The organism is Hypnocyclicus thermotrophus (genome assembly GCF_004365575.1).
GTDB lineage: Bacteria > Fusobacteriota > Fusobacteriia > Fusobacteriales > Fusobacteriaceae > Hypnocyclicus > Hypnocyclicus thermotrophus.
In genome coordinates this window covers 403,700-448,681 of sequence record NZ_SOBG01000001.1, presented here as the reverse complement: position 1 = coordinate 448,681, position 44,982 = coordinate 403,700, and the positions used below count along the sequence as shown (strand labels likewise).

Genomic DNA, 44,982 nt, shown 5'->3' with positions numbered 1-44,982 from the left:
TATAAAATAGAGCCATTATTAAGATTTATAGAAGAAGAAGAAGCAGAAATGAAGGAAAAGTTAAAATGGGGATATAACACAGCGTATATGCTAACGGGACAATTAAATGAACACCCAAGAGCAGCAATAAATTTTGTAAAAGAAGAAAGAAAAGATTATACAAAGTTTTATGATACTTTAACAGATATAGAAGAGTAAATTTTACTCTTCTATTTTTATTATTATAAATGAAATATTATCTTTACAATTATTAATCAATTTTTGAAAAAATAAATCTAATCCATTTTCTAATGAATAATTTAGAAAAACATTATATATTTCCTCATCATCAAAAAGTTCCCAGACACCATCACTACAAATAAGAAAGATATCATTTTTAGTATAATTTAATTTTTTTATATTTGTTTTAGTAATAGAATTTTCAAAACCGCCAGAAATAGAAGATACAATAAGATTTCTCATTGGATTAAACCGTATATTAGACTTAGGTACATGTCCATTTTCTACATATTTCATTATTAATGTATGATCAATAGATAATTGTTTAGTATCAACATTTGATATTTTATAAACACGAGTATCCCCTATATTGATTATAAATGATTTTTCTCCTAAAGATATTCCACCTAAAGTAGCTCCAAATACAAGATTATTATGTTTTATACTATAGTCATCAAGTATTGATTTTATATTATTAATTTCATTATGAATATTATCTATAGAATCAAGATTAGAAGAATTTATTAATTCATTAAGAATGGTTTGACTTGCTATCTCGCCTGCTTCTTCTCCTCCGAGTCCATCGCTTATAAAAAACTTTCCCTTATTATCATTAAAAACAAGTTTTTCGTATTTTTTCATATTGTTATTTATGACAATATCCTTAATAAGTAAAGAATCCTCATTATTTGATCTCTTCCCTTTATTTGTATAATAATAAATTATCATATAATCCCACCTCAATAAAAATATATTACTATAATATAATACTGAAAAAAAATAAAAATCCTTTAAAAAATAAAAAAAACTGCCTAAGGCAGTTTTTTATAAAAAATTATTTATTAACTTTATCAGCTAATTTTTTACCAGGTTTAAATTTAACAACTTTTTTAGCAGGAATTTCAATTTCTTCTCCTGTTTGAGGATTTCTACCTTTTCTTGCAGGTTTTTCTTGAACCTCAAATTTTCCCCATCCTACAAAATTAATTTCGTCTCCATTTACTAAAGATTCTTCGATAGTTTTTAAAAGGACATCTAATTTTCTTTCAGCTTCAGCTTTAGATTCAAAATTTCCTTTTTCAGCAAACAAAGCTACGAATTCTTTTTTATTCATTATTTACCTCCTATTTTATTATATGCTTCACTACAACTAATATACCTTATTTTGCCCTTTAAATGCAAGTTTTTTTTGAAAAAAATAAAAAAAGGTTTTTAAAATATTATTAAGAATAATAAAGTAAATAAAAAAAAAACGTATATCATAAAATTATATTGCATACAATTTATTTTTATGATACACTAAAATAAAGAAAATAGGAGGAAATAATATGTATGATGTTATAATTATCGGTAGTGGAGCAGCGGGGCTTTCAGTTGCATATACTGCTATTGGATTTGGAAAAAAAGTTTTATTGATTGAAAAATATAAACCAGGTGGTGAATGTACTTGGAGTGGATGTGTTCCGAGTAAAGCACTTATTAATATTGCGAAAGATATTTATACAGTAAAAAAATATAATGAAGATTTTCAAATAGATACAAAAGAAGTATTAAAAAATATACAGAGGGTAATTTTAAATGTATATTCTCATGAAACTCCTGAAAAATTAATTAACGATGGTATCAATTATTTAAATGGAAAAGCTAAAATAAAAGATAAAAATAGCGTAATTGTAAATGGAAAAGAGTATAAAACAAAAAATATTGTGATTTCAACAGGCTCATCACCTTTTATACCGCCAATTGAAGGGATAGAAAAAGTTGATTATTTAACAAATGAAACTTTATTTTATCTTGAAAAATTACCAAAATCAATTATTATTTTGGGTGGAGGAGCGATAGGAATAGAGATGGCACAAGCTTTAAATAGAATTGGAGTAAAAGTACAACTTGTAGAAATGATGGAAAGTATACTTATAAAAGAAGATAGAGAATTTGCTCAAATAATTAAAAAGGAATTAGAGAATGAAGGAGTAAAAATTTATGAAAAAACAGAAGCTATAAAAGTAATTGAAAAACATAATAAAAAAATATTAACTGTAAAAAATATGGATAAACAATTTGAATTAGAAGGAGAAGCTTTATTGGTAGCAGTTGGAAGAAAAGCAAATATTGAAGATCTAGGTATTGAAGAAATAGGAGTTGAAACTACAAGAAGAGGAATAGTTGTAAATAAAAAATTACAAACAACTATAAAAAATATATATGCTGTTGGAGATGTAGTGGGGCCTTATCAATTTTCACATATGGCGAATGTACAAGGAATTTTGGCTGCTAAAAATATTGTACTTCCAATAAAACAAAATATTAATTATAGTCATGTAGCATGGACAACTTTTACTTCACCAGAACTTGCTACAGCTGGAATGAGCTTAGAAGAAATAAAAAAGCAAAATATAAAATATAGAGAATATCAGTTTGATTTTAAAAATATTGATAGAGCCATGACTAAAAAAGGTGATATTGGGAAAGTTAAACTTTTTTTAGATAAAAAAGGATATGTATTAGGTGCTACAATTATAGGAGAAAGAGCAGGAGAGATAATATCAGAAATTCAAGTCTTAAAAACGTTGAAAATAAATTATGCAAAACTTGTTAATGTAATACACCCTTATCCTACTTATTCTGAAGTATTAAATAAAATATCCAAGAAAGTAGCAGTAGATAATATTTTAGAAAATCCAATAGTAAAATTTTTTATGAATTTTAAAAAATAAAAGGTATAGATATATAAATTAGTATAGATAAAAATATATATTAAAAAAAGTTTATTATAGAATATATAAGCTTTATTTTATTAAAAATATTAGGAGGAAAGTTTATGAATGCAGTAGTAGCAGTATTTATAATATTAGTTGGAGGTATGACAATAAAAAATAACGTTGAACCTAAAAATATAGGTGTAATAAATGGAAAATTTTATGAATTAAAAAAATCACCAAATAATATATCGAGTCAAACAGATATAAAAGAAAAATATGTAGAGCCATTAAAATTCATTGAGAATAAAGAAAAGAGTTATGTAAAAATATTAGAGGTATTAAATAGTTATGAAAATGCTAAAATTGAAAGAAAAGATAAAAATTATATCCATGTTGTTTTTAAAACAAGCGGTTTAAAATTTAAAGATGATGTAGAATTTTATTTTGATGAAAATGAGAAAGTTATTCATTTTAAATCAGCTTCAAGAGTTGGATATTCAGATATGGGTAAAAATAGAGAAAGATATGAAGAAATAAAAAAAAGATACTATAGGTAGGTGAAAAATTTGAAAAAGAAAATATTAATTGGTACACTTTTAGTGATATTGATATATTTACTATATAAATTAAATATATTTGAAAAAGTAAAAAATATTGAAGATTTTAAAAATTGGATAAATAACTTTGGTATAGTAGCACCAATAGTATTTATTATTATATATGCACTAGCAACGGTGTTATTTCTTCCTGGAACGCCTTTTACACTTATTGGAGGAATAATCTTTGGACCAATACTAGGACTTGTATATGTGGTACTAGGTGCTAGTATAGGACTTTCATTAGCTTTTTTACTTGCAAGATATTTTATACGTGATACTATATATAATAAAGTTAAAGATAATGATACATTTCAAAAAATAGAAGAAGGTGTCAAAAAAAATGGATGGAGAATATTGTTAATTACTAGGCTTGTACCGATATTTCCATTTAATTTGCAAAATTATATATATGGACTTACAAATATAAAGTTTGTAATGTATGCTATACTTTCTAGTATATTGATTATTCCTGGTTCTGCAGTATATGTACTATCTTCTGGAGCAATAGCAAGTGGAGAAGGAATATCAAAAAAAAATATTATCTTAATTGCAGTAGCAGCAATAATTTTTGTAATCTTATCGTTTATTCCAAAATTATTTGTTAAAAAGGGAGAGGTTTAATGAAAAAAACAATTATATTTTTATTGTTTATAATACTTATTGGATGTAACAAGAAAAGTAATGATGTAACTTTAAATGAGAGTTGGGAAAATATACAAAAAAAATCTAAAGGAACAGTGGTAAATATATATGCATGGGGAGGAAGTGAAGTAATAAACGATTATATTGATAAATATGTCGGGAAAAATCTTAAAAAACAAGATATTACTATAAATAGAGTACCCGTAGATGATATAAAAGTAATTATGAATAAACTTTTGACTGAAAAAATTGCAAATAAAAAAGATGGAAGTGTAGATATTATATGGATAAATGGAGAAAATTTTAAATTTGCAAAAGAAAATGGACTTTTATGGGGAGAATTTGCTAAAATTTTACCAAATTTAAACTATGTAGACGAAAAAACTATACAGTCTGACTTTGGGGAACCAATTAATTATTTAGAAGCGCCGTGGGGAACTGCTCAATTTGTTTTCGCATATGATAGTGAAAAAGTAACTTATCCTAAAAATCATGTTGAATTAAAAGAAATTGTAAAAAAATATCGTGGGAAATTTACTTATCCACAAAGTAGTGATTTTATAGGAAGTGTATTTTTAAGACAATTATTTTCTAGTATTGATAAAGAGGCGTATTTTAGATTGGTAAATGAGGATTTAGAAGAAAGTCAAATAAAAAAATTACTAAAGCCATTATGGAGCTATTTAAATGAAATAAAACCATATTTATGGAGAGAAGGAAAAACTTATCCTGAAAGTAGTGGTAAAATGCATGAACTATATTCAATGCAAGAAATATATTTTACAATGGATTATGCACCATTATTTGTAGAAAGTAGAATAAAAAATGGTAGCTTTACGAAAGCCACTAAAACTTTTTTATTTGAAAATGGGACAATATTTAATAATCATTATTTAAGTATACCATTTAATGCAAAAAATAAAGCTGCAGCTCTTATGACGATAAATTTTTTAATATCATTTGATGCACAATATCAAAAACAAATCCCAAATAATTGGGGAGATGGAAATGTTCTTGATTTTACAAAATTAACTACTATGCAAAAAGAAAAATTTGATAAAATTGATATAGGAGATGCTAGTATATCATTTGATGTATTATCAAAAAATAGAATTCCAGAAATAAAATCAAAATATGTAGAGATAATAGAAAAAGAGTGGTATGAAAATGTTGCAAAAAATTAAACCATATATAAAAATATTGCCAGCATTTTTAACAATTTTTTTATTATTTTGGTATGGAATATTTTTAGGAGTTTTACAAAGTTTTGGATTTTTTTTAATTAATAAGAAATCAAAATTTACATTTGAAAATTATATAAAAGTTTTTAGAAATAGAGAGTTTTTAGACTCTCTGTTTCTTAGTATAAAAATATCTTTACTCAGTGTAGGGTTTGTAATATTATTTGCTATTATTATTTTATATTTATTATTCTTATTGAAATTAAAATATTTTAAATTAAGTGATAAACTTCAAAAGTTATATTTAGTACCAATGCTAGTGCCGTATCTTATAGGTAGTTATATAAGTATAATAACTCTTGCTCAAACAGGATTTTTATCTAAAATATTTTATAAAGCAGGAGTAATTTTAAATTTTGAAGAATTTCCAATTTTAATTAACGATTCTCATGGAATAGGAATTATTCTTACATATATTTGGAAAACTCTTCCTTTTGTATTGCTTATGACTTATCCTATTCTTGATAAAATAATTGATAAATGGATAAAAGTAGGTAAATTATACGGAGCTAATAATTTTAAATTTTTTATTTATATTATTATACCACTTTTAATTCCAACACTTTTTAATAGTGCGTTTATTTTGTTAGCATTTATTTTTAGTGCGTTTGAAATTCCTTATATGCTTGGACTTACATATCCTAAAATGTTATCAGTAATGACATATGATATGCATTCAAAGGATTTTATTAATACACAAAGTGAAGTAATGAGCATAAATATAATAATAGTTTTAATAACAATAAGTTTAGGAATTATTTCATATAAAATATTAAAAAAAAATTATGAGGAGATATAATGCTTTTATTTATAATTTTACTAATCGGATTAATATTTATTTTTCCATATATACCACTTGTTTTATATTCATTTTCAAATACTTGGAAATATCCTAATATTTTTCCAAGTAATCTTTCTCTTAAATGGTGGAAATATGTTTTTAAACAGCCTATTACATATAAAGCTATATTTTATAGTCTGATAATAGCGATAATTGTATCTTTAATAAATTTAATAATAGGTTTGCCTGCAGCAAATGCACTTGTAAAAGATAAATTTAAAGGTAGAAAATTTTTTGAACACTCTATGTTTGCACCAATTATTATTCCACCAATAATTTCAGTGATGGGGATACATTTTATTTTTATAAAACTAAATTTAGTAGAAAATTTTATTGGAGTTATATTAATACATATTATTCCAACTTTTCCATATATGCTAAGAACTCTTATATTAGGTTATAAAAATTTTGACTTTAATTATGAAAAAGTAGCTATATTATATGGGGCATCATCATTAAAAAAATATTTATTAATCACGTTACCTATGCTTATGCCTTCTATACTTAGTGGAATAATATTAAGTTTATTAATTTCATTTAGCAACTATATACTTACATATATAATAGGTGGTGGGAAAATAATTACATTACCACTTATTACTTTTCCATATATTGTAGGAGGAAATAGAGCTATTGGAGCTGTATATGTAATAATTTTTATAGTTTTAAATATAATATCTGTAATATTTATAGAAAAAATTTTTGGAAAATTGTATAAAAAATAAAATATAATTGAATTAATTTATAATTTTAAATAATTAATATAAAAAGAGGTTAAACATGATAAAACTAAAAAATATTACAAAAGAGTATGATGATTTTAAATTAAAAAATATAAATTTTGAAGTAAAAAAAGGAGAGTTTATATCTCTTTTGGGAAAATCTGGTTCAGGGAAATCAACGATTTTAAATATTATTTCAGGAATAGATAAAAATTATAAAGGAGAAGTATTATTTAAAAATAAAAATATAAATAATTATAATTTATTAGAAAAAAAACTAGCTATGATATTTCAAGAAGATTATCTTTTTCCTCATTTAAATATTGAAAAAAATATTGGATTTGGATTAAAAATGAGAAAAGAAAAAAAAGAAATTATAAAAAAGAAAGTAGATAATTTATTAGAAAAATTAGGGTTAAAAAATTTTAATAAAAAATATCCACATGAGCTTAGTGGTGGACAAAAACAAAGAGTAGCAATAGCTAGAGCATTAGCAATAGAACCAGAAATTTTATTAATGGATGAGCCTTTTTCAGCACTTGATGAAAATTTAAGACTTGAAATGCAAGATTTAATAAAAAATATTCATAAAGAAAATAAAGTAACTACAATATTTGTTACTCATGACCAAGATGAAGCATTTAAATTATCAGATAGAATAATACTTATTGAAGATGGCGATATATTACAAACAGATAAGCCATTAAAACTTTATAAAAAACCAAAAAATGAAAAGGTAGCTAAATTTTTAGGAATGAAAAATATATTTGATAGTAAAATTTTTGAAAATTATTATAAAATTGATAAAAATCAAAAAATAATTATAAAAGATAAAGATATTATTATAAAGAAAAATGGTAAAATAATAGGAAATATTGAAGGGATTAATTATTATAAAAATATATGTGAATTAATAATAAGATTTGAAAATGGTAAAATATATTATTGTGATTCAATTGAAAATATTAACAGATATAAATTAAGAGGTAAAATAAAATTTGATATAAAAATGGATGAAGTTTATTATATATGAAAAAAATTGTGATTTAGATATTTAAAAAGATATCAATAAGGAGGCATAAAATGTTAGATACAAGAGCAAGAAAATTTATTCAACCATTTTTCAATTTAATAGCGGATTTATTAATAAAAAATAATATTTCTGCAAATCAAGTAACAATATTTGCTTTTATTTTAGGATTGACTATAAATATATTTATATTAACAGATTTTAATTTAATAGCAGTAATAATATTATGGATATCCGGAGCTTTAGATGCTGTTGATGGGACTATCGCTAGGAAAACAAAGACTTCGTCTCAATTTGGGACTATAATGGATATAGTATTTGATAGATTAGTGGAAATAGGAATGATAATAACTTTAGCAATAAAAAATAGTAATGCTACTTTTTCTTTGCTTTTACTTACATCTAGTATAGTGATAACAATGACAATATTTTTAAGCGTAGGAGCAGTTGCAAATAAAAAAGGAGAAAAATCATTTTATTATCAGCCAGGGCTTGCAGAAAGAACAGAAGGATTTATATTTTTTACTTTTATGATATTATTTCAAAAATATCTAATAATTATAACAATGATGTTTTTTATAGCAATTATTTATACTGCATTTCAAAGATTTAAAGAAGCGCATAAAATATTAACAAAGTAAAATTTAGTATAGTAATAAAATTAAATTGATAAAAATCAATATAAATTGTATAATAAAATTATGGAAAAGAAAAATTATGGAAAAGAAAATAGTTTAAATTTGAAACTTTTTTTAATACTTAATAGATGTACACAATCTGTTAATAGAAATATTTATCCGATATTTAAAGAAAAAGGAATTACAGAATCGCAATTTTATGTTTTAGAATTTTTATATCATAAGGGGGATAGTAGAATAAAAGATATAATCAATAAAACTTTTTCTACAGGTGGAACTATGACTGTAATAATAGATAATTTAGTAAAACAAAATTTAATTGAAAAAAAGAAAGATCCCCGTGATAGAAGAGCTTTTTTGATTTCTCTTACATTGAAAGGGAAGGAAGTTATTGAAAAAATATTTGATAAACATTTAAAAAATTTAGAAAAAATATTTGATGTTTTGGGAAATGAAGAAAAAGAATTATTAAAAGAATTACTAAAAAAATTAGGAAAATATCAAAATTAAATTTATAGGATTATAAACAAAAAAAGACTCTTTAAATAAGAGTCTTTTTTTGTTTATAATTAATTATAATTCTACACATAAAAATAATTAATTATAATTAGTATTTACATATATTTGATTAAATATAAAAAAATGTGTAAAATAACCTCAAGAAGAGAAAAATAGTATTGATATAGAGTTTATAAATTAAATTTCTATAAAAAAACATATATATATATTTTATTAATGATAAAAGGAGGAGAAGAAAATGAAGAAAAAAAATTTGGGGATATTATTATTTATTTTGTTAACAACAGGGATAATGGCAGCAACAGGTGATGAAGTTCAAACAAATCTTAACTGGACTTGGACCTTAATTGCCGCAGCAATGGTATTTTTTATGCAAGCAGGATTTGCAATGGTAGAAACAGGCTTTACAAGAGCTAAAAATGCAGGAAATATTATTATGAAAAATGTAATGGATTTTTCTATGGGAATATTAGCATTTTGGGCAGTAGGATTTGCTTTTATGTTTGGTAAGGGGAGTTTTATAGGAATGACAAATTTCTTTGCTAATGGTTTGGTTGGATGGGATTGGACATTCTTTGTATTTCAAGGAGTTTTTGCAGCAACTGCGGCTACAATAGTATCAGGTGCTTTAGCAGAAAGAACAAAATTTGGTTCATATTTAATAGCAAGTTTTTTATTAACAGCATTTATTTATCCTATATTTGGTCATTGGGCATGGGCTGGTTTATATGGACAAGCAACTGGATGGCTTGAAAATTTAGGATTTATAGATTTTGCGGGTTCAACAGTGGTTCATTCGCTTGGTGGATGGGCAGCGTTAGCAGGAGCTATGACAGTAGGACCTAGAATAGGCAAATTTGGTAAAAACGGAGAGGTAAAAGCTATACCAGGACATTCTCTTACATTAGCATCTCTTGGAGTATTCATATTATGGTTTGGTTGGTTTGGATTTAATTCAGGGTCTACTACTACAGGAACAAAAGAAATCGGATTAATAGCAGCGAATACACTTTTAGCAGCAGCAGCAGCAAGTATATCAGCTCTTATTGTATCAATAATAAAATTTAAAACTTATGATATAGGTATGACTTTAAATGGAGCATTAGCTGGTCTTGTAGCAATTACTGCAGGATGTGCAAATGTAGCTCCATGGTCGGCAGTAATAATAGGAATATTAGCTGGAATTTTAGTAGTATATTCTATTGGATTTATCGATAATTTAAAAATAGATGATCCTGTAGGTGCAGTATCGGTACATGGAGTTAATGGAGCATGGGGAACAATTGCAGCTGGAATATTTGATAATGGAAATTTATTTAATCCTCAAACAATAGGAGTGCAAATTTTAGGAGTATTAGCAATGTTTATATTTGCATTTGTTACATCACTTATTATGTTTAACGTAATAAAAATAATATTTGGAATAAGAGTAAGCAAAGAAGAGGAATTAAAAGGTCTTGATATAGGCGAACATGAAGCAGATGCTTATCCAGAATTTCAAACTAGTTCATCTATTTATGAAATATAAAAATTTAATGGTAATATTTTAATAAAATTGATTCAAAATAAATAATATATTTTGAGGAGGAATAAAAATGAAAAAAATAGAAGCTATAGTAAAACCTATAAAATTAAGTATTCTTAGAGATAGTTTAATAGAAATAGGAGTAACAGGAATGACAATATCTGAAGTAAAAGGATTTGGTAAACAAAAAGGATATAAGGAAATATTTAGAGGTGCAGAATATGAAGTACATTTTTTACCAAAAATAAAATTAGAATTATTTATATCTGATAATATGGTAGAAAAAGTTGTTAAAACAATAAAGGAATCTGCATATACAGGAGAAATAGGTGATGGGAAAATTTTTATAACCTCAGTTGAAGAAGCTATAAAAATAAGAACAGGTGAAATTGGAGATAATATTTTATAAAATAAAAAAGCTATAATATTTAAATATTATAGCTTTTTTTATTTTATATTTTAACTAAAAAACAGCTGGATTTCCAACTGTTTTTCGTTATTTTAATAAAAAATTAAACCCTCTACTAGATTTTTCAACAATTAGCTTTTCTTCTCTAAATAACCATCCAATAGTGAGCAATAATTCATCTTTAGTAAGTTTTAAATCATTTTGAAGCTTACTAAAAGATATATTAGGATTTGTGTTTAAGTGATTCCAAACTTTGCCTGCATTTTTTCCAATTTTTTCATTTGAAAATTTCATTTTACCACCTCTACTTTTAATTTTATATTTTTTCCTAAAATAAAGTAGTTATTATATTTCCATAAAAATATTAAAACAGAATACAGAATTTGTCAAATTTTTTTTTACAAAAAAAATAAGGAGTGGAAAAAAACTCCTTTTTAAAATAAAATTTGAAAAAAATTAAAATGTATAATCTACGCAGGCTCTATTTTCAACGATTTCTTTTACTAAATCTATTATTTCTACATGTTTTGGATGATGTTTATATTTATCTAAATCTTCAAAAGATTTAAATTCAGTAATTAAAACAACATCAAAATTTTTACTTGAATATTCATCATTATTTATACCAACTTCTAATTTTATTATTTCTGGAATTTCATTTTTTAAATTTTCTAGTTCAGCTTTTAAAATAAATGCATTTTCATCTTTTGTATTTCCTCTAGCATTTTTTTTTAATACCCACATTACAACATGTCTTATCATTATCCACACCCCTTTTTAAATATATACATTATTATACTATATTTTATTAAATTTTTAAATTAAAAAAAAGAATAAAATTTGACTTTTTTAAAAATATTTAATAAAATTATTTTAAAAATGAACAATACAGGAGGTTAAGATGTTAGAAATTGGATTGAAGTATACTAAAGAAAAAATAATAAAAGAAAATGAAAGTGCTAAATACGTAGAGAGTGGTGATTTAGAAGTATTCTCAACACCTTCACTTATAGCATTTATGGAAAATTGTGCTATGAATTGTGTGAAAAAATATATAAATGAAAATGATACAACAGTAGGGATATCTATAAATATAAAACATTTGCAAGCAAATTTAATAGGAGAAAAAATAAAAGGCGAAGCTAAATTAACAAATATTGATGGAAGAAAACTTACATTTGAAGTACTAGTTACTTCTGATAGAGGCGAAATAGGAAAGGGTATACATGAAAGGTTTATAGTAAGCAGAGAAAAGTTTATTAATAAATTAAAGAAATTTTAAGAAATCTCTAATATTGTAATTTTATAATAAAAGTAACTATAATATAGAGAGGTGATAATAATGAAAGTATTAAAAATAATATTAACTATAATAAAGAATTTTTTAGGTAAAAAAGATAAAGAATATATAGAAGAAGCTATAATAGTAGAAGAAAAAATTTTAAGAAGAAAGTAAAGTGATTTTATGGAGAAAATAATATTAGCGGGTGGATGTTTTTGGGGAGTAGAAGCATATTTTAAAAGATTAAAAGGTGTAATTAAAACAAAAGTAGGATATGCAGGTGGAAATAAAAAAAATCCAACTTATGAAGAGGTGTGCAGTGGAAAAACAGGACATTTAGAAGCTGTATATATTGAATATGATAGAAAAATAATTAATTTAGAAAAAATATTAAGACATTATTTTGATATAATAGATCCTTTTTCTATTGATAGGCAAGGTGGAGATGTAGGCCCGCAATATGCAACTGCTATTTTTTATAATAATAAAGAGCAATATGATATTATAAGAAAAATGATACAAGAGATTGAAAATAATTTTAATAAAAAAGTAGCTACTAAAATATTAAAAGAAAGTAATTTTTTTGAGGCAGAAGATTATCATCAAAACTATTTAGAAAAAAATCCTACAGGTTATTGTCATATAAACCTAAATTCAATAAAAAATAGTAAAGATTATCAAGAACCAGTATAATAAAAGCCCAATTTTCTATTTAGAAAATTGGGCTTTTACTTAGATTATTTATACAATTCTTCTAATCTTGTTTGGATTTCTTCGTTTTCGATATAATCATCATAATCCATTAATTTATCAACTAATCCATTTGGAGTAATTTCTATTATTCTATTAGCTATAGTATGAATAAATTCATGATCATGAGCAGAAAATAAAATAGTACCATTAAATTTTATTAATGCTTTATTTAATGATGTAATAGATTCTAGGTCCAAATGATCAGTAGGATTGTCAAGTAAAAGAACATTTGCTTTAGAAAGCATCATTCTAGAAAGCATACATCTAACTTTTTCTCCTCCAGAAAGAACTTTAACTTTTTTAGAGGCTTCTTCACCAGAAAATAACATTCTTCCTAAGAATCCTCTAACATATGACTCTGTTTGGTCATCAGAGTATTGTTTTAACCAATCGATTATAGAACCATCATAATCAAAATATTTTGAATTATCTCTAGGTAAATATGTTTGAGATGTAGTAACTCCCCATGTGAAACTACCGCTATCCGGCTCAATTTCTCCAGCTAAAATATCAAGTAGAGTAGAAGTAACTAAGTCATTTCTTGATAAAAATACAACTTTATCACCTGTGTTAATTGTAAAACTTATGTTATCAAGAACTTTTACACCATTTATAGTTTTAGATAGATTTTCAACAAATAGCATGTTATTTCCAGCATCTCTTTCAGGCTTGAATTCTATAAATGGATATTTTCTATTTGAAACTTGCATGTCTTCAAGTTTTAATTTTTCAAGCTGTTTTTTTCTAGATGTAGCTTGCTTTGATTTTGAAGCATTAGCACTAAATCTAGCGATGAATTCTTGTAATTCTTGTCTTTTTTGTTCAAGTTTTTTATTTTTATTTCTAATAAGTTCTTGCATAAGTTGATTTGATTCATACCAGAAATCATAGTTTCCAACATATAATTTCACTTTACCATAATCGATATCAGCTATATGAGTACAAACTTTATTTAAAAAATGTCTATCATGAGAGACTACAATAACAGTAGCATCAAAATCCAATAAGAAATTTTCTAACCAAGTAATAGCTTTGATATCAAGACCATTTGTAGGTTCGTCAAGTAATAAAATATCTGGATGTCCAAATAAAGCTTGAGCTAATAAAACCTTTACTTTGTCAGCTTCTGTTAATTCTTTCATATATTTATAATGTTTATCAGTTTCTAATCCAAGGCCTAATAAAAGTTTTTCAGCTTCCATTTCAGCTTCCCAACCATTTAATTCAGCAAATTCACCTTCTAGTTCGGCAGCTTTCATACCGTCTTCATCTGAAAAATCAGTTTTAGCATAAATAGCATTTTTTTCTTGCATTATTTCATATAATCTTTTGTGTCCCATAATTACAACATCAAGTACTTGTTCTTCTTCGTAAGCAAAGTGATCTTGTTTTAAGAATGATAATCTTTTACCAGGTCCTAAAATTACTTCGCCTTCTGTTGATTCTATTTCACCTGATAATATTTTTAAAAATGTTGACTTTCCGGCTCCATTTGCTCCAATTACACCATAGCAATTACCAGGAGTAAATTTAATATTTACATCTTCAAAAAGTTTACGACTTCCAAATCTAAGTCCTAATCCACTAACTGTTATCATTTTATCCTCCTAAATCTATATTAATTATTAATAATTATATTATCCGACACATTATATCATTATTAATATAAAAAGTAAACAATATTGAAAATACTAACTAAATATGATAAAATGTTTTGCAGCTTTTAATTAAGGAGGGTTTTGAATGAATATAAAAAATATAGTTAAAGAAACTTTAGATAAAAATAAAGAGATATATTTAGATACAACTGTAGGTTGGTATAAAGGGAATAAAGATTATAGAACAGGTGGTCAAGATATTATATATTCAATAGAAAATAATGAATATTATAAGGAATATGATTTTGTAATAACACCAAATAATATTGAAAAAACAAAAGTAAGAATAACACTAGATGAAATAGTAGAAGAATTAACTAAATTTAATGTAAAAGAAGAAGAAATAACAAGTGGTGCTATAATAAATAGAGGAGATTGGGAGCCAAGAGGTTAATGTTAATAAAAATAAGAGAGGTAATAATATGGCAATAGTAAAATTTTATCCAAAGGGTGGAATGAAACCACTTTTTGCTCTTAAATTAGTGGATACATTTAATAAAATAATACAAGAACTAGGTATAGAAAAAGCTGAAGAAATAATAAAAATAGCTTTAAATATTAATAAAAATAGAATTATTGATATAAGAGAAGTAGAAGATAGTAATGGAGATATTAGTTTTATTGTTATTTTGTATGATTTTATATCAAAGTATAAGCGGCCTAAAACATCTATACCACAAACAGAAGAAGGTTTTTTTGATTTTAATATATATCAATTAGATTTTAATAGAACTATTGATATAGAAAAAATTATTAAAGATCAAAAAAAATATTTGATAAAATAACTTCCTTGAAATACAAGGAAGTATTTTTAAAAAATAATTTAGGTTTAATATTTGGAGGAATTAATGAATTTTGATATAATAGTAATTGGGTCTGGTCCTAGTGGATTATTTTCTGCGATTATGTTAGCAAAAAATAACAAAAAAGTACTGATAATAGAAAGAAATGAAAAAATAGGTGGGAAACTTTTTATAGCTGGAAGTGGTCAGTGCAATATTACTCATACTGGTAATTATAAGGATTTTTTAGAAAAATATGGTGAAAATGGAAAATTTTTAAAAAGAGTTTTATATAAATTTTCACCACAAGATACAATAGATTTTTTTAATAAAAATGGATTAAAATTAATAAAAAGAGAAGATGGCAAATATTTTCCAGAAACTTTTAAATCTATTGATGTAATAAATTTATTATTAAAAGAATATAAAGGTGAATATAGAGTAAAAGAATTAGTTAAAGAGATAAAAAAATTAGAAAATGAATTTATTGTAAAAACAGATAAATTGGAATATAAATCTAAATATGTAATAGTAGCGACTGGTGGAAAAAGTTATAAAAAAATAGGAACAACAGGTGATGGATATAAATTTGCAAAAAGCTTTGGACATCAAATAACCAAAATAGTGCCAGCACTGACACCGATATTTGTAAATAATTATATTTTTTTTGATTTATCAGGAATATCATTTAAAAATATTGAAATGAAAATACTTAAAAAAAACAAAATTTATAAAAAAGTATATGGTGATTTATTATTTACACATAAAAATTTAAGTGGCCCAATTATAATTAATAATAGTAGAAATATAGAGAAGAATGATTTTTTAGAATTTAATTTTGTTAAAACAGATAGAGAAATTTTAGAAAATGAATTTATTGATAATCAAAACAATAAAAAGAAAATTAAAACAATATTATTAAAATATGATATTCCAGAAAGATTTATAAATAAAATATTAAAAATATTAGATCTTGAATATACAAAAATAGCAGATTTATCAAAAGAAAACAGAAAAAAAATCTTAGATATGTTTTGTAATTATAGATTTAAAGTAAGTAAATTAGATAGTTTTGAGAAAGCAATGGTAACTAAAGGGGGTATTGAATTAAAAGAACTTGATAAAAATACTCTTGAATCAAAATTAATAAAAAATTTGTATTTTGTAGGTGAAGTGATAGATATAGATGGAGATACAGGAGGATATAATATTCAAGCAGCAATATCTATGGGAGTAGCTGCAGCAAGAGATATAATAGAAAAATAAAAGGAGTTATAAATGAAAAAGTTGGAATTTATTAAATATGTAAAAGAAATATGTTTAAAAATTCTTGAAAAAGCTTATATAAATAAAAAAAGGTTTTTAGAATTAAATGATATAGAAAATATAAAAAAAATAGATGAAGAGGTTATACCAAAATTTGAAAAATTATATTTATATTTTGATTCTATTTCAAAAAATGATATAGAAAATATAGAAAATTTCAATGAAATAGAAAAAAATATAGAAGAAATAAGAGAAAGTAATAAATTAACAAAAGAATATATATTAAAAGAAATAGAAAAAAGAGAAAAAATGTCTAAAAATTCAGGTAGTATAGCTGTAAAAAGATTATTTGAATTTGAAAAAAAAGAGCTTAATAAAAAACTTTTTGAAATAGAAAAGTTAGGAAAACCATTACTTGAAAAACAAAAAGAATATGAAAAGGCATTAGCTGATGCAATACAGCAAGATGAAGAATTAAAATATTTTGAAAAAGTAAAAGAAAATGGAAAAAAAATAGATAAATTAAATAATAAAATAATTAAAATAAATAAAAGACTTGAAAAACTAAATGAGTTTTTAGCAAAAAAATGGTATTATGAAATGTATGGAACTATTTCAAAAAATGAATTAGAAAAAATATATAAAGATGAATTTAAAATGAATGGAGAGAATAATGAATAAAATGGTATTTAAAAATAATATTATTTTTATAATTATAATAGTGTTAGCAATATTTTTAGTTACAAAATTTTTGAAATATAGAGTAATAAAAAAATTAAATTTTATTGATTTTAAGGAGGTTAAATTGAACAAAGAGTATAATTTAAAAGCAGTAATTAAAACTGATAAAGGAGATATTGAATTAAAATTATTTCCAAATATCGCACCTATTACAGTAACAAATTTTGTAAATTTAGCAACAAAAGGTTATTATAATGGATTAAAATTTCATAGAGTTATAGCTGATTTTATGATACAAGGTGGAGATCCAACAGGAACAGGAGCAGGAGGTCCTGGATATAATTTTAGAGATGAATTTGTTGAAGGTATAGAATTTAATAAATCAGGAATATTAGCGATGGCAAATGCTGGACCAAATACAAATGGAAGTCAATTTTTTATAACACATGTACCAACAGAGTGGTTAAATTATAAACATACTATTTTTGGGGAAGTATTAAATGAAGATACACAAAAAATAGTAGACTCAATATCTCAAGGAGATATAATGAATGAGGTAATTATATCAGGCGATTTAGATGAATTTTTAAAAGATATGGAAGATGTAGTAGAACAATTTAATAGTGCTATGTCAAAATAAAAAAAGTTATCGAAATTTTCGATAGCTTTTTTATTCTAATATTCTTATTTTGTTATATTTATCATTTTTACTTTTAATTAAAGCATTGTTAAGGCGATCAATAAGTTTTTCAATATTATCATTAGTTAAAAAATATGTTCCACCGATTGAAATACTAAGCGAAATATTTTTGTTTTCTATTAAAATAGATGTTTTTTCAGAAAGCATTTTAAGTCTTATAGCAATTTTATTTAATTCTTCTTTGTTTTCTAAATTAAATATTAAAACAAATTTATCATTTTTCCAATGAGCAATTATATCCCCAGTTTTTATATTTGATTTTAAAGTAAAAGCAACTATTTTAAGTAATTGATTAGCAATATCAGAACCATGTTTATTAATAATAGATGTAAAATTAGCAATATCTATTATTAAAATGCCTACATTTCGTTTAATTGATTTTATCTCATTAAGTTTAGAATTTATTACTTTATAAAGATATTTTGCATTTGGTAGATTTGTAAGAGGATCATACATTAAAAATTCTTTTAAAGCAAGTGGAGAAGGAGTTGTATTATTTATTTTTTTTTGTTTATTAAAAATTTCAATAGCACCAATTATTTCATTTTTATCATTTTTTAAAGGAAAGACTTTTATTGATATAGGAAGTAAATAACTAGATTTATGATGCATATAAACATCTGCATGAATGAAAGTTCCTGTTTTCATACTTTCTAATAAAGGACATCCATTTCTACACAATTCATTCCCGCTTTTATCAACATGTCTTAAAATATTATGATAACAAAATGAGTTAATTACATCATTATATGTAAATCCAGTAATTTTTTCTGCAGCATTATTCCAATATAATATTTTTCTATTTTTATCAACAAAATAAACACCATCACTAATATTGTCTAATATATTTTTATAATTTTTAATATTTATATTCATTGTACTACCTCCGTTATGAGAAATCATAAAATATTATACAAAAAAAACAGATAAATCCTTTTATTTATCTGTTTTTTTTGATAAACTAAATTAAAACATTATTAAAATAGAAGGGGAAAAAATTATGATAGGAACAATAGTAAATGTAATAACGATAATAATAGGAAGTATAATAGGAAGTATATTTAATAAGGGATTAAAAGAAAGATATCAAAATAATGTATTAAATAGTATAGGATTAATAGCTATTTCTTTAGGAATAGCATGGATATCAAAAAGTATTACAAAAAGTAATGAACCACTTTTATTTGTATTTAGTATGGTAATAGGAGCTCTTATAGGTGAATTTATTAATCTTGATAAAAAAATAGAAAACATTAATAATAAATATAATAAAGGTGATAGTAACGCACTTCAAGGACTTGTAACAGCAGTTCTTTTATTTTGTGTAGGTACTATGTCAATACTTGGGCCTATAGAAAGTGCATTAAATAATAATCATACATTATTATTTATAAATGCTGTATTAGATGGTTTTACATCTCTTATGTTAGCTTCTACATTTGGGATAACAATCATATTATCAGCACCGATTCTTTTAATTTGGCAAGGAAGTATTTATTTTATAGCAAAAATATTAAATGGAACAGTTTCTTTAGAATTGTTAAATGAAATATCAATAATCGGTGGAATTTTGATTATGACAACAGGATTAAATATACTAAAAGCTGTAAAAATAAAAACTCTTAATTTATTACCAGCTCTTATTATACCAGTGATTTATTATATTCCAATTGTAAATAATAGTATAAAATTTATTATAAATAAAATATTTAGTTAATTTTATTAGATATAATTTGATTAAAGTAAGGAGGAAAATATGAAAAAAAAAATAGGGTTAATATTAGAAGGTGGAGGATTTAGAGGAATATATTCTGCTGGAATTTTAGATTATTTTTTAGAAAAAAATATAGAAATTCCATATGTTATTGGTGTATCTATGGGTGCTTGCAATGGAGCAAACTATATTTCAAAGCAAAAAGGACGAAATATAGAAATTCCATATAAATATATAAATGATGAAAGATATATAAGTTATAAAAATTTTCTAAAAAAAGGTGAATTATTTGGAATGGAATTTATTTTTGAAGAGATAACAAATAAATTAAATCCATTTGATTTTGATACTTTTTATAATTCTAAACAAAAATTTATAGTAACAGCAACAGATTGTAAGACAGGAAAAGCACATTATATAGAAAATTTTAAAAAATATTCTTTATCAGAAGCATTAAAAGCAAGTACAAGTTTACCATATGTTTCTAAAATAGTAAAACTTGGTGAATATGAGCTATTAGATGGTGGAATTGCAGATCCTATACCATATAAAAAAGCTTTAGATGATGGTTGTGAAAAAATAATAGTGATTTTAACTCAACCAAAAGGATATGTAAAAAGTAAAATGAAACTACAAACATTAGGAAAAATAATATATAAAGATTATCCAAAATTAAGAGAAACAATGAAAAATAGACATATAAATTATAATAATGCCATAAAAGAACTTGAAAAATTAGAAGAAAATGGGAAAGCATTTATTATTCGACCAAAATCAAAACTTCCAATTGCTAGAACAGAAAGAGATAAAGAAAAATTAAAAAAAGCATTTGAATTAGGATATACTCAGGGGAAAGAGATAATAAATGAGATAAAAAAATTTTGCGAGATAGAATAAAAAATTTTATATTTTTTATAAAATAAACCATAAGATTACAGATAATAAATATAAAAAACTGTTGATATTTTATTTTAAGTTGAAAGTTTTTAATTAAAAATATAATATTTATTTTTTATAAATCTTGTGGTTTTATTTTTTTGATATTTAATAAAATATTAAAATTTGTTATTGACAAAATAAAATTTTTGAAATAATATAGTATTAACTTTAACGTTTTAGTAAAGAGGTGGAAATATGTCTGTAACAATTAAAGATATTGCTAAAAAATTAGAAATATCAATAACTGCTGTATCAAAAGCACTTAATGATAGACCAGATATAAGTGATGAATTAAAAGAAAAAGTAAAGAAAACAGCAAAAAAAATGGGGTATACTAAAAATACTATAGCTAGTAGGCTTGTTAATCAAAAAAGTAATACAATAGGAGTATTTATTCTTTCGAGATATAAAATACCAAATGAAGAAAATACAGGGTTTTCATTTCTTTCAGGAATATTAGAAGTATCTAATAAAAATAACTTTGACGTTATAGTTTTTTCTACTGACAGTTTAGAAAAAAAATCTTATTTAGAACTTTGTAGAGAAAGAAGAGTTGAAGGGGCTATTTTTATAGGTCTTGAATATAATACTAAGCAATTAGAAGAATTAAGTCAATCAAAATTACCGATTGTTTTAATTGATTATAAATATGATAGTCCTAATATTTCTACAATTGTAAGTGATAGTGATACCGGGATAGAAAAATCATTTAATTATTTAAAAAAATTAAATCATAAAAAAATAGGATTTATAAATGGACACAATAAAGCTTATGTTTCTTATCAACGATTAGAATCTTTTAAAAAAATATCTAAAAAATATAACTTATATAATGAAAATTATATTTTTAAAAGTGATTTTAGTATAGAAAAGGGGTATGAACTATCAAATATGTTATTAAATTTAGATGATATGCCTACTGCATTTATTGTATCTGGAGCTATGACTACATATGGATTAGTAAAAGGGTTTTTAGATAAAAATATAAATATACCAAAAGATATATCAATAATTAGTTATGATAATTTTAAACTAGATGCTTATTTTACTCCTGAAATAACTTCTATTTCTCAAAATATTGATATTATTGGTAAAAAATCAGGAGAAGCACTTTTTAATTTAATTAATAATGGTAAAAAAGAAGAGATAGTTTTAAATACAGAATTAATAATAAGAAAATCATGTGAGGTGGTAAGAAATGGATAAAATAGTTTGTGTAGGTGAATTAGTTATTGATTTTATATGTACTGATATAGATATGGGACTTGTAAATGGAGAAAATTTTATAAAAAAAGCAGGAGGAGCTCCAGCAAATGTATGTGCTGCTATATCAAAGCTTGGGGGGAATGCTAGTTTTGTTGGAAAAGTAGGAAAAGATTCTTTTGGAATTTTCTTAAAAGAAACATTAGAAAATCAAAAAGTATGTACAGATATGCTTATTTTAGATACAAAAGAAAATACAACTTTAGCATTTGTATCAATAGCAAATAATGGAGAAAGAGATTTTATATTTAATAGAGGAGCTGATGAAAAATTAAAATATGAAGAGCTTAATATAGAAAAGATAAAAGAAGCTAAAATAATACACTTAGGTTCAGCAACAGCATTGCTTGGAGGAGAGTTAAAAGAAACATATAAAAAAGTTTTAGAATTAGCTAAGAATGAGAATAAAATAATTACTTTTGATCCAAATTATAGAATAGATTTATGGAAGGGGAAAGTTGAAGAATTTATAAAAGAGAGTAAAAAATATATAAAAGAATCTGATATAGTAAAAGTAAGTGATGAAGAGATATTATTAATAACGGGAAAAGAAAATGTAAAAGAAGGAGTAAAAGAATTACATAAAATAGGTGCACAAGTAGTACTAGTAACTTTAGGAAAAGAAGGGACATTACTTAGTATAGATGATAAACAAGAAATAATAAATAGCATAAAAATAGAACCAATAGATACAACAGGTGCAGGAGATGCATTTATTGGAGGGGTACTTTATAAAATAATAAAAGAAAACTTAACAAAAGTTGATATAAAAAATATGGAAAAAATGAAAGAAATAATAAATTTTGGAAATAAAGTAGGAGCTAGAACTTGTGAAAAATATGGAGCAATAAGTGCATTACCTACATTAGATGAAATAGAATAAAAAATAATTTAATGAGTACTAATTTATATAGATAAAAATATAAATAAAAAAATAGTGAAGATAAGGGTTGAGTGGTAAAAAATTATTTGTATCTATTTATGTAAATTAGTGTTTAAATTATTTAATATAAATTTAGAGGAGTGTAAAATGCTAAAAGATAAATATTTATATGAAAGCATAGATAAAATAAATAAAAAGTATTCAAAAAAAGACTTAACAATATTTTATACAAGACTTGGTAAAAATTTTACTACATTATATGAAAAATATAGTAAATTATATAAAGAAAACTCATTATTTGTGGACAGATTAGAAGAACTTATTATTTCATTAGCTGATATGTATGTAGAGAGAAGTAATGAATTAAAAGAGCTAGATAGAGAAAGAGAACTCGATAATAATTGGTATATGAGTCAAAATTGGGTAGGAACAATGCTTTATGTAGATAGATATAATAAAGATTTAAAAGGATTTAAAGAAAAAATTAATTATTTAGAGGAATTAGGTATAAATTATGTACATCTTATGCCAATTCTTAAAATGCCTAAAAAAGAAAATGATGGTGGTTATGCAGTAAGTGACTATAGAGTAGTAGATGAAAAATTTGGAACGATGGATGATATAAGAGATATTTCTAAAACATTTAGAGAAAAAAATATGCTTTTAGAACTTGACTTAGTGTTAAATCATACTTCTGATGAACACGAATGGGCAAAAAAAGCATTAAGTGGAGAAAAAGAATATCAAGATATGTATTATATGTTTGATGACAGAGTAATACCGGATGAATTTGAAAAAACATTACCAGAAGTATTTCCACAAACAGCTCCTGGGAATTTTACTTATAGAAAAGAGATAGATAAATGGGTATTTACAGTCTTTAATAATTATCAATGGGATTTAAATTATACAAATCCAAAAGTATTTATTGAAATGGTTAAAATTATGTTAAATTTAGCAAATCAAGGTGTAGATATACTTCGGCTTGATGCAGTGGCATTTATGTGGAAAAAAATAGGAACAGATTCACAAAATCTAGAAGAAGCTCATATTATTTTACAATTATATAAAGTATGTGCAAAAATTGTAGCACCAGGAGTAGTATTTAAAGCGGAAGCTATAGTTCAGCCAAAAGAAATAGTGAAATACCTTGGTGGTGGAATAGTAGATGAGTGTGAAATAGCTTATAATGCTTCTTATATGGTATATTTATGGGATGCTATGGCTACACAAAATAAAAAAATTTTGGAAAGAGGCCTTGAAAATATTCCAAGAATTCCTAAAAATACAACTTGGGTAAATTATATAAGATGCCATGATGATATAGGACTTGGATATGCTGATCATGATATAATCTCTGCTGGATATAGCCCTTTTGATCATAAACAATTTATTATATCATTTTATGTGGGAGAATTTCCTAGTAGTTATGCAAAGGGAGAGAGATTTATGTATAATCCCAAAACAAAAGATGCAAGAATATCAGGAGCTACAGCATCACTTCTTGGATTAGAAAAGGGGATTTTAGAAAAAAATAGAGATTTAATAGATAAAGCAGTAAAAAGGATTATTCTTATGCATAGCGGAATAATGTCGTTAGGTGGAATACCATTAGTATATTATGGAGATGAAGTAGGATTTACAAATGATTATTCATTTTTAAATGATGAAGGTAAGAAAAATGATAATAGATGGTTAAATAGACCTATAATTAATTGGAATAAAGTGGAAAATAGAAAAAAAGAAGGAACTATTGAAAATAAAATATTTATAGCTATTCAAAAAATGATAAAAATAAGAAAAAATTTAAAAGAATTTTATAATGAAAATAATTATACTATAATAAAAAATGAAAATGAACATGTGTTTTCATTTTTAAGAGAGTATCAAGGTGAAAAAACACTTGTACTTATGAATGTCTCAGAACATTATCAAGTAGTATCTCAAGAAATATTAAATAGAGCAAATTTAGGATACAGAGTTTATAATATATATAATGGAAATGAAATAAATCTGGAACATGGATTAATTAAGCTAGATCCATATGAATTTTTATGGTTAAAATTTGTAAAATGAATAAAAAAGTGATAAGATATCATAAGGGTATTTATGATATCTTTTTTATTGTAATAGTAGAATAGGAGTGATAATAAAATGTTAAATTGGGGAATAATAGGAGCTGGAAATATAGCTACTAAATTTATGAATGATTTTAGATATGTACTCGGTGGAAGAATGATAGCAGTTGCTTCAAAATCACTTGATAAAGCTAAAAAATTTGCAAAAAAGTATGAAATTAAAAATTATTATGATAGTTATGAAGAATTATTAAATAATAAAGAGATAGACGTAGTTTATATTGCAACGACACATAATTTTCATTATGAAAATATGAAAAGTTGTATAGAACATGGAAAAAATATATTATGCGAAAAACCAATAACTTTAAATAAAAATCAGTTTGAAGAAATAATAAAATTAGCAAAAGAAAAAAATTTATTTGTAATGGAAGCAATGTGGATGTACTTTATACCTGCTATTGAGAGAGCAGTTGAATGGATAAAAGAGGATGAAATAGGTGATATAAAATTAATTAAAGCTGAATTTGGTCTAAAAATACCTTTTGATCCACAAGCAAGATTATATAATAAAGAATTAGGTGGAGGAGCATTACTTGATCTAGGGATTTACCCTATAAGCTTTGCTTGTTTTTTAGCAAATAGTGAATATGAACAAGTAGAAAGTATGGCTATAAAAGGTGATACAGGAGTAGATGAATATGTATCTATTTTAATAAAATTTAAAAATGGAATACAAGCTGAATTATCTACATCAAGTAGACAAAATTTTGAAAATAGAGCTTTTGTATATGGTACAAAAGGAAGTTTATCTCTTGAAAAGTTTTGGATGTGCAAAGAGATGCAACTTCGTACAAAAACAAGAATAATTAATTATACTGATGAAGGTAGATATAATGGATATAATTTTGAAGCTGATGAAGTATGTAAATGTATACAAGAAGGGAAACTAGAAAGTGATATAGCTTCTCATTCAAAAACATTACAAGTATTGGAAATTATGGATTTAATAAGAAAAAAACATGGAGTAATTTATCCTGTTGAGGAGGAATAAATGATAATTAATACAAAAATAGAGGATTTAACATTAAAATTTGCAGAAAAAAATGAAGTAGATGAAATATTTTATTTTATAAAAGAACTTGCAAAATATGAAAAAATGGAAAATGAAGTTGTAGCAACTAGAGAAATTCTAATAGAAAATATTTTTAATAAAAAGTATTGTGAAGTAATATTAGCTAAATATAAAAATGAATACATTGGATTTATGTTATTTTTTTATAATTTTTCTACATTTCTTGGGAAACCAGGAATATATTTAGAAGATTTATATATAGAACCTAAATATAGAGGAAAAGGTTATGGAAAAGAAATGTTAACTAATCTTTTTAAGATAGCAAATAATAGGGGTTGTGGAAGAGTTGAATGGTCATGTTTAGATTGGAATAAACCATCACTAGAATTTTATAAGAAAATAGGAGCAAAATCTATGGATGAATGGATTACGTTAAGAATAGATGGAGAGACTTTAAAAAAATATAAATAAATATAATAAATTGGAAAAATTCAAATAAAAAAATCAGGGTAAAATATAACTCTGATTTTTTTATTTGAATATAATATTACAAATATTATTAATAAAATACTTTTTTTTCAAATGCTTCTATAGGTAATGGTCTAGAAAAAAAGAAACCTTGTAATAGATTAACATCAATTTTTTTTAAATATTCAAATTCCTCTTTTGTTTCAATCCCTTCACAAACAACTTTTATTTTAAGGGCTTTACACATATTTACTATCGCTTCTACTATTGCTTGATCCTTTTTATTTGTATCAATATTTTTAATAAAAGATCTGTCAATTTTTAAATAATCTATTGGGAAATTATTTAAATATGCTAATGATGAATATCCTGTTCCAAAATCATCTATAGCAATATTAAATCCTTTGTCTTTTAAGTTTTTTAAAACAAATTTACTTATTTCAATATTTTCCATAATTGTTGTTTCTGTTACTTCAAATGTTATTTTAGTAGTATCTATTTCATATAATATAATAGCTTCATCTAAAAACTCAATTAAATCCAAGTTATTAAATTGAATAGGAGATAAATTTATCGATACTGGAAATGTTATTTTATATTTTTCTTTCCATTTAATAATTTTTTTAAAAATATTATTCATAACTTGTTTTTCGACCATTGTAATAAAACGATTTTCTTCTAAAAGAGGAATAAATTCGCTTGGAGATATTATTCCATATTTTGATGAAATGAGTCTCATTAAAGCTTCGCAGTAAACGAACTTATTTTCTTTTACTGAAAAATATGGTTGGAAATATGCTATAAACTCTTTATTTTTAAATGCATCAAATATTATAGAATTAATTTCTATTTCTTTTTGAAGGCGAAGATTTACTTCATTATTAAATATTAAATAACCGTTATCTTTTGAATATTTTAAAGCAATTTCTAATTCGTCATATAAAGAATTAAAATCATATTTTCTATTATCTAAAAATTGTGTGATTCCAATTTTTAGATTTTCTTTTATAAATTTATTATTTATTTCAAAGGGATTAGAAAAAATATTTAATATTTTATTTGAAATGATTTTTATTTTATTTATATCAATTTTATCATAAAAAATTATAATTCTATTTTTTGAAATAAAAGAAACAGTAATATTATCTTCAAAAATACTAACTAGGTTATCATAAAATTCTTTTAAAAATTCATCTTTTTCATCAAAAATAATAGCATTAATAAATTTTATATTAAAAAGTGTAAATTTAAAATAATCTTTATTTAATAAATGGGAATCAATAATTTTTTTTAAAAAATCTAATGAAACATATTTATATTTATTATAATTATTTAAATTTTCTTTTATTCTTTCAATTTTATTAGTGTTTTTTAGCTGAATATCTATACTTAATCTTTTTTTAGTATTATTTTCATCTATAAAATCATATGAAATTGTATTAATAAAAAATTTATTATTATTTTTATCCATCACTTCATATGGTTCTGGGTGTTTAAAGAAACTATTATATTTATTAAAAGAATTTAGGAAAATATTTTTACATTCCTCTGTGGAAAGATATTTTGTTTCTGCACTTAATTTAGTAAAATATGCTCCTATTAATTCTGAAGGTAAATAATTATAAAGCTCACAAAATTTTTCATTGACTTCTATGATAATTCCTTGTTCATTAATAATAGAATATGGTAGTTCTAAAATATTTAAGAAATTAATTAAATCATTAATATACATAACCATTCTCCTAAATTAAAATATATAATTCTATTTTATTTATTTTAACACTATTTTCTCCTTAAGTAAAGAAATCTATTTAACTATTATTTCTCACAATTATTTTACAAGATTAATTAATTTTATTTAAAAACAACTTATAAAACACGTGACATTTAGTCTATTTTTATATATAATAATAAATATATTTATTTTTTAATTATTATTTATGAATTAGGGGAGATTATAAATGAATAAAGGGAAAAACTCATTATTTAGTATTGTAGGAATATTACTATTTTTTTTATTGCGATTTGCAAGTAATGAGATAAATATAAATCATGGTTTTTATAAGTTGAAAACTTGGTATACAGAAGAAGGGAAAAAAGTAGATATTCCACTGATACGAGATATTAATGGAGGAGAAATAACCTTAAAGACTAGCTTTAAAAAAAAAGAAGGTGAGTATTTATTAGTTTTTCCTATTATATCTAGTAATTATACAGAAGTTTATTTAAATGGAAAATTATTAAAAAAAATTGGTTATAATAAAAATATTTTGATGGATACATTTTTAATGCCTCAAGGAATTTTACTTCCAAAATTAAAAGAAAGTAATAATCTAGAAGTAAAAATATTTTCATTAGGTAATGCAGGAATTAATATATCTCCTTTTTTATTACCAGTTAACAAATTTTATTATTATAATATAATATATTTTTTTAATTATTATTTGATTTCAATAATGAATGGAGTATTATTATTTACGATAGTTATTTTTTCTTTTTTTCTTTTTTCAAAAAATAAAAATAAAAGTAAAAAGGATGTTTATTTTTTTATTTCAATTATATTACTTTATATTTTTACTAGAGATATCTATTATTCACCATATATAAATCGAGATACATATTTTATTATAAAAAAAATAGTTTATATATCTTTAATGAGTTCTTTATTTATATTTTTACAAAGTCATAATAATAAGAGTTTATTAAAAAAGTTTTTTCAATGTATTTTATTAATTCCAATAATATTTTTTATGTTTTCAAAAAATTATCTTATGTTATATAATTATTTTAATGAATTTATACCTATTGGAATAGTTACAATGTTTTATATTATATATTTAAATAGAAAAAATAATAAAATAAATATTATATTTACTTTTCTTCTTTTGACAGCACTTAATGATTACTTTATACATTATTTTCCTATAATGGAGCATAGATTTTTATTTTCATACGGATTATTATCTTATTCTATTTTTGTCGTTCTTATTGTAATTGATGAGATAAAATATTTAAATTTAAAATTATCTTATTTTCAAACAAAAGCAATTACTGACCCATTAACGGGTATTTATAATAGGGAATATTTAGATAAAATTTCTCTTACAAATAATGATTATTTAGTATTTATAGATATAAATGATTTGAAAATAATTAATGATAAATATGGACATAATATTGGTGATTTAATAATAGTACATATTATTGATAGCATAAAAAAATATTTAAATAAAAATGAGTGTATTATACGATATGGTGGCGATGAATTTATTGTAGTTATGAAAAATAGTAAAAAAACAATGATAAAAATAATATTCAAAAGTATACAAGAAGAAATCAAAAAATTTACGATACCTCTTTCTATTTCTTATGGTATAGTTAAATTTGAAAAAAATATAAAACATACTATTGATAAAGCAGATAAAATAATGTATATAATGAAAACAAATATGAAAAATAAAAAGGTATAATATATTGATATTACTTGACAAAATAGCGTATAAATTTTATAATAAAACGAGTATTTTAAATTGCTTTTCACTTTAATTAAGTGGAGAGCATTTTTTTACGATAAAGTGTTAAGGAGTGTAAAAATGTCTGAAAAAATGGAAATGAATAGTATAATAAAAATGGTAAATTATTATTCTGGATTAGCGAAACAAAGAGAGCTTACTGAAATTGAAAAACAAGATAGAGAGAAATATAGAAAAATTTATTTAGAAAAATTTAGAGCACAAGTAAGAGGGCACCTTGATAGTATAAAAATAGTAAATGAAAATGAAATAAACTAATTGGGAGGATATAAATGATAAAAACCATTGTAAAAGATATTTATAAAAATAAAGAAAGTTTTATGAATAAAGAAATAGAATTATCAGGTTGGATAAAAAAAATTAGAGATTCTAAGAATTTTGGATTTATTGAATTAAATGATGGTAGCTTTTTTAAAGGAATACAAATAGTTTTTGAAAGAAATATAATAGAAAATTATGATGAAATAGCAAAATTGAGTATAATATCTTCAATAATTGTAGAAGGAAAACTTGTAAAATCAGAAGGAAAAGGTCAAGATTTTGAAATAAAAGCTAAAAATATTAAAGTAATACAAAAAGCAGATCTTGAGTACCCATTACAAAATAAAAGACATAGCTTTGAATTTCTTAGAGAAATTGCACATCTTAGACCGAGAACAAATACTTTTTCTGCGGTATTTAGAGTGAGATCATTATTAGCACATGCAATACATAGTTTTTTTCAAGAAAAAAACTTTGTATATGTACATACTCCAATAATTACAGGTAGTGATTGTGAAGGTGCTGGAGAAATGTTCAGGGTAACAACATTTGATTTGAATAATATACCTAAAAATGATAAAGGAGAAATTGATTATAAAGAGGATTTCTTTGGAAAAGAGACAAATTTAACAGTAAGTGGACAATTAAATGTAGAAACATATTGTATGGCCTTTAGAAATGTATATACTTTTGGGCCTACATTTAGAGCAGAAAATTCAAATACTGCTAGACATGCTGCAGAATTTTGGATGATAGAACCAGAAATGGCTTTTGCAAATCTTGATTTAAATATGGATGTAGCAGAAGAAATGATAAAATATGTGATAAAATATCTTCTTGAAAACGCAAAAGAAGAGATGGAATTTTTTAATAAATTTATTGAGAAAGGACTTTTAGATAAATTAAATAATATATTAAATAATGAATTTTCAAGAGTTACTTACACTGAAGCAATAGATATATTATTAAATAGTAAAAAAGAATTTGATTATAAAGTAGAATGGGGAATTGATTTGCAAACAGAACATGAAAGATATCTTGCGGAAGAATATTTTAAAAAACCTGTATTTGTAATTGATTATCCAAAAGAAATAAAAGCTTTCTATATGAAATTGAATGAAGATGGTAAAACTGTAAGAGCTATGGATTTATTAGCACCTGGAATAGGAGAAATAATAGGGGGAAGCCAAAGAGAGGATTCATTAGAGATATTAGAAAAAAGAATGGCTGAAAATGGTTTAAAAGAAGAAGATTATAAATTTTATACTGATCTAAGAAAATATGGTTCTGTACCACATTCAGGATTTGGATTAGGATTTGAAAGAATGGTTATGTATGTAACTGGTATGTCAAATATACGAGATGTAATACCATTTCCAAGAACGCCTAAAAATGCAGATTATTAATTTAAAAAAATTAACTTTGATTTTTTGGTTTGTTATTTACACATTAAACTTTTCAGCAAATGCTAAAATAACTTTTATAAGTACAGATCCACCAGGAAATCCATTTTGAGATAAAGTGATAAAATATATGAAAATTACAGCAGAACAACTTGAAATGGATTTAAAAATACTTTATCCTGATAAAACTGGGAGAACAATAATAAAAGAGTTAGCAATTAATGAAATTGAAAATGATAAACCAGATTATTTAATTTTACCTTTTTTAGTAAATATTTCAAAAGAAATATTAGACTGTGCAGAAAAAAACAAAGTGTATACTTTTGCATTTAATAGTGATATTCCTGAAAGAGATAAAAATGTAATAGGTAAAGTAGGAGAGAAATATAAGTATTGGATAGGACATATATATCCAGATGATGAATATGCTGGATATATATTAGCAAAAGAGCTTATTAATGAAGCAAAAAAAAGAAATTATGATAAAAAAATAAATATAATAGGACTAAGTGGTTCTTTTGATAGTTCTGTAGCAAATAATCGAAATAAAGGATTGAAAAAAGCTGTAAGGGAAGAAAATAATACAATAATAAATCAAATTTTTTATACTAATTGGAAATACAGTGAAGCATATTTAAAAACATCAATCTTAATTAATAGATATCCAGAAACAAACATAATATGGGGAGCAGGTGATTTTATTGCATTAGGAGGATATAATTCAATAAAAAAAATTAATCCTAAAAAGATAAATAATATTATTTTTGGTGGAATTGATTGGAGTAATATTGGATTAGAAGCTACAGATACTGGTATTTTTACAACAACCGTAGGAGGTCATTTTTTCGAAGGAGTATTAGTCTTAATTATGATAAAAGATCATTCTATGGGGATAGATATAGGGAAATTTCCCATAAAAACAAAAATGAAAATAATAACTAAAGAAAATATAAATTATTATAGAGAATTAATATCATATGATAATTTTAAAAAATTAAATATTAAAAAATTATCAAAATATTATAATCCGAAACTTAAAGAATATAATTTTGATATAATAGAAGTATTGAAAAACAAAAAAAATTATTTTAAAAAATGATATATATTTTAATTCTATTTAGATTAATAAAATCAACGAACAAAATATTTTTTTGAAATATTTTATAGAAAAGGTTGTTTTTAAATTTTTTATAGAGTAATATATATACAAGACGGCTTCACATATAACAAATAATAGCTTTTTTAAGATTAATAGTTTGTAAATGTTGTAGTTGTATTTTATGTATTAAAAATTAAAGATTAGAAAAATTATTGTATTAATGAAAATTTTTTTTAAGAATTAAACCATTTAATTGTTAGTGTAGTATTTTGTAATAAAAGAAATAAAAATAAGTATTGTATTTTAAAGAAAAGAGTAGTATTCTTAAGTAAGAAGTAAGAAGTAAGAAGTAAGAAGTAAGAAGTAAGAAGTAAGAATAAAATATTTAGGAAGAATCACTGAAGGAGTTTTGTATCGAAATTGAAACAAATGAATTAGTGAAGCCGTTTTAGGAGAGAATAAAATTCTCTCCTGTTTTTTTATATATTAAAAATAGTGCTAATTCGTGCACTATTTTTCTTTTAATATTCTAGTTGAATTAAGTATGGCAAGTAAAGCAACACCGACATCAGCAAATATAGCAAACCACATATTTGCAACTCCAAATAAACTTAAAATTAATACTAAAATTTTTGTTGAAAGAGCAAATATTATGTTTTGAAGTATTATATTTTTAGTAAATTTTGATATTTTTATAGCTTCAATAATTTTATATGGATTATCATCCATTAACACTATATCAGCAGAAGCAATAGCAGCATCAGAACCTATTCCGCCCATAGCAATACCTACATCAGACATAGCAAGTACAGGAGCATCATTTATACCATCACCAACAAAAGCTACTTTATTTTTTTTATTTTTAATTTCTTTAAATATTTTTGCTTTTTCATGAGGAAGTAAGTCAGCGTAATATTTATCTATACTTAATTTAGTGCTTACATAGTTAGCAACTTTTTCTGAATCACCAGTTAACATTATAGTAGAGATATTATTAGATTTTAATGATTTTATAGTATTAAATGATTCGGTTTTTATAATATCATCAATAATTATGTAACCTTGAAATTCATTATTAATTGCAGTGTAAATTATTGTTCCGTTTTTATTTATTTTAGGAATTGAGACATTGTATTTTTGCATTAGTTTTTTATTTCCAACTAATACACTTTTATTAAATATTTTTGCACTTATTCCATATCCAGCTATTTCTTGATGTTTTTGAATTTTATTTATATCGATTTTTTTGTTATACTTTTTTATTATTGCTTCAGCAATTGGATGATTTGAATAATTTTCAGCATAAGCTGTAATTTCTAAGATATCGCCAGTTATTTCAACTACTTTAAATTCTCCTTTTGTAAGAGTCCCAGTTTTATCAAAAATTATTGTATCAAGTTCGGATAATAACTCTAAATAGTTTCCACCTTTTATTAAAACTCCATTTTTAGAATTTCTACCTATTCCTGCAAAAAATCCAAGTGGAATTGATACTACAAGAGCACAAGGACAAGATACAACTAAAAATATAAGAGCTCTATAAAACCATGTTGAAAAGTTACCCAAAAATAAAGGAATAATAAATGCAATAACTAAAGCTGAATAAACTATAAAAGGAGTATAATATTTTGCAAATTTTGTAATAAATTTTTCAGTTTTTGCTTTTTTACTAGCAGCATCTTCTACAAGCTCCAAGATTTTAGCTATGGTAGAATCAGTAAACATTTTTTTAATTTTTATTTTTACAGTACGGTCAGTATTTATAAATCCGCTTAGTACGTTGTCACCTGTTTTTAAATATTTTTTTACGTATTCTCCTGTAAGAGATGAAGTATCAAAATAACTTTTTCCTTCTATTATTTCACCATCAGCTGGTATAGTTTCACCATTTTTTACTATTATAATATCGCTTATTTTGAGCTCTTCAGGCGAAACTTTTATTATTGTTTCATTTTTAAATAGATTAGCATAAGTCGCTTTTATATTAAGTAGATCTTGAATAGATTTTCTAGATGAATTTACAGCTAAATCTTGCATGAATTCTCCAATTTGATAAAATAGCATTACTCCCGCAGCTTCAGGATATTCTTTTATTGAAAATGCACCGAGAGTGGCTATAGTCATTAAAAAATTTTCATCCATAAAGTCGCCTTTTTGTATATTTTTAATTGATTTAATAATAATGGGATATCCTGATATTATATAGGACAAAATAATAAATATTATTTTAAAATTGTTATTAATAAAAAATGAACTAATAAATAGAGTGGTTGACAGTATTAATAAAATAAGCTTTTTTTTATTTGAAGTATTCACATTATTGTTTGCTTCATTTAGATAAAAAACGTCTACTCCATCCTCTATAGTGTCAACAATATTTTTTATTTTTTCTAAAATTTTTTCTCTTTTATAAATATTTTTAAAAGAGATTTTCAATATTTGAGTTGAAAAATTATATTCTGCACTTTCAAGCTCAGGCATTTTTTTAATATTATTTTCTATTTTTGTAGCACAGCTGCTACAAAAGAGATTTTTTAACATTACTTTTTCATTAATTATCATTTTTCCTCCTTAAAAACATATGAATAATTGTTCATATATAATATTATACTAGATGATATTTTATCAGTCAATATTAAAATAAAATAAATTCACAAAAATTTCATAAAATTATGGTAATATAGTATAAATAAAAGTTAAAAATATATTAAAGTATAGTGATATTTGTCATAGAAAAAATAACTTGAAATTTATATTAATTTATTTAGAGAAATAGTAAATTAAAAAAATTAATAAATATTAGTTTTAATTAAAGTGGATAAATTAGACTTATAAGAGGTGAAAATATATGAAAAAAATTCTTTTAGTAGAAGATGAAAAAAAAATAAGATGGCTTCTAAAAGATTATCTTGAAGAAAATGATTATGAAGTAGATGAAGCTGAAAATGGTGAAGATGCTTTTGATATGTTTTATAATACTAAATATGATTTAATAATTACAGATATAATGATGCCCAAAATGGATGGTATAGATTTAGTTAAAGAAATAAGAATGTTCTCAAAAATTCCGATAATAATGTTAACTGCAAAAACAACTGATGAAGATGAATTAACAGGTCTTAATTATGGTGCAGATGATTATATAAGAAAACCATTTAATCCAGATGTTCTTTTAAAACGAGTAGAAGTTCTTTTAAAAAGAATCTATCCAGAAGAGCATAAAATAATAGATGGTAATATAGAGCTTGATTTAGATAAAAGAATACTTAAATACAAAGAAAATGTCTTAGATTTTTCTAAAAAAGAATTTGAACTTTTATTTACGTTTATAAAAAATAAAAATATTGTTTTATCAAGGCAAAGATTATTAGATATAATATGGGGATATGATTATGAGGGGGATATACGTACTGTAGACACACATATAAAAACCATAAGAAAAAAAATAGGAAATATAATTAAAACTGTGCATGGAGTTGGATATAAATATGAAGGTGAGATAAATGAAATTAAATAAAAAAATAGGTTTAATTGTAAGTAGTGTAATGTTTATAGTTTTTATAATTTTATTTTTTGTAGCTAGACATATTGCAATTCCTACATATATAACATATAAGAAAGCTCAAATAAAAGAAGTAAGAAAACTTATTGAAAAAGGAGAAAATGTAAAATTACTTCAAGAAAAGTATTTAGTAGGAATAATTCAAGTTAATTTAAAAGAAAAAAAAACTAATGAGCTAAAAGAACAGTTAAAAAAAAGAATAAATGAAAAATTTAAAAATATTAGAGAAAGACCGCCAATACCACCAGAAATAGAGCAGGCCTTTTTAGAATTTCAACATAGCAATAAAATAAATGAAAAGTTTTATTTGAAAGAAATAAGGACAAAACAGCTTAATGCAAATATTTTACTTTATAAATATGTCAAAAAAAATGGAGAAGCAATATTTATATCAGCAATACTTACACGATTAGATGAAATTTTTGGAATAATCACTCTTTTTTCATTGATAATGTTTATAGTGATATATTTAGTAGTAATTATAGTAATAAATATATTAGTATCTAAAAAATTGATAAATCCAATTATAAAAATAAAAAATATAACGTATAAAATGGCAGAGCTTGATTTTAAAGAAAAGATTGATATAAATAGTAAGGATGAATTAGAGGAACTTGCAAAAAGTATAAATTTTTTATCAGAAGAACTTGAATTAAATATAAATAAATTGAAAGCTGATATTAAGAAAAAAGAAAAAATAAATGAAATTCAAAAAAGATTTTATTCAAATATGAGCCATGAATTAAAAACACCATTAGCTATAATTCAAGGTTATTCTAAAGGATTAAAAGATAATATAAAACCTCAAAAAAGAGATTTTTATTATGAAGTTATTCAAGAAGAAATAGAAAAAATGGTATCAATAATTAATAATCTTATTAATATAAATAAAATAGATATAGAAGAGATAAATAAAGAAAAAATAGAAATAAAAGAATTTATTATAAATGTTTTAGAAAAATATAATTTAGATATAGAAGAAAAAAATGTGAAGTTAGATTTAAAATTAATTGATAAGTCGGTGTTAGCTGATAAAAAAGGAATAAAATCTGTTGTAGATAATATATTGTCAAATGCATTTGTATATGTAAAAGAAAATGGAAAAATAAAAATCAATGTTGAAGAATTTGGAGAAAATACAATAAAAATTTCAATATTTAATGAAGGTAAAAATATACCAGAAGAAAGTTTAGATTATATTTGGCGACCTTTTTATAGAGCTGATGACTTGGAGGAAAGAAAGTATGGTGGAACAGGGCTTGGATTAGCTATAACAAGTGGGATATTAAAAAATCATAATTCAGATTTTGGAGTAATTAATAAAAAAAATGGAGTAGAATTTTACTTTACACTAGAAAAAGCTATAAAAGATAATTAAAAAAATTTAATTATGAAAAACACTGCAACAATAAATTTATTATTTGTTGTTGCAGTGAAAATAAAATTTTACTATAAATTTATACTTATTTTATAATATATTCTATATCTTTTACTATTTTTCTAGTGGTATCTATTTTATTCATTGTATAAAGATGAATTCCATCTATACCCCAGGCAACTAAATCAATTATCTGCTCAGTAGCATAAGCGATTCCAGCTTCTTTTAATGCTTCAGGATTATGCTCATATTTATCAAGAATTCTTTTAAATTTTGGACTAATAGAACAATGTGATAATGAAAAAATTCTTTTCATTTGTTTTGCATTTGTTACAGGGATAATACCAGCAGCAAAAGGAACATTGATTCCTAATTTATCAGTTTTTTCTTTAAATCTATATAGTATCTCATTATCTAAAAATATTTGAGAAATAAGAAATTCTGCTCCTAAATCAACTTTTCTTTTTAAATTAAATAAATCCATAAGATCATTTGTTTCAAAATGTCCTTCAGGATAATATGCTCCTCCAAGAGAAAAATCCATATTTTTATTTTTTATATATGTAATAAGATCGCTAGCATAATTAAAATCACCTTTTATGGGCTCTCTATCTATTGGATGATCACCACGCAATGCTAAAATATTTTCAATGTTATTTTCTTTTAATTTATATAATATATCGTCTATTTCATTTTTTTTTGCCTCAATACATGTAAGATGAGCAAGAGATTCAATATTATATTTATTTTTTATTCTTGAAGCAATTTCTACAGTCCGTCCTCTAGTACTTCCACCAGCACCATAAGTTACACTTATAAAATCAGGGTTAAATTTTGATAATTCGTCAATTGTATTATAAATAGTATCAATAGGATGTTTACTATTTGGTGGAAATATTTCAAATGAGAATACAGGTTTTTTACTTTCTTTTTTTTGCATATATATGTCTTTTATTTTCATAATCCCTCCTAAAAAAAATACTTCTTTCAAAGTAGAAAGAAGTAGTATAAACTATATCTCTCATCTTTGAATTATTGATTTAATTTTATTAAATCAATTAATTCACGGAATTAGCACCACACATTAAAGTAGGTTGCTGAAGTTTCTTAGGGCCGTTCCCTCCACTTCTCTTGATAAGTTGTATTATTTTATTAAGACTAATTTTACACTAAATTATATATAAAGTAAAATATATTATATATATTTAATCTATATAATTTTTTAAAGTATTAATTAAGTAATTTTTTATTTTTTCTCGAAGTTCAAGAGGTTCTAATATTATAACTTCAGATAAAAACTGTCTAAAATATAGAAAAGCTTTTTCTGTAGAGGCTTCGAATTCGAAAATATCATTATTTTTACTTAAAAGTTTTGGTCTATGTACTGTATACGTTTTTAAAAGACTTTCACCTTCTTTTGTAAGTTTTATTTTTACTATTTTTCCATGTGATAAAAATGGATCAAAATTTTTTCTAATAGAATCAATATATTTTTTATCACGTCTTAATACTTTTTCAGAGAGTTCAGATATAAAATCTATATTTTTTAATTTATAATTTTTATATTCTTTCGAAGTACAGCAGTAACAAAACAGATAATTTTCTTCACCTTGTTCATCACGTTTGATAAAATAGGGCTCAATTATTTTTATTTTTTTCTTATATTTAATTTTAATTTTATTTTTATTTTCAATAGCTAAAATAATTTTTTGTACTAAATCAGAAAAAACAAAAAGTTCGCGTTTATATTTAAAATTGGAACAATAATATTTAAATAATTCTCTAAAAAATTCTGCTTCTACCGCTACTTTATTTATTCGTAATATATTATAATAAATTTCTTTATTTTTTAGATTTAAGTCAAATTGAATAATTTTTCTAAGTGATTTTCCTTGAGATTTTAATAAATCTTCATTTTCACGTTTATATTTATATTTATCTAAAATAAAATTACAGAGTTTATTGTTATTTATGCCAAAATCTTCTATATCATTTTTAATAAGTCTGTATATATCTTCGGGAACAGTTACTCTAATTTTTTTCATTTTTTACCTCTTAATTATATATTAAATAAAGCAATCAAAAGTTAACTTTATATCTTAAATGCAAGTATTGTGATATCATCTCTTTGAGAAGTATCTTTCATAAAAGTAGATAATTCTTGTAAAATTAATGTTTTTTGAACTGCTAAATCTTTATCGGCTATATTTAAAATAAGATTTTCAAATCTATTTATACCATACTTTTCATTTTTATTATTATTTTGATCTACAAAGCCATCGCTAAACATATATATAATATCATTTTTTATTACTTCAAATTCAATCGTATTAAATATTTTTTCATTTTTTCTATGGACCCCACCAATTGAGAATTTATTACCCTTTATCTCTTTTAGCTTCCAAGTGTTATTTTCCTTTCTCAAAATATAAATATTTCTTTTAGCACCAGAAAAATATATTTTATTTTGATAAAGAGTAACTATAGCTGTTTCCATACCATCTATTTGCTCAAATTTTTTATTTGTATTGTTATGTTTAAGATATTTTTTAAAATCATTATCAAGTTGTTTTAATATTTTAGATGGATTAAGAAGTAAGTTATTGATTAATAACTTATCTAATAAAATAGAGCCAATCATCGATAAGAATGCACCAGGAACCCCATGACCAGTGCAATCAGATACTATAAATACTTTTTTCTCCTCAATTTCTTTTAACCAATAAAAATCACCGGAAATCACATCTTTTGGTAAATAAATAAGCATGGAATCTTTTGTAAATTTTATGATATCAGATTCTTTAGGCAAAACATTTTCTTGAATTTTTTTAGAATAATTTATACTATCAGTAAGTTTTTTATTTTTTTCATCAAGTGATAGAGTTCGTTCAAAAACTTTTCGTTCAAGAGTTCTATTTAATTTGTTTAATTTTTCATATATAATAGAATTTTTAATAGATACAGCTAATTGTGATGATATCATTTTAAGTATTTCTATTTGAATATTTGATACTTTATTTACTACAACATTGTTTTCTAAATAGACTAATCCTATTAATTCACCTTCATTAATTAAAGGTATACATAAAAGAAATTTTACTAAATTTTCTTTTATATAGCTATCAATGACAAAATCAAATTCGTTATTATCTTCATTAAAAACAAATAAATTTTTAGTTTTTAATACATAATTTATTATATCATAAGATATATTTTCTTCTAATTTTTCTTTTAATGGTATTGAGATAAGTTCAATATCTGAATAATTAATATCTATTTTAGCTTCTATATAAAATTCATTATTTCTTTTTATTAAAATATATCCTTTTTCTGTCCCAATAGTTTCAATAAGGTATTTCATTATATTTTCTAATAATTTAGAAAATATAATTTCAGAAGAAAAAAGTTTAGATATTTTAAGTAAAAAATCAATATCAAGCGTATCATTGTTAAAAGAGACTGTATTCATAGTTGTGTTTAATTCAATATTATCATAGTGCTCTTTTAAAAAAGTTTGATTAAATCTTCTTTCTAATAACTCAATTTTATTATTTAACTCAATTTTGTCATAATTATAAAAACTATCTTTTAAATAAATATCACTAATTCTATAATGTTTATTTTCAAAGTAATAATTAGCTATAAGTTCGTTTATAATAGCAATATCTAAGATGTTTTCACTATGATTTACATGGAATAGAGCCTCCTCATAGATATCTTTAGCATTTTTATTATTAGTATAGTTGTAATATTCAGCCTTAACTATTAGATATTTATGTAAATAATTATCTGTAGAATTTTTAGCATAAATTGATAATTGTTTTAAATATTTTTTAATTTTTTTATGAATAACACTATTTTTTATATTAGTTTTATAGGCTCTAAGATGAATTAAAGATGAAAAATAATAAAACATAGGATAATTCATACTAGCCATATTACTGTCTAAATATTTTTCAGCTAAATTAATATTTGTTAAAGCTTTTTTATAATCTTCAAATAGATAATTGACTACAGCAAGATGATAATAAACAAAATATATAGCAATTTTATCATTTTCTATTTCAGAACCTTTTAAAATATCAAACATTTTTTTATTGAATTCATCATATGATATTATATTCAATAAATATTTTGTAGTTATTAAAAAAATTGTAGAATAAATTTTTTGTTTGATTTGATTAAGTTTTGATGTTTTTTCTGTTATATCGCTAAAATAAATAATAGCTTTATTAATATTTCCTCTAGAAAAAAATTCATATTCACCTCGTAAAAATATTGACCAAGCAGCATATTCCAAATCTCCAGTTTCTAAAGAAATTTTATAAATATCATCGATTAATTTAAGGTTTTTAATGCTATTTTCTTTCCAATGAAGAATAAAATTTGTATTATAAAAAATAACTCTTCCTTTGTAATCTGAATAATTATTATTTTTAATTAAGTTTAATGCAAGTTTTCCAAGCTTATATCCGATATCATAATTATTAAATAGACCTATTAATAATAGACCAAATAATGAAAATGCTTCAGGAGCACTACTAGAGTTACCGTATTTTAAAGTAAGTTCAATTTGAGTAAGAACTAAAAGAATAAAAAGATTTGGGTTAGCAACATATGCAGTTCCTAATATGTTAGAAGTAATTCTTAAAATTATTTTAATTTTATTATCATTTACTGGTTTTCTATGAAGTAAATTATTGAAATCTTGTTTTTTAATCCTATTCTGTAATATTAATAATTTAGTAATTATAGTTATTTTTAAAGGGTTTTTAGATAAATTTATCCCAAATTTTTCTAAAAATTTTAAAGCAATTTCAAGTGCTTTATTATATTCATTAACAGCTATTAGATAATCAATATATATTTCATATGCAGATAATTTTTTGGTGAAATCGTCGGTATAAGCATCTATTATATTAAATATTTTTACAAGTTCATTGTATTTTTTTGTATAATATAATGTTTCAATATATTTAGTATAAAATTTTTCTAATAATTCACTATCGCTTTTTATGTTATATATATTCAAATTGTTATAAAAAAAATTAAAATATATATATGCTTGATCAAAAGCTAATGACTTAATTGCTCTTTCTCCAGCAAGATAATTATAATATAAAATATTTTTTATTTTTTTATCTTCTTTTATAATATTAAAACATTTATTATAATGAAAAACTATATCAAAAATAATATTTTCATTATGAATATCAAAATTATTTATTAAATATTCAGCAATTTGAAGATGCTTTTCTAATAAATCATTTTCAGACATAGCATCAATTATAGCTTGCTCTATTTTATCGTGAGAAAATTTAAAAATATTATTAAACTGATTTACATTTATTAAAATAATAAATTTTTCTTTAATTAAAAAATTCATTATTTCTTGAAGTTCATTTTCATGTATATTTGTTAAAGCTTTTAAGCTGTTAAATTCAAATTCATTTCCAAGGGCAGCACAGTATTTTAAGATTTCAAAATATTTTTTATTTAATCTATTCATTTTTTTATATAAAATTTTCAAAATATTTTCTGTAATACTTTTTTTTGTTATATTTTCAAGATTATATTCCCATTCATATTTATCATAATTAAAATATATATCGTTTTCATTATAAAGTGAAATAATAAATTCCTTTAAAAAAAATGGGTTCCCTTCAGTTTTTTCATATAATATTTTAGAAAGTTGATTTTTTTTATCTTTATTTGAGGTATATATATTATCAGAAATAAATTCGTAGATGTTATTTTTTTTCAATTTATCTAACTTGATTTCTTTTATATTTAAATTATATTTATTAATGTTATTTAAAATAATATTCAAATAATGAATAGAATTTACTTCATTATTTCTATAACTTCCTATAAATAATAGATTTTTGTTGATTTCAGTTATTAGAATTTCTATAAAATTTAACGAAGCAGCATCTGCCCATTGTAAATCATCTAAAAAAATAATTAATTTTAAATTAAAGTTAGTAATAATATCAATAAATTTTTTTAATATGTATTTCAAAATATTGTTTTTATCAATCTTAGTATCTTCATTTATTCTTGTTGGTATATCAAAAGTTTTAGAAAGTTCAGGTAAAATTTCAATTAAATAGTTTAAATTATCTCCAAGTTCTTTTTTTAATGAAATTGTTAAATTATTAAATTGTTCTTGATCTAATTTGGATAAATCAATTAATAATTTCTTTAATATTTGAGTAATAGCAAAATAGGGTATATTTTTTTTAAATTGCTCAAATTTACCTGTTAATATAAAAGTATCTTTTTTTAAAGATTTAGATAAAACATTATTAATAAGAGAAGTTTTTCCACTCCCTGATTCACCAAGAACAAAAATAGTAGAAGAAGTGTTTTCTAGTTTTTTAATACTATTTAATAATAAATTTATTTCTTTTTCTCGACCATATATTTTATTTTTAATAATTAATTTATCACTGTAATCATTTTTAGCTATTATAAATTCTTTGATAGTATTTTTGTCAAAATATTCTAAACATTTTTTTAAATCAAAAAGAAGACCATTAGCAGATTGATATCTATCTTCAGGCATTTTATTTAATAGTTTCATTACTATATCTGATAATACTTTTGGAATTTTAGGATTTATTTTTCGTAATTCTTCAGGTTTTTTAGCAATGTGCCAGTGAATCATTTCAAGAGGATTATCAGTTTCAAAAGGTAACTTTCCAGTAAGCAATTCATAAAATGTAATTCCTAAAGAGTATAAATCAGTGGTATAACTTATTTCTCTATCTATTTTACCAGTTTGTTCAGGTGAAATATAAGCTAAAGTACCTTCAATAACATTTTCGATATTTAGATATTTATTGGAAATATTTCTTTCAGAAATTCCAAAGTCAATTATTTTTACTGTATTATCAATTTTATTCCATAAAATATTAGAAGGATTTATATTTTTATGAATTATCTCTTGATTATGTAATTTAGAAATAATTTTTGTTATATCAATTAAAATAGATAAAATTATTTTTAGAGAATAAGAAGAAAGATTTTTTATTGGTTCACCATTAAAATATTCTTCAATAATAGCATAAGAATTTTTATATTTTATTAAATCATAATATTTGATAATTCCTTC

Annotated in this window: 43 protein-coding genes and 1 riboswitch (1 of these 44 running past the window's edge); of the genes, 32 read left to right on the top strand and 11 right to left on the bottom strand. The window is 23.0% G+C overall.

The annotated features are described in order from the left end of the window. On the top strand, positions 1 to 198 hold a 198-nt coding region (locus EV215_RS10485), incomplete at its 5' end, for a hypothetical protein (RefSeq protein ID WP_208320313.1). A 3-nt stretch (positions 199 to 201) separates the two neighbouring features. On the opposite strand, the gene EV215_RS02035 is transcribed toward EV215_RS10485, so the two are convergent. Both EV215_RS02035 and EV215_RS02030 read right to left on the bottom strand, forming a co-directional pair. Next, positions 202 to 948 (bottom strand): PP2C family protein-serine/threonine phosphatase, encoded by a 747-nt coding sequence (locus EV215_RS02035; protein ID WP_134112314.1) that lies wholly within the window; start codon positions 946 to 948, stop codon positions 202 to 204. Positions 949 to 1,054: 106 nt separating this feature from the next. Then, positions 1,055 to 1,333 (bottom strand): HU family DNA-binding protein, encoded by a 279-nt coding sequence (locus tag EV215_RS02030; RefSeq protein WP_134112313.1) that lies wholly within the window; start codon positions 1,331 to 1,333, stop codon positions 1,055 to 1,057. A gap of 214 nt (positions 1,334 to 1,547) precedes the next feature. On the opposite strand from EV215_RS02030, the gene EV215_RS02025 reads away from it, so the two are divergent. The 11 genes from EV215_RS02025 to EV215_RS01975 all read left to right on the top strand — a co-directional run bounded on the left by EV215_RS02025 (position 1,548) and on the right by EV215_RS01975 (position 11,087). Beyond that, the gene (locus EV215_RS02025; RefSeq protein ID WP_134112312.1) at positions 1,548 to 2,936 is read left to right on the top strand and encodes a dihydrolipoyl dehydrogenase family protein; all 1,389 of its coding nucleotides are present in this window, start codon (positions 1,548 to 1,550) and stop codon (positions 2,934 to 2,936) included. Positions 2,937 to 3,040: 104 nt separating this feature from the next. Further along, positions 3,041 to 3,478 (top strand): DUF1499 domain-containing protein, encoded by a 438-nt coding sequence (locus EV215_RS02020; protein ID WP_134112311.1) that lies wholly within the window; start codon positions 3,041 to 3,043, stop codon positions 3,476 to 3,478. 9 nt (positions 3,479 to 3,487) lie between these two features. Then, the gene (locus EV215_RS02015; protein WP_371682576.1) at positions 3,488 to 4,141 is read left to right on the top strand and encodes a TVP38/TMEM64 family protein; all 654 of its coding nucleotides are present in this window, start codon (positions 3,488 to 3,490) and stop codon (positions 4,139 to 4,141) included. Then, on the top strand, positions 4,141 to 5,346 hold the full coding sequence (locus tag EV215_RS02010) for an ABC transporter substrate-binding protein (RefSeq protein WP_134112309.1): 1,206 nt from the start codon (positions 4,141 to 4,143) through the stop codon (positions 5,344 to 5,346). Before EV215_RS02015 ends, EV215_RS02010 begins: the two co-directional genes overlap by 1 nt. After that, entirely contained in the window at positions 5,324 to 6,202 is an 879-nt protein-coding gene (locus EV215_RS02005) for an ABC transporter permease family protein (RefSeq protein WP_166667318.1), read from the top strand. The genes EV215_RS02010 and EV215_RS02005 overlap by 23 nt, the downstream gene beginning before the upstream one ends. Next, complete coding sequence (locus EV215_RS02000) at positions 6,202 to 6,969, top strand: ABC transporter permease (RefSeq protein WP_134112307.1); 768 nt, start codon at positions 6,202 to 6,204, stop codon at positions 6,967 to 6,969. The genes EV215_RS02005 and EV215_RS02000 overlap by 1 nt, the downstream gene beginning before the upstream one ends. Positions 6,970 to 7,024: 55 nt before the next feature. Then, positions 7,025 to 7,999 carry an ABC transporter ATP-binding protein gene (locus EV215_RS01995; protein ID WP_134112306.1) on the top strand — a complete coding sequence of 325 codons (975 nt, stop codon included), beginning with the start codon at positions 7,025 to 7,027 and terminating at the stop codon, positions 7,997 to 7,999. 50 nt (positions 8,000 to 8,049) lie between these two features. After that, positions 8,050 to 8,637: a CDP-alcohol phosphatidyltransferase family protein gene (locus tag EV215_RS01990; protein ID WP_134112305.1), complete on the top strand. Its 588-nt coding sequence runs from the start codon at positions 8,050 to 8,052 to the stop codon at positions 8,635 to 8,637. A 60-nt stretch (positions 8,638 to 8,697) separates the two neighbouring features. Further along, positions 8,698 to 9,144 (top strand): MarR family winged helix-turn-helix transcriptional regulator, encoded by a 447-nt coding sequence (locus EV215_RS01985; protein ID WP_134112304.1) that lies wholly within the window; start codon positions 8,698 to 8,700, stop codon positions 9,142 to 9,144. 247 nt (positions 9,145 to 9,391) lie between these two features. Next, positions 9,392 to 10,681, top strand: a complete 1,290-nt coding sequence (locus EV215_RS01980) for an ammonium transporter (RefSeq protein ID WP_134112303.1) — start codon at positions 9,392 to 9,394, stop codon at positions 10,679 to 10,681. Between the two features lie 67 nt (positions 10,682 to 10,748). Next, complete coding sequence (locus EV215_RS01975) at positions 10,749 to 11,087, top strand: P-II family nitrogen regulator (RefSeq protein ID WP_134112302.1); 339 nt, start codon at positions 10,749 to 10,751, stop codon at positions 11,085 to 11,087. 87 nt (positions 11,088 to 11,174) lie between these two features. On the opposite strand, the gene EV215_RS01970 is transcribed toward EV215_RS01975, so the two are convergent. Then, positions 11,175 to 11,381 carry a winged helix-turn-helix domain-containing protein gene (locus tag EV215_RS01970; protein WP_134112301.1) on the bottom strand — a complete coding sequence of 69 codons (207 nt, stop codon included), beginning with the start codon at positions 11,379 to 11,381 and terminating at the stop codon, positions 11,175 to 11,177. A 162-nt stretch (positions 11,382 to 11,543) separates the two neighbouring features. Next, complete coding sequence (locus EV215_RS01965; RefSeq protein WP_134112300.1) at positions 11,544 to 11,849, bottom strand: Dabb family protein; 306 nt, start codon at positions 11,847 to 11,849, stop codon at positions 11,544 to 11,546. Positions 11,850 to 11,988: 139 nt separating this feature from the next. Between EV215_RS01965 and EV215_RS01960 the strand changes: the two genes are divergently transcribed. Together EV215_RS01960 and msrA are read left to right on the top strand one after the other, a co-directional pair. Beyond that, complete coding sequence (locus EV215_RS01960) at positions 11,989 to 12,369, top strand: thioesterase family protein (protein ID WP_134112299.1); 381 nt, start codon at positions 11,989 to 11,991, stop codon at positions 12,367 to 12,369. Between the two features lie 183 nt (positions 12,370 to 12,552). Continuing rightward, a complete protein-coding gene (gene msrA, locus EV215_RS01955) occupies positions 12,553 to 13,062 on the top strand; it encodes a peptide-methionine (S)-S-oxide reductase MsrA (protein WP_134112298.1) in 510 nt (169 codons plus the stop codon). Positions 13,063 to 13,106: 44 nt separating this feature from the next. Here the strand turns inward: msrA and EV215_RS01950 are convergent, their stop codons facing one another. Beyond that, positions 13,107 to 14,720, bottom strand: a complete 1,614-nt coding sequence (locus tag EV215_RS01950; RefSeq protein ID WP_134112297.1) for an ABC-F family ATP-binding cassette domain-containing protein — start codon at positions 14,718 to 14,720, stop codon at positions 13,107 to 13,109. Between the two features lie 145 nt (positions 14,721 to 14,865). On the opposite strand from EV215_RS01950, the gene EV215_RS01945 reads away from it, so the two are divergent. From EV215_RS01945 to EV215_RS01925, 5 genes are all read left to right on the top strand, one after another. Beyond that, the gene (locus EV215_RS01945) at positions 14,866 to 15,174 is read left to right on the top strand and encodes a hypothetical protein (RefSeq protein WP_134112296.1); all 309 of its coding nucleotides are present in this window, start codon (positions 14,866 to 14,868) and stop codon (positions 15,172 to 15,174) included. Positions 15,175 to 15,202: 28 nt separating this feature from the next. After that, on the top strand, positions 15,203 to 15,565 hold the full coding sequence (locus EV215_RS01940; RefSeq protein ID WP_134112295.1) for a hypothetical protein: 363 nt from the start codon (positions 15,203 to 15,205) through the stop codon (positions 15,563 to 15,565). A 63-nt stretch (positions 15,566 to 15,628) separates the two neighbouring features. Next, positions 15,629 to 16,828 (top strand): BaiN/RdsA family NAD(P)/FAD-dependent oxidoreductase, encoded by a 1,200-nt coding sequence (locus EV215_RS01935; RefSeq protein ID WP_134112294.1) that lies wholly within the window; start codon positions 15,629 to 15,631, stop codon positions 16,826 to 16,828. 12 nt (positions 16,829 to 16,840) lie between these two features. Next, entirely contained in the window at positions 16,841 to 17,509 is a 669-nt protein-coding gene (locus EV215_RS01930; protein WP_134112293.1) for a hypothetical protein, read from the top strand. Positions 17,510 to 17,528: 19 nt separating this feature from the next. Further along, a complete protein-coding gene (locus tag EV215_RS01925) occupies positions 17,529 to 18,149 on the top strand; it encodes a peptidylprolyl isomerase (protein WP_371682579.1) in 621 nt (206 codons plus the stop codon). A 30-nt stretch (positions 18,150 to 18,179) separates the two neighbouring features. Here EV215_RS01925 and EV215_RS01920 read toward each other — a convergent pair whose 3' ends face one another. Next, on the bottom strand, positions 18,180 to 19,085 hold the full coding sequence (locus EV215_RS01920) for a diguanylate cyclase domain-containing protein (RefSeq protein ID WP_166667317.1): 906 nt from the start codon (positions 19,083 to 19,085) through the stop codon (positions 18,180 to 18,182). Between the two features lie 124 nt (positions 19,086 to 19,209). Here EV215_RS01920 and EV215_RS01915 point away from each other — a divergent pair, with 124 nt between their 5' ends. The 7 genes from EV215_RS01915 (at position 19,210) to EV215_RS01885 (ending at position 26,632) form a co-directional block, all read left to right on the top strand. Beyond that, complete coding sequence (locus EV215_RS01915) at positions 19,210 to 19,926, top strand: DUF554 domain-containing protein (RefSeq protein ID WP_134112291.1); 717 nt, start codon at positions 19,210 to 19,212, stop codon at positions 19,924 to 19,926. A 39-nt stretch (positions 19,927 to 19,965) separates the two neighbouring features. Then, positions 19,966 to 20,820, top strand: coding sequence for a patatin-like phospholipase family protein (locus EV215_RS01910; protein WP_134112290.1), 855 nt, complete (start codon positions 19,966 to 19,968; stop codon positions 20,818 to 20,820). 237 nt (positions 20,821 to 21,057) lie between these two features. Continuing rightward, positions 21,058 to 22,068: a LacI family DNA-binding transcriptional regulator gene (locus tag EV215_RS01905; RefSeq protein ID WP_134112289.1), complete on the top strand. Its 1,011-nt coding sequence runs from the start codon at positions 21,058 to 21,060 to the stop codon at positions 22,066 to 22,068. After that, the gene (locus EV215_RS01900) at positions 22,061 to 23,008 is read left to right on the top strand and encodes a carbohydrate kinase family protein (RefSeq protein WP_134112288.1); all 948 of its coding nucleotides are present in this window, start codon (positions 22,061 to 22,063) and stop codon (positions 23,006 to 23,008) included. The genes EV215_RS01905 and EV215_RS01900 overlap by 8 nt, the downstream gene beginning before the upstream one ends. A 147-nt stretch (positions 23,009 to 23,155) precedes the next feature. Beyond that, positions 23,156 to 25,084: an alpha-amylase family glycosyl hydrolase gene (locus EV215_RS01895; RefSeq protein ID WP_134112287.1), complete on the top strand. Its 1,929-nt coding sequence runs from the start codon at positions 23,156 to 23,158 to the stop codon at positions 25,082 to 25,084. Between the two features lie 78 nt (positions 25,085 to 25,162). Further along, positions 25,163 to 26,140, top strand: a complete 978-nt coding sequence (locus tag EV215_RS01890) for a Gfo/Idh/MocA family protein (RefSeq protein WP_134112286.1) — start codon at positions 25,163 to 25,165, stop codon at positions 26,138 to 26,140. Next, positions 26,141 to 26,632 (top strand): GNAT family N-acetyltransferase, encoded by a 492-nt coding sequence (locus EV215_RS01885; RefSeq protein WP_208320312.1) that lies wholly within the window; start codon positions 26,141 to 26,143, stop codon positions 26,630 to 26,632. A gap of 88 nt (positions 26,633 to 26,720) precedes the next feature. On the opposite strand, the gene EV215_RS01880 is transcribed toward EV215_RS01885, so the two are convergent. Further along, complete coding sequence (locus EV215_RS01880; RefSeq protein ID WP_166667316.1) at positions 26,721 to 28,361, bottom strand: GGDEF domain-containing phosphodiesterase; 1,641 nt, start codon at positions 28,359 to 28,361, stop codon at positions 26,721 to 26,723. A gap of 229 nt (positions 28,362 to 28,590) precedes the next feature. On the opposite strand from EV215_RS01880, the gene EV215_RS01875 reads away from it, so the two are divergent. The 4 genes from EV215_RS01875 (at position 28,591) to EV215_RS01860 (ending at position 32,925) form a co-directional block, all read left to right on the top strand. Then, positions 28,591 to 30,099 carry a GGDEF domain-containing protein gene (locus EV215_RS01875; RefSeq protein WP_134112284.1) on the top strand — a complete coding sequence of 503 codons (1,509 nt, stop codon included), beginning with the start codon at positions 28,591 to 28,593 and terminating at the stop codon, positions 30,097 to 30,099. Between the two features lie 135 nt (positions 30,100 to 30,234). Beyond that, a complete protein-coding gene (locus tag EV215_RS01870) occupies positions 30,235 to 30,420 on the top strand; it encodes a DUF896 domain-containing protein (protein WP_166667319.1) in 186 nt (61 codons plus the stop codon). A gap of 14 nt (positions 30,421 to 30,434) precedes the next feature. Continuing rightward, the gene (asnS, locus tag EV215_RS01865) at positions 30,435 to 31,829 is read left to right on the top strand and encodes an asparagine--tRNA ligase (RefSeq protein ID WP_134112283.1); all 1,395 of its coding nucleotides are present in this window, start codon (positions 30,435 to 30,437) and stop codon (positions 31,827 to 31,829) included. Positions 31,830 to 31,956: 127 nt separating this feature from the next. Beyond that, positions 31,957 to 32,925, top strand: a complete 969-nt coding sequence (locus EV215_RS01860) for an ABC transporter substrate-binding protein (RefSeq protein WP_134112282.1) — start codon at positions 31,957 to 31,959, stop codon at positions 32,923 to 32,925. Positions 32,926 to 33,435: 510 nt separating this feature from the next. Here the strand turns inward: EV215_RS01860 and EV215_RS01855 are convergent. Continuing rightward, positions 33,436 to 35,487: a heavy metal translocating P-type ATPase gene (locus EV215_RS01855; protein WP_134112281.1), complete on the bottom strand. Its 2,052-nt coding sequence runs from the start codon at positions 35,485 to 35,487 to the stop codon at positions 33,436 to 33,438. 286 nt (positions 35,488 to 35,773) lie between these two features. On the opposite strand from EV215_RS01855, the gene EV215_RS01850 reads away from it, so the two are divergent. Together EV215_RS01850 and EV215_RS01845 are read left to right on the top strand one after the other, a co-directional pair. Next, positions 35,774 to 36,442, top strand: a complete 669-nt coding sequence (locus EV215_RS01850) for a response regulator transcription factor (RefSeq protein WP_134112280.1) — start codon at positions 35,774 to 35,776, stop codon at positions 36,440 to 36,442. After that, positions 36,429 to 37,865: a sensor histidine kinase gene (locus EV215_RS01845; protein WP_134112279.1), complete on the top strand. Its 1,437-nt coding sequence runs from the start codon at positions 36,429 to 36,431 to the stop codon at positions 37,863 to 37,865. Before EV215_RS01850 ends, EV215_RS01845 begins: the two co-directional genes overlap by 14 nt. A gap of 85 nt (positions 37,866 to 37,950) precedes the next feature. Here the strand turns inward: EV215_RS01845 and metF are convergent, their stop codons facing one another. From metF to EV215_RS01830, 3 genes are all read right to left on the bottom strand, one after another. Continuing rightward, positions 37,951 to 38,826, bottom strand: coding sequence for a methylenetetrahydrofolate reductase [NAD(P)H] (metF, locus tag EV215_RS01840; protein WP_134112278.1), 876 nt, complete (start codon positions 38,824 to 38,826; stop codon positions 37,951 to 37,953). 57 nt (positions 38,827 to 38,883) lie between these two features. After that, positions 38,884 to 39,006: riboswitch (SAM riboswitch) on the bottom strand. A gap of 64 nt (positions 39,007 to 39,070) precedes the next feature. Beyond that, positions 39,071 to 39,910, bottom strand: coding sequence for a WYL domain-containing protein (locus EV215_RS01835; protein WP_134112277.1), 840 nt, complete (start codon positions 39,908 to 39,910; stop codon positions 39,071 to 39,073). A gap of 47 nt (positions 39,911 to 39,957) precedes the next feature. Continuing rightward, positions 39,958 to 44,982, bottom strand: partial view of a protein kinase domain-containing protein gene (locus EV215_RS01830; RefSeq protein WP_134112276.1) — the 3' portion only. The gene runs 180 nt beyond the window's last position; the window shows 5,025 of its 5,205 coding nt (coding positions 181–5,205); its start codon lies off the right edge, out of view; it ends in the stop codon at positions 39,958 to 39,960.

Excerpts from the sequence above, each read along its gene's own strand:
- EV215_RS01880 (WP_166667316.1), bottom strand. The coding sequence starts at position 28,361 with ATGTATATTAATGATTTAATTAATTTCTTAAATATTTTAGAACTACCA.
- EV215_RS01920 (WP_166667317.1), bottom strand. The coding sequence starts at position 19,085 with ATGAATATAAATATTAAAAATTATAAAAATATATTAGACAATATTAGT.
- EV215_RS01870 (WP_166667319.1), top strand. The coding sequence starts at position 30,235 with ATGGAAATGAATAGTATAATAAAAATGGTAAATTATTATTCTGGATTA.
- msrA (WP_134112298.1), top strand. The coding sequence starts at position 12,553 with ATGGAGAAAATAATATTAGCGGGTGGATGTTTTTGGGGAGTAGAAGCA.
- EV215_RS01995 (WP_134112306.1), top strand. The coding sequence starts at position 7,025 with ATGATAAAACTAAAAAATATTACAAAAGAGTATGATGATTTTAAATTA.
- EV215_RS01985 (WP_134112304.1), top strand. The coding sequence starts at position 8,698 with ATGGAAAAGAAAAATTATGGAAAAGAAAATAGTTTAAATTTGAAACTT.
- EV215_RS01990 (WP_134112305.1), top strand. The coding sequence starts at position 8,050 with ATGTTAGATACAAGAGCAAGAAAATTTATTCAACCATTTTTCAATTTA.
- EV215_RS01975 (WP_134112302.1), top strand. The coding sequence starts at position 10,749 with ATGAAAAAAATAGAAGCTATAGTAAAACCTATAAAATTAAGTATTCTT.
- EV215_RS01945 (WP_134112296.1), top strand. The coding sequence starts at position 14,866 with ATGAATATAAAAAATATAGTTAAAGAAACTTTAGATAAAAATAAAGAG.
- EV215_RS01895 (WP_134112287.1), top strand. The coding sequence starts at position 23,156 with ATGCTAAAAGATAAATATTTATATGAAAGCATAGATAAAATAAATAAA.
- EV215_RS02030 (WP_134112313.1), bottom strand. The coding sequence starts at position 1,333 with ATGAATAAAAAAGAATTCGTAGCTTTGTTTGCTGAAAAAGGAAATTTT.
- EV215_RS02010 (WP_134112309.1), top strand. The coding sequence starts at position 4,141 with ATGAAAAAAACAATTATATTTTTATTGTTTATAATACTTATTGGATGT.
- EV215_RS01915 (WP_134112291.1), top strand. The coding sequence starts at position 19,210 with ATGATAGGAACAATAGTAAATGTAATAACGATAATAATAGGAAGTATA.
- EV215_RS01900 (WP_134112288.1), top strand. The coding sequence starts at position 22,061 with ATGGATAAAATAGTTTGTGTAGGTGAATTAGTTATTGATTTTATATGT.
- EV215_RS01930 (WP_134112293.1), top strand. The coding sequence starts at position 16,841 with ATGAAAAAGTTGGAATTTATTAAATATGTAAAAGAAATATGTTTAAAA.
- EV215_RS01850 (WP_134112280.1), top strand. The coding sequence starts at position 35,774 with ATGAAAAAAATTCTTTTAGTAGAAGATGAAAAAAAAATAAGATGGCTT.
- EV215_RS02005 (WP_166667318.1), top strand. The coding sequence starts at position 5,324 with ATGAAAATGTTGCAAAAAATTAAACCATATATAAAAATATTGCCAGCA.
- EV215_RS01845 (WP_134112279.1), top strand. The coding sequence starts at position 36,429 with ATGAAATTAAATAAAAAAATAGGTTTAATTGTAAGTAGTGTAATGTTT.
- asnS (WP_134112283.1), top strand. The coding sequence starts at position 30,435 with ATGATAAAAACCATTGTAAAAGATATTTATAAAAATAAAGAAAGTTTT.
- EV215_RS01940 (WP_134112295.1), top strand. The coding sequence starts at position 15,203 with ATGGCAATAGTAAAATTTTATCCAAAGGGTGGAATGAAACCACTTTTT.
- EV215_RS01890 (WP_134112286.1), top strand. The coding sequence starts at position 25,163 with ATGTTAAATTGGGGAATAATAGGAGCTGGAAATATAGCTACTAAATTT.
- EV215_RS01835 (WP_134112277.1), bottom strand. The coding sequence starts at position 39,910 with ATGAAAAAAATTAGAGTAACTGTTCCCGAAGATATATACAGACTTATT.
- EV215_RS01875 (WP_134112284.1), top strand. The coding sequence starts at position 28,591 with ATGAATAAAGGGAAAAACTCATTATTTAGTATTGTAGGAATATTACTA.
- EV215_RS01855 (WP_134112281.1), bottom strand. The coding sequence starts at position 35,487 with ATGATAATTAATGAAAAAGTAATGTTAAAAAATCTCTTTTGTAGCAGC.
- EV215_RS01910 (WP_134112290.1), top strand. The coding sequence starts at position 19,966 with ATGAAAAAAAAAATAGGGTTAATATTAGAAGGTGGAGGATTTAGAGGA.
- EV215_RS02020 (WP_134112311.1), top strand. The coding sequence starts at position 3,041 with ATGAATGCAGTAGTAGCAGTATTTATAATATTAGTTGGAGGTATGACA.
- EV215_RS01885 (WP_208320312.1), top strand. The coding sequence starts at position 26,141 with ATGATAATTAATACAAAAATAGAGGATTTAACATTAAAATTTGCAGAA.
- EV215_RS01970 (WP_134112301.1), bottom strand. The coding sequence starts at position 11,381 with ATGAAATTTTCAAATGAAAAAATTGGAAAAAATGCAGGCAAAGTTTGG.
- EV215_RS01950 (WP_134112297.1), bottom strand. The coding sequence starts at position 14,720 with ATGATAACAGTTAGTGGATTAGGACTTAGATTTGGAAGTCGTAAACTT.
- EV215_RS01860 (WP_134112282.1), top strand. The coding sequence starts at position 31,957 with ATGAAAATTACAGCAGAACAACTTGAAATGGATTTAAAAATACTTTAT.
- EV215_RS01935 (WP_134112294.1), top strand. The coding sequence starts at position 15,629 with ATGAATTTTGATATAATAGTAATTGGGTCTGGTCCTAGTGGATTATTT.
- EV215_RS02035 (WP_134112314.1), bottom strand. The coding sequence starts at position 948 with ATGATAATTTATTATTATACAAATAAAGGGAAGAGATCAAATAATGAG.
- metF (WP_134112278.1), bottom strand. The coding sequence starts at position 38,826 with ATGAAAATAAAAGACATATATATGCAAAAAAAAGAAAGTAAAAAACCT.
- EV215_RS01965 (WP_134112300.1), bottom strand. The coding sequence starts at position 11,849 with ATGATAAGACATGTTGTAATGTGGGTATTAAAAAAAAATGCTAGAGGA.
- EV215_RS02000 (WP_134112307.1), top strand. The coding sequence starts at position 6,202 with ATGCTTTTATTTATAATTTTACTAATCGGATTAATATTTATTTTTCCA.
- EV215_RS01960 (WP_134112299.1), top strand. The coding sequence starts at position 11,989 with ATGTTAGAAATTGGATTGAAGTATACTAAAGAAAAAATAATAAAAGAA.
- EV215_RS01905 (WP_134112289.1), top strand. The coding sequence starts at position 21,058 with ATGTCTGTAACAATTAAAGATATTGCTAAAAAATTAGAAATATCAATA.
- EV215_RS02025 (WP_134112312.1), top strand. The coding sequence starts at position 1,548 with ATGTATGATGTTATAATTATCGGTAGTGGAGCAGCGGGGCTTTCAGTT.
- EV215_RS01980 (WP_134112303.1), top strand. The coding sequence starts at position 9,392 with ATGAAGAAAAAAAATTTGGGGATATTATTATTTATTTTGTTAACAACA.